General features: G+C 65.3%; 56 protein-coding genes and 1 riboswitch (1 of these 57 running past the window's edge). Of the genes, 15 read left to right on the plus strand and 41 right to left on the minus strand.

The features are described from left to right. Positions 1–165: 165 nt before the first annotated feature. The 3 genes from DVO78_RS04940 to DVO78_RS04950 are packed head-to-tail and all read right to left on the minus strand — an operon-like array spanning position 166 to position 2,416. On the minus strand, positions 166–585 hold the full coding sequence (locus DVO78_RS04940) for a molybdenum cofactor biosynthesis protein MoaE (RefSeq protein ID WP_120003709.1): 420 nt from the start codon (positions 583–585) through the stop codon (positions 166–168). Next, on the minus strand, positions 582–1,088 hold the full coding sequence (moaC, locus tag DVO78_RS04945) for a cyclic pyranopterin monophosphate synthase MoaC (protein WP_420799060.1): 507 nt from the start codon (positions 1,086–1,088) through the stop codon (positions 582–584). The genes DVO78_RS04940 and moaC overlap by 4 nt, the downstream gene beginning before the upstream one ends. A 5-nt stretch (positions 1,089–1,093) precedes the next feature. After that, positions 1,094–2,416 carry a molybdopterin molybdotransferase MoeA gene (locus DVO78_RS04950; RefSeq protein WP_162301563.1) on the minus strand — a complete coding sequence of 441 codons (1,323 nt, stop codon included), beginning with the start codon at positions 2,414–2,416 and terminating at the stop codon, positions 1,094–1,096. Here DVO78_RS04950 and moaA point away from each other — a divergent pair. Continuing rightward, positions 2,415–3,560, plus strand: a complete 1,146-nt coding sequence (gene moaA / locus DVO78_RS04955; RefSeq protein ID WP_120003986.1) for a GTP 3',8-cyclase MoaA — start codon at positions 2,415–2,417, stop codon at positions 3,558–3,560. The two genes, DVO78_RS04950 and moaA, sit on opposite strands and share 2 nt — an antisense overlap. 1 nt (position 3,561) lies before the next feature. Continuing rightward, positions 3,562–3,837: a MoaD/ThiS family protein gene (locus DVO78_RS04960; protein ID WP_120003711.1), complete on the plus strand. Its 276-nt coding sequence runs from the start codon at positions 3,562–3,564 to the stop codon at positions 3,835–3,837. 9 nt (positions 3,838–3,846) lie between these two features. Here DVO78_RS04960 and DVO78_RS04965 read toward each other — a convergent pair whose 3' ends face one another. Genes DVO78_RS04965 through DVO78_RS04985 form a run of 5 tightly spaced genes read right to left on the minus strand, consistent with a single transcriptional unit; the run spans position 3,847 to position 8,831 of the window. Further along, the gene (locus DVO78_RS04965; RefSeq protein WP_120003712.1) at positions 3,847–4,641 is read right to left on the minus strand and encodes an ABC transporter permease; all 795 of its coding nucleotides are present in this window, start codon (positions 4,639–4,641) and stop codon (positions 3,847–3,849) included. A 7-nt stretch (positions 4,642–4,648) separates the two neighbouring features. Continuing rightward, complete coding sequence (locus tag DVO78_RS04970; protein ID WP_120003713.1) at positions 4,649–5,455, minus strand: ABC transporter permease; 807 nt, start codon at positions 5,453–5,455, stop codon at positions 4,649–4,651. A 1-nt stretch (position 5,456) separates the two neighbouring features. After that, positions 5,457–6,281 carry an ABC transporter ATP-binding protein gene (locus DVO78_RS04975; RefSeq protein ID WP_120003714.1) on the minus strand — a complete coding sequence of 275 codons (825 nt, stop codon included), beginning with the start codon at positions 6,279–6,281 and terminating at the stop codon, positions 5,457–5,459. Between the two features lie 28 nt (positions 6,282–6,309). Further along, positions 6,310–7,413 carry an ABC transporter substrate-binding protein gene (locus DVO78_RS04980; RefSeq protein ID WP_120003715.1) on the minus strand — a complete coding sequence of 368 codons (1,104 nt, stop codon included), beginning with the start codon at positions 7,411–7,413 and terminating at the stop codon, positions 6,310–6,312. After that, a complete protein-coding gene (locus DVO78_RS04985; RefSeq protein WP_202912092.1) occupies positions 7,410–8,831 on the minus strand; it encodes an amidohydrolase family protein in 1,422 nt (473 codons plus the stop codon). Before DVO78_RS04985 ends, DVO78_RS04980 begins: the two co-directional genes overlap by 4 nt. Before the next feature lie 229 nt (positions 8,832–9,060). Between DVO78_RS04985 and DVO78_RS04990 the strand changes: the two genes are divergently transcribed. Next, the gene (locus DVO78_RS04990; RefSeq protein ID WP_120003717.1) at positions 9,061–10,107 is read left to right on the plus strand and encodes an XdhC family protein; all 1,047 of its coding nucleotides are present in this window, start codon (positions 9,061–9,063) and stop codon (positions 10,105–10,107) included. After that, complete coding sequence (locus DVO78_RS04995) at positions 10,107–14,048, plus strand: molybdopterin cofactor-binding domain-containing protein (protein ID WP_120003718.1); 3,942 nt, start codon at positions 10,107–10,109, stop codon at positions 14,046–14,048. Before DVO78_RS04990 ends, DVO78_RS04995 begins: the two co-directional genes overlap by 1 nt. Here DVO78_RS04995 and DVO78_RS05000 read toward each other — a convergent pair. From DVO78_RS05000 to DVO78_RS05060, 13 genes are all read right to left on the minus strand, one after another. Next, positions 13,960–14,589, minus strand: coding sequence for a nucleotidyltransferase family protein (locus tag DVO78_RS05000; protein WP_157983878.1), 630 nt, complete (start codon positions 14,587–14,589; stop codon positions 13,960–13,962). The two genes, DVO78_RS04995 and DVO78_RS05000, sit on opposite strands and share 89 nt — an antisense overlap. Next, positions 14,586–14,843: a helix-turn-helix domain-containing protein gene (locus tag DVO78_RS05005; RefSeq protein ID WP_120003720.1), complete on the minus strand. Its 258-nt coding sequence runs from the start codon at positions 14,841–14,843 to the stop codon at positions 14,586–14,588. The genes DVO78_RS05000 and DVO78_RS05005 overlap by 4 nt, the downstream gene beginning before the upstream one ends. Continuing rightward, complete coding sequence (allB, locus tag DVO78_RS05010) at positions 14,840–16,294, minus strand: allantoinase AllB (RefSeq protein ID WP_120003721.1); 1,455 nt, start codon at positions 16,292–16,294, stop codon at positions 14,840–14,842. Before allB ends, DVO78_RS05005 begins: the two co-directional genes overlap by 4 nt. A 121-nt stretch (positions 16,295–16,415) precedes the next feature. Next, entirely contained in the window at positions 16,416–16,739 is a 324-nt protein-coding gene (uraH, locus tag DVO78_RS05015; RefSeq protein ID WP_120003722.1) for a hydroxyisourate hydrolase, read from the minus strand. Then, positions 16,736–17,620 carry a MurR/RpiR family transcriptional regulator gene (locus tag DVO78_RS05020; protein ID WP_120003723.1) on the minus strand — a complete coding sequence of 295 codons (885 nt, stop codon included), beginning with the start codon at positions 17,618–17,620 and terminating at the stop codon, positions 16,736–16,738. The genes uraH and DVO78_RS05020 overlap by 4 nt, the downstream gene beginning before the upstream one ends. Beyond that, complete coding sequence (locus tag DVO78_RS05025; protein ID WP_120003724.1) at positions 17,617–18,882, minus strand: allantoate amidohydrolase; 1,266 nt, start codon at positions 18,880–18,882, stop codon at positions 17,617–17,619. Before DVO78_RS05025 ends, DVO78_RS05020 begins: the two co-directional genes overlap by 4 nt. Further along, positions 18,879–20,171, minus strand: coding sequence for a pyridoxal-phosphate-dependent aminotransferase family protein (locus DVO78_RS05030; RefSeq protein ID WP_120003725.1), 1,293 nt, complete (start codon positions 20,169–20,171; stop codon positions 18,879–18,881). The genes DVO78_RS05025 and DVO78_RS05030 overlap by 4 nt, the downstream gene beginning before the upstream one ends. Positions 20,172–20,233: 62 nt before the next feature. Next, on the minus strand, positions 20,234–20,968 hold the full coding sequence (locus DVO78_RS05035) for an aspartate/glutamate racemase family protein (RefSeq protein WP_120003987.1): 735 nt from the start codon (positions 20,966–20,968) through the stop codon (positions 20,234–20,236). Between the two features lie 5 nt (positions 20,969–20,973). Continuing rightward, complete coding sequence (locus tag DVO78_RS05040; RefSeq protein ID WP_120003726.1) at positions 20,974–21,867, minus strand: ABC transporter substrate-binding protein; 894 nt, start codon at positions 21,865–21,867, stop codon at positions 20,974–20,976. 25 nt (positions 21,868–21,892) lie between these two features. Beyond that, positions 21,893–23,005, minus strand: a complete 1,113-nt coding sequence (locus DVO78_RS05045; protein WP_120003727.1) for an ABC transporter ATP-binding protein — start codon at positions 23,003–23,005, stop codon at positions 21,893–21,895. Between the two features lie 4 nt (positions 23,006–23,009). Next, positions 23,010–23,858, minus strand: coding sequence for a carbohydrate ABC transporter permease (locus DVO78_RS05050; protein WP_120003728.1), 849 nt, complete (start codon positions 23,856–23,858; stop codon positions 23,010–23,012). Then, positions 23,855–24,799: a carbohydrate ABC transporter permease gene (locus DVO78_RS05055; RefSeq protein ID WP_120003729.1), complete on the minus strand. Its 945-nt coding sequence runs from the start codon at positions 24,797–24,799 to the stop codon at positions 23,855–23,857. Before DVO78_RS05055 ends, DVO78_RS05050 begins: the two co-directional genes overlap by 4 nt. A 5-nt stretch (positions 24,800–24,804) precedes the next feature. Further along, positions 24,805–25,956, minus strand: coding sequence for an ABC transporter substrate-binding protein (locus DVO78_RS05060; protein ID WP_157983879.1), 1,152 nt, complete (start codon positions 25,954–25,956; stop codon positions 24,805–24,807). A 407-nt stretch (positions 25,957–26,363) separates the two neighbouring features. Between DVO78_RS05060 and DVO78_RS05065 the strand changes: the two genes are divergently transcribed. The 3 genes from DVO78_RS05065 to DVO78_RS05075 are packed head-to-tail and all read left to right on the plus strand — an operon-like array spanning position 26,364 to position 27,634. Continuing rightward, on the plus strand, positions 26,364–27,047 hold the full coding sequence (locus DVO78_RS05065; protein WP_162301564.1) for a GntR family transcriptional regulator: 684 nt from the start codon (positions 26,364–26,366) through the stop codon (positions 27,045–27,047). Between the two features lie 52 nt (positions 27,048–27,099). Next, a complete protein-coding gene (locus DVO78_RS05070) occupies positions 27,100–27,330 on the plus strand; it encodes a hypothetical protein (RefSeq protein WP_120003732.1) in 231 nt (76 codons plus the stop codon). After that, the gene (locus DVO78_RS05075; RefSeq protein ID WP_238385152.1) at positions 27,311–27,634 is read left to right on the plus strand and encodes a type II toxin-antitoxin system PemK/MazF family toxin; all 324 of its coding nucleotides are present in this window, start codon (positions 27,311–27,313) and stop codon (positions 27,632–27,634) included. The genes DVO78_RS05070 and DVO78_RS05075 overlap by 20 nt, the downstream gene beginning before the upstream one ends. A 13-nt stretch (positions 27,635–27,647) precedes the next feature. On the opposite strand, the gene uraD is transcribed toward DVO78_RS05075, so the two are convergent. From uraD to DVO78_RS05150, 15 genes are all read right to left on the minus strand, one after another. Next, complete coding sequence (gene uraD, locus DVO78_RS05080; RefSeq protein WP_120003734.1) at positions 27,648–28,142, minus strand: 2-oxo-4-hydroxy-4-carboxy-5-ureidoimidazoline decarboxylase; 495 nt, start codon at positions 28,140–28,142, stop codon at positions 27,648–27,650. 14 nt (positions 28,143–28,156) lie between these two features. Beyond that, positions 28,157–29,488 carry an amidase family protein gene (locus DVO78_RS05085; RefSeq protein ID WP_120003735.1) on the minus strand — a complete coding sequence of 444 codons (1,332 nt, stop codon included), beginning with the start codon at positions 29,486–29,488 and terminating at the stop codon, positions 28,157–28,159. After that, entirely contained in the window at positions 29,485–30,570 is a 1,086-nt protein-coding gene (locus DVO78_RS05090; RefSeq protein ID WP_238385153.1) for an acetamidase/formamidase family protein, read from the minus strand. The genes DVO78_RS05085 and DVO78_RS05090 overlap by 4 nt, the downstream gene beginning before the upstream one ends. Positions 30,571–30,580: 10 nt before the next feature. Continuing rightward, positions 30,581–31,738: a homoserine O-acetyltransferase MetX gene (gene metX, locus DVO78_RS05095; protein ID WP_420799054.1), complete on the minus strand. Its 1,158-nt coding sequence runs from the start codon at positions 31,736–31,738 to the stop codon at positions 30,581–30,583. Positions 31,739–31,747: 9 nt separating this feature from the next. Further along, positions 31,748–33,094: an O-acetylhomoserine aminocarboxypropyltransferase/cysteine synthase family protein gene (locus tag DVO78_RS05100; protein ID WP_120003737.1), complete on the minus strand. Its 1,347-nt coding sequence runs from the start codon at positions 33,092–33,094 to the stop codon at positions 31,748–31,750. Positions 33,095–33,138: 44 nt separating this feature from the next. Then, positions 33,139–33,256: riboswitch (SAM riboswitch) on the minus strand. 106 nt (positions 33,257–33,362) lie between these two features. Continuing rightward, positions 33,363–34,259 carry a tRNA glutamyl-Q(34) synthetase GluQRS gene (gluQRS, locus tag DVO78_RS05105; RefSeq protein ID WP_120003738.1) on the minus strand — a complete coding sequence of 299 codons (897 nt, stop codon included), beginning with the start codon at positions 34,257–34,259 and terminating at the stop codon, positions 33,363–33,365. 57 nt (positions 34,260–34,316) lie between these two features. Continuing rightward, positions 34,317–34,730 carry a hypothetical protein gene (locus DVO78_RS05110; protein WP_120003739.1) on the minus strand — a complete coding sequence of 138 codons (414 nt, stop codon included), beginning with the start codon at positions 34,728–34,730 and terminating at the stop codon, positions 34,317–34,319. A 2-nt stretch (positions 34,731–34,732) separates the two neighbouring features. After that, positions 34,733–36,322 carry an AMP-binding protein gene (locus tag DVO78_RS05115; RefSeq protein WP_120003740.1) on the minus strand — a complete coding sequence of 530 codons (1,590 nt, stop codon included), beginning with the start codon at positions 36,320–36,322 and terminating at the stop codon, positions 34,733–34,735. Beyond that, positions 36,322–37,491: a thiolase family protein gene (locus DVO78_RS05120; RefSeq protein ID WP_120003741.1), complete on the minus strand. Its 1,170-nt coding sequence runs from the start codon at positions 37,489–37,491 to the stop codon at positions 36,322–36,324. Before DVO78_RS05120 ends, DVO78_RS05115 begins: the two co-directional genes overlap by 1 nt. Then, on the minus strand, positions 37,488–37,841 hold the full coding sequence (locus tag DVO78_RS05125) for a Zn-ribbon domain-containing OB-fold protein (protein WP_120003742.1): 354 nt from the start codon (positions 37,839–37,841) through the stop codon (positions 37,488–37,490). The genes DVO78_RS05120 and DVO78_RS05125 overlap by 4 nt, the downstream gene beginning before the upstream one ends. Further along, on the minus strand, positions 37,823–38,668 hold the full coding sequence (locus DVO78_RS05130; protein ID WP_157983880.1) for an SDR family NAD(P)-dependent oxidoreductase: 846 nt from the start codon (positions 38,666–38,668) through the stop codon (positions 37,823–37,825). Before DVO78_RS05130 ends, DVO78_RS05125 begins: the two co-directional genes overlap by 19 nt. Continuing rightward, positions 38,665–39,534, minus strand: coding sequence for a substrate-binding periplasmic protein (locus DVO78_RS05135; RefSeq protein WP_120003744.1), 870 nt, complete (start codon positions 39,532–39,534; stop codon positions 38,665–38,667). The genes DVO78_RS05130 and DVO78_RS05135 overlap by 4 nt, the downstream gene beginning before the upstream one ends. 105 nt (positions 39,535–39,639) lie before the next feature. Continuing rightward, positions 39,640–40,335 carry an amino acid ABC transporter permease gene (locus tag DVO78_RS05140; RefSeq protein WP_120003745.1) on the minus strand — a complete coding sequence of 232 codons (696 nt, stop codon included), beginning with the start codon at positions 40,333–40,335 and terminating at the stop codon, positions 39,640–39,642. After that, on the minus strand, positions 40,314–41,054 hold the full coding sequence (locus DVO78_RS05145; protein WP_120003746.1) for an amino acid ABC transporter permease: 741 nt from the start codon (positions 41,052–41,054) through the stop codon (positions 40,314–40,316). Before DVO78_RS05145 ends, DVO78_RS05140 begins: the two co-directional genes overlap by 22 nt. Then, positions 41,051–41,857: an amino acid ABC transporter ATP-binding protein gene (locus DVO78_RS05150; RefSeq protein ID WP_120003747.1), complete on the minus strand. Its 807-nt coding sequence runs from the start codon at positions 41,855–41,857 to the stop codon at positions 41,051–41,053. The genes DVO78_RS05145 and DVO78_RS05150 overlap by 4 nt, the downstream gene beginning before the upstream one ends. 206 nt (positions 41,858–42,063) lie before the next feature. Between DVO78_RS05150 and DVO78_RS05155 the strand changes: the two genes are divergently transcribed. After that, positions 42,064–43,296: a helix-turn-helix domain-containing protein gene (locus tag DVO78_RS05155; RefSeq protein WP_162301565.1), complete on the plus strand. Its 1,233-nt coding sequence runs from the start codon at positions 42,064–42,066 to the stop codon at positions 43,294–43,296. A gap of 274 nt (positions 43,297–43,570) precedes the next feature. On the opposite strand, the gene DVO78_RS05160 is transcribed toward DVO78_RS05155, so the two are convergent. Together DVO78_RS05160 and DVO78_RS05165 are read right to left on the minus strand one after the other, a co-directional pair. Next, entirely contained in the window at positions 43,571–44,344 is a 774-nt protein-coding gene (locus tag DVO78_RS05160; RefSeq protein ID WP_120003749.1) for an SDR family NAD(P)-dependent oxidoreductase, read from the minus strand. 28 nt (positions 44,345–44,372) lie between these two features. Then, the gene (locus DVO78_RS05165; RefSeq protein ID WP_120003750.1) at positions 44,373–45,554 is read right to left on the minus strand and encodes an acetyl-CoA C-acetyltransferase; all 1,182 of its coding nucleotides are present in this window, start codon (positions 45,552–45,554) and stop codon (positions 44,373–44,375) included. Positions 45,555–45,691: 137 nt separating this feature from the next. On the opposite strand from DVO78_RS05165, the gene DVO78_RS05170 reads away from it, so the two are divergent. From DVO78_RS05170 to DVO78_RS05180, 3 genes are all read left to right on the plus strand, one after another. Then, positions 45,692–47,188: a CoA-acylating methylmalonate-semialdehyde dehydrogenase gene (locus DVO78_RS05170; protein WP_120003751.1), complete on the plus strand. Its 1,497-nt coding sequence runs from the start codon at positions 45,692–45,694 to the stop codon at positions 47,186–47,188. A gap of 68 nt (positions 47,189–47,256) precedes the next feature. Further along, positions 47,257–48,222 (plus strand): 3-hydroxyisobutyrate dehydrogenase, encoded by a 966-nt coding sequence (gene mmsB / locus DVO78_RS05175; protein ID WP_420799061.1) that lies wholly within the window; start codon positions 47,257–47,259, stop codon positions 48,220–48,222. Then, entirely contained in the window at positions 48,219–48,995 is a 777-nt protein-coding gene (locus DVO78_RS05180; protein WP_120003752.1) for an enoyl-CoA hydratase, read from the plus strand. Before mmsB ends, DVO78_RS05180 begins: the two co-directional genes overlap by 4 nt. 75 nt (positions 48,996–49,070) lie before the next feature. Here the strand turns inward: DVO78_RS05180 and DVO78_RS05185 are convergent, their stop codons facing one another. The 3 genes from DVO78_RS05185 to DVO78_RS05195 form a co-directional block, all read right to left on the minus strand. After that, positions 49,071–49,682 (minus strand): hypothetical protein, encoded by a 612-nt coding sequence (locus DVO78_RS05185; protein ID WP_120003753.1) that lies wholly within the window; start codon positions 49,680–49,682, stop codon positions 49,071–49,073. Between the two features lie 182 nt (positions 49,683–49,864). Then, a complete protein-coding gene (locus tag DVO78_RS05190; RefSeq protein WP_120003754.1) occupies positions 49,865–50,371 on the minus strand; it encodes a MarR family winged helix-turn-helix transcriptional regulator in 507 nt (168 codons plus the stop codon). A gap of 57 nt (positions 50,372–50,428) precedes the next feature. Next, positions 50,429–52,195, minus strand: a complete 1,767-nt coding sequence (locus DVO78_RS05195) for an AMP-binding protein (protein ID WP_120003755.1) — start codon at positions 52,193–52,195, stop codon at positions 50,429–50,431. Between the two features lie 150 nt (positions 52,196–52,345). On the opposite strand from DVO78_RS05195, the gene DVO78_RS05200 reads away from it, so the two are divergent. The 4 genes from DVO78_RS05200 to DVO78_RS05215 form a co-directional block, all read left to right on the plus strand. Continuing rightward, positions 52,346–53,554: an acyl-CoA dehydrogenase family protein gene (locus DVO78_RS05200; protein ID WP_120003756.1), complete on the plus strand. Its 1,209-nt coding sequence runs from the start codon at positions 52,346–52,348 to the stop codon at positions 53,552–53,554. 43 nt (positions 53,555–53,597) lie between these two features. Then, positions 53,598–54,251 (plus strand): hypothetical protein, encoded by a 654-nt coding sequence (locus DVO78_RS05205; RefSeq protein WP_162301566.1) that lies wholly within the window; start codon positions 53,598–53,600, stop codon positions 54,249–54,251. 140 nt (positions 54,252–54,391) lie between these two features. Next, complete coding sequence (locus tag DVO78_RS05210; protein WP_338016565.1) at positions 54,392–54,850, plus strand: hotdog fold thioesterase; 459 nt, start codon at positions 54,392–54,394, stop codon at positions 54,848–54,850. A gap of 17 nt (positions 54,851–54,867) precedes the next feature. Further along, positions 54,868–56,147: the 5' portion of a phenylacetate--CoA ligase family protein gene (locus DVO78_RS05215; RefSeq protein WP_120003758.1), read on the plus strand. The gene runs 109 nt beyond the window's last position; only the first 1,280 of its 1,389 coding nucleotides appear in the window; the start codon lies at positions 54,868–54,870; its stop codon lies off the right edge, out of view.

The following is a 56,147-nucleotide window of genomic DNA, read 5'->3' on the forward strand; positions in this document are numbered from 1 at the left end:
CTTTACCGGGACCCGTGCCTGTCTTAGCTCACCGACACACCACCTACTGGCGCACGCTCTAAGAAAAAATGGGCTGCGCTAGTAATACTAGATCGAGGCCAGGTACTATACCCCTACGATCTATTCATTCGGCCCCGACCAAGACCTTCAAAATATTGACTCAGCTCAGCTGACCCCCACCCAGTCTTTGGTGCCGTCAGTGTAGAACTGTTCCTTCCAGATCGGCACGATGGCTTTGATTCGCTCCACCAGCTCGGCGCAGGCGGCGAACGCCTCTGTCCGGTGAGCGGCAGCACAGGCGGCTACCAGCGCATAATCGCCAATCTGCAGGCCCCCGACTCGGTGCGATGCCCATATCTGGACCTGGGTGTACTCGCTGGCGATGCCGGCACAAGCCTGCGCAAGGACCTGGTCCGCACTGGGGTGGGCAGTGTAGTTCAGGGCTGTCACCGACCGGCCGCCGTCGTGATCCCGCACGATGCCGGAGAAGACCACGACGCCGCCGCAGTCGGCGGACCACACCTCAGCCTCGGCCCGAGCCGGACTGAGCGGTTCGGCGGAAATCGATGAGTGGACCACGGTCATGACCGACTCCAGTCACCGGAGGCTCCCCCGGATTTGGACACCACTTTGGTCTCGGTGATCACTGCGGCACGGTCCACGCCCTTGATCATGTCGTAGAGGGTCAGCGCAGCCACCGAGGCCGCGGTCAGGGCCTCCATCTCCACTCCGGTCTGACCGGTGGTCTTCACTTCGGCGGTGATCTGCACACTGCCTGGCTCCGGAGTGTCAGACTCCAGATCCACCGTCACCTTGGCGATCGGCAGCGGATGGCACAGCGGCACCAGCTCGGAGGTCCTCTTGGCCGCCATGATGCCGGCAATCCGGGCGGTGCCCAGTGCATCCCCCTTGACCAACCCGTGCGCGGCCAGCAGCCCAGTCACCTTTTGGGTGGTCACCACAGTGGAGACAGCCCGGGCAGTGCGGGAGCTGACGGGTTTGCCGGAGACATCGACCATCTGAGCACTGCCGTCTGGACGCACATGGGTGAGAGTCTGGCCTTTGCTCAGCGCTTGGTCTTTGCCCAGCTCAGTCACAGCAGAATCGCCTCCCGTAGGGTCCCGGCGGGGACATCAGTGTCGTCTTCGTGGAGCTCCAGCAAGGCGTGCGCCCGGGCCAGATGCCCGATCAGGTGAGAGCTGGAGCCCCCGACCGGCACTGCAGTGGCCGAGCCGTCGTCCTGCCTCAACTCTACGCGGCGGAACTGCCGCAGTCCCGGCGGAGAGCTGAATCGCTGCCCCACCTGTACCTGGACTCTGCGCTGCGGCGGACACCCGGGGTCCAGTTCCGCCAGCGCCGGACGCAGCAGGGTCTCCATGCTGACCGCACAGCTGACCGGATTGCCGGGCAGCGCAATCAGCGCCGCCGGGCCATCGACACTGTCCAACGTCCCCCACCCTTGCGGGCCTCCGGGCTGCTGGGCCACCGAACCGAAGCTCACCCCGCGGCCGGTCAGCGCCTGACGGACCACCTCATAGGCACCAGCACTGATCCCGCCGGCAGTGATGACCAGGTGGGGGCGGTGGTCAGCCAGCAGAGCATCCAACCGCGCGGTGAAGGCCGACGGCGCATCGCTGGCCACCTGTGCCACGGTCACCTGGTGGCCGAGCCCCTCGCAGACTGCGCGGATCAAGGGCCCGTTAGCGTCGTAGAGCTGCCCGGGCTCAAGCGGCTCCCCGGGGGCGCGGATCTCCTCACCGGTGGTGATCACCAGTGTTCGGAGCGGCTCCAGCACGCTGATCTCCGCGACCCCGCAGGCCGCCAGCAGCCCCAGCCTGCCCGGAGTCAGAACCTCACCGGCGTTGAGTACTGTCTCTCCGGCCGCCACATCCGAACCGGCTCGACGGATAAACCGTCCGGGTTCGCGGTCTGCCTCCGCCAGTGAGGCGAAACTCACCTCCGCTTGCCCCCCGCCAGACAGTGCCTCGAGGACGGCGAATCCCTCCGCGGTCTTCTCCACGGGTATGACCAGGTCAGCGCCTGCAGGAATCGGCGCGCCGGTCATCACTGCCAGGCACTGCCCCGGCCGGAGCTCCGGTGCCGGTGAACCGGCAGCGACAGTGCCTGCCAGCGGGAGGGCGGGCCCGGCGTCGTCGTATGCTGTCAGATCACCGCTGCGCAGAGCGAAACCGTCCATCTGGGAGTTGTCGAACCCGGGAAGCTGGGCGGCAGCGGTCACCTCAGCTGCGCTGAACCGGCCGGAAAGCCCCGCAGCGCTCATCGGGAGGGCCTCGGCTCTCCGGTGCCTCAGTGCGGTCTCCAGGACCTCGCGAAGCCGGGCGATGTGGTCCTCCACGCTGACGCGGCCGTGCCGGGCGGACAGGACGGGAGCCCTGGACGTAGAATGGGAAGCCATGACACCTAGGGTAGCGCTCGGCATGCCGAGGGTGCCCACGTCCCAAGACCGCCCCGAACGGGATCCCGCCGACCACGAGTCCAACAGCCCGGGCCCGAGCCCCCACGGCCTGGAGGAGGGCCTGATCGACCGGTTCGGACGGCGAGCCTCAGACCTCAGGCTCTCACTGATTGACAAGTGCAACCTGCGCTGCAGCTACTGCATGCCTGCCGAGGGCCTGCCCTGGTTGAAGCGCGAGCAGCTGCTCACCGGCGATGAGGTCCGCCGGCTGGTCCGCATCGGGGTGCAGCAACTGGGCATCCGCGAGCTGCGGCTGACCGGCGGCGAACCCCTGGTCCGTCAGGATCTCGAGGAGATCATTGCCGGGATCCGTGCGGACCACCCAGAGCTTCCGATTGCGCTGACCACCAATGCCATCGGCCTGGACCGCAGGGCCGCTGGGCTGCGCAACGCCGGGCTGAGCAGGGTGAACATCTCCCTAGACTCGGTGCACCGGGAGACCTTCGCCCAGCTGACCCGCCGGGACTCCCTGGACAAGGTGCTGACCGGGGTATCGGCTGCCGCTTCTGCCGGACTGACACCGTTGAAGATCAACGCGGTGCTGGTCCGCGGGGCCAACGACCACCAGGCCGCTGACCTGCTGAGCTGGTCGCTGGCCCACGGCTTCGAGCTGAGGTTCATCGAGCAGATGCCGCTGGAGGCCGATAGGACCTGGAAGCGGGAGGCCACTGTCACCGCAGCTGAGACCCGCAGTCTGCTCAGCCATCAGTATCGGATAGAGCCCGCAGAGGAGGATCGCGGCGGCGCCCCGGCTGAGCGGTTCACCGTGTGGGAAAAGGATGCCGGGGCCTTCTCCTCGCCGCTAGGGACCGTGGGGATCATCGCCAGTGTCACCGAGCCGTTCTGTGCCGCCTGCACTCGCACCAGAATCACCGCAGAGGGCCGGGTGATGAGCTGCCTGTTCTCCCAGGAAGAGGTGGACCTGATGGACCTGCTGCGCGGTGGCGCCACCGACACCGAGCTCGCCCGGCGGTGGGCGGAGGCCATGTGGGCCAAGCCCGCCGCCCACGGGACCGACAGGCCCGGCTTCGAGCTGCCCGGGTTTACCAGGCCAGAGCGGTCGATGTCGGCGATCGGAGGTTGAGATGGGTGACGTGACGGTTCGGCTCTACGCCGCAGCCGCGGAGGCTGCCGGTGCCCATCAGGTCAGCATCCAGGTCAGGGAAGATCCGCTGCTGCTGCGGGATCTGGTCGACCAGCTCACCCAGGCCAGCCCAGACCCCGGCAGCGGCGGCGTCGGCCTGCGGCGGGTCTGCGCCCAGTCCAGCTACCTGATCAACGGCACCCGCGCAGAGGTGGGCTCAGCACAGGTCAGCCCGGGCGACACCGTCGACGTCCTCCCGCCGTTTGCCGGAGGCTGATCGGCCGCTTCAGGCGGCCAGGCCGATGCCGGTGCTGCGGGCCACCAGCCGCTCGGCGACCCCGATGAACGAGTACACCACCAATGAGGCCAGCGTGACGATGAGCACTGAGGCCCAGAGCCGGTCATAGTCGGTCTGGGTCACAGCCTGGATGATGCCGTAGCCCATCCCGTCGCCGGTGGCCAGCCACTCAGCCAGCATCGCCCCGGTCAGCGCCCCGGGGATGGAGACCCGTGCGGCGGTGAAGAAGCTGGGCAGTGAGGCCGGCATCCCGACCTTCTGCAGCACGGTGGCCCGGTTCCCGCCGTAGACCTGAACGACCTCCGTCATCGCCGGGGAGGCTGAACGCAGCCCTTCCACGATGGTCACCAGGGCGGGGAAGATCACCACAATAGTGCCCATGGCTGCCACCGAGGCCCAGTCCCGGCCGAAGATCAGCACGATGATCGGGGCCATCGCCACCAGCGGCACCGATCGGCAGATCATCGCCAGCGGCATGACCGCGGCTTCGAACCCTTTGGAAATCTGGAAAGCCATGGCTGTCAGCGCGGCGACGAACATGCCCACCCCGAATCCGATGAGCGTGTCCAGCATGGTGATCCAGAAGTCGGCGAAGACCACCTCACGGTGCGCGGCGGACTCAGGGTGGGTGAACAGATACTGGTAGACGTCTGCGGGATTCTTGCCGATGATCGGGCTGACGTCGAAGAACCAGAGGGCACCCACCCAGACAGCAGTGATCACCGCCAGCGAGGCAGCCAGTCTGACCAGGGGAATCAGCACAGCGCGCAGGATCGGATTCATGGGCGCATTACCTCCTGGTCCACGGGGTCGCGTAGCGGCCGACTACGGCGATGACGGCATAGGCGATGCCTGCCACGATCACCCCAACGATGGCCAGGGCCCAGAGCCGCTCGACATTATTGCCCTGGGCGGCGACCATCGCCGGACCCAGGCCGCGGGTGATGCCGCCGACGTACTCGCCGAGAATCGCACCCAGCACCGATGCCGGTGCGGCGATCTTCAGCGCGGTGAGCACATAGGGAATCGCGCCGATGAGCTGGACTTTGCGCAGCTGGTCGAACCGGTTTCCCCCGGCCACGGTGATCACATCCAGCCCGGCCTTATCCGCTGACTTCAGTCCCTGGATGGTGGTGACCACGGTGACGAAGTAGACCGAGAGCCCAGCCAGCACATTGGCCGTCATCGGCTGGCCTCCGACGGCATAGACCACAGGGCCGATGGCGATCAGCGGCAGACAGTAGGTGATGACCGCCAGCTGGGTGGCGATGTTCTCCAGCCACGGGGCGATCAGCACCAGGGATGCGGTGAGCACCGCGAGCAGGTTGCCGACCGCGAAGCCGGTGGCGGCCGCGGTGAGCGTCACTGAGATGTTGCGCCAGTAGAAGGAGAAGCCGTCGTCGAGCATCTGCGCGGCCACCGCGAACGGGGTGGGAATCGCGGAGGCGCCTCCAGCGGCGGTACCGATGGTGCCGAAAGCACCCACCAGCCACCAGAGCAGGATGAACGCGCCCAGTCCCACTGCGCCAGGAACCCAGCTGGGAACACGCAGCCTCCGGCCGGCAGTGCCTGTACCGGGTACAGCGAGAGTGGTCATCTCAGTGCCCTCCTGGTTCGCTGGTGCCGAAGAGCAGATCGGAGGCGTGGTCAACCAGGGCGTGGAACTCCGGGGTGCGCTGCAGCTCCGGGGTGCGTGGGCGTGGCAGATCGACCTCGAACACCTCTTTGACCCGGCCCGGGCGCGCGCTCATCACCGCGACCACGTCGGAGAGGAAGATCGCCTCGGAGATGCCGTGGGTAACCATCAGCGTGGTGGCCGGTTTCTCCTCCAGGATACGCATCAGTTCGATGTTCATCCGCTGGCGGGTCATATCGTCGAGTGCGCCGAACGGCTCATCCAGCAGCAGCACCGAAGGCTTGACCACCAGTGCCCGGGCGATCGAGACCCGCTGGCGCATACCGCCGGAGAGCTGGCCGGGGCGGGAATGCTCGAACCCGGAGAGGCCCACCAGCTCGATGAGCTCATCGATCAGGCCGGGCGCAGGCTTGATTCCGGCGACTTCCAGCGGGAGCCTGATATTGGAGTAGACGCTGCGCCAGGGCAGCAGCGCCGAGTCCTGGAAGGCGATGCCCAGCTGGTTGGCCGAGCGCAGCTGGTCCGGAGTCTGCCCGTCCACCAGCAGGCTTCCTGCGCTGGGCTCCTCCAACCCGGCCAGCATGCGCAGCACCGTGGACTTGCCGCAGCCGGAGGGACCTAGCAGGGAGAGGAAGGTTCCCTGTCCGGTGGCGAGGCTGACGTCTTCCAGCGCGCTGACCTGCTTCTTGCCGGAGCCGAAGATCTTGCCGAGTCCGGTGATGTTGATCCCCTCCCCGCTCAGAAGCGGGGTGGAACCAGTGGCGGGGTTCTCAGTGGCGATAGTCATGGACTTCTCCTTCCTCTCCCGTGCAGGATCAGGGTTCGATCAGGTCTGGGTTCTCTTCGTAGACCTCTTCCAGAAGGGTGAGGTCGAACAGGTCATCCGGTACGTCATAGCCCACGACCTCGATGGCCTCCAGGGTGTCGGCCACCAGCTCATCGCTCATGGTCAGCAGGCCGTTCTCCTCAGTCCACTCATCGGAGATCAGCGGAGCCTGACGCTCGGCGGTGAGCAGCTGGTGCTCCATATCCAGCCCTTGGTCGGCGGCCCAGTCCTCCACGGTGACCTGGGCGGCATCGTCGTGGTCCTCCAAGGCGGTGTGCCAGCCGCGGATGGTTCCGGCCAGCAGGGCCTTCAGCTCCTCACGGCTGCTCTCGATAGTCTCTTCGGTGGCGATGATGGACCCGGCGGCGAACGGCAGGCCGTGCTCGTAGAAGTAGAGGTACTCGACGTCGTGGCCGTCCAGCTCCACATCGATGGCCTGGTTGGTGGCATAGCCGATATAGGCGTCCACCTCGCCGTTGGAGAGCGGCTCTGCGGTGCCACCGGTGGAGACCATCTCCACATCGTCGGGGTCGATGCCGTTGACGTCGAGGAAGGCGTAGTAGACCCCCTCATTATTCGGCGCCACACCCACGCTCATCCCGATGAGGTCCTCCGGTTCTGTGGCGGGGTTGTCCCCCAGTGAGAAGATCGCGAAGGCGTTGCGCTGGAACACTGAGCCGATGACCTTGACTCCGGCATCATCACCTTCACTGTCGTAGAAGGACCCCACGTCGATCGGGTTGGAGAGCCCTGCCAGTCCGGTGCCAGTGGCGATCTGGGTCACCGAGGGGGTGGCGGCGGGACCGCCGGTGATCAGCTCGACCTCCTCGAAGCCCTCCTCCTCGTAGTAGCCTTCATCCACTCCGTAGTACATGCCGGCGAACTCTGCGGTCATGATCCACGAGAGCGGGACCTCGACGGAGCCGAAGTCGCCGTCGGAATCCCCGCCGTTGTCCCCGTTGCCGCAGCTGGTCAGTGCCAGTGCGCCCACAGCAGCGGCAGCGGTGAGCTTGGTCGTGGTGACAGTGGTCTTGGTGTTCATGGTGATCTCTCTCTCAGGTGGTGCGAACAGTGCGAGTGGTGAAAAAATCATCTCTGCATCGCCTCGGCGGCAGTGCGGTGGCGGGCGACGACGTCCTCCAGGCCCGGGAGCTGCAGCTGCCCCTGGGTGAGCCGCTCGCCGCCGTTGACGAAGACGGTGTGCGCCCGGGCAGGTCCGGAGCGCAGCCAGCCCTCCACCGGATCGGTGAGCACGCCTGTCTGCGACAGCCGGGCCGAATCCCAGATGACCAGGTCGGCGCAGGCTCCGGGGTTCAGATGGCCGATCTCATCGGCCCAGCCGAGAGTGGCTGCTGAGCCCTCGGTGGCCATATTCAGCGCCTCCCGGGCGGTGAAGGAGTCCGGTCCGTGCCGGAAACGGCCCAGCAGCAACGCGGTTCGGGTTTCCTGCCACAGGTCGGCGGAGTCTGCCGAGGCGGATCCGTCGCAGCCGATTCCCACTGCCATGCCCATTGACCGCAGGGTCTTGGCGTCGGCGGCGTCGCCGCAGATGATCATGTTCGAGCTCGGGCACTGCGTAGCGCCCACGCCGGCTTCGGCCAGCCGCCGGTTCTCCTGATCCGAGCCGTAGACGTAGTGGGCCACCCAGGACCGGGGCGTGGCCCAACCGCAGTCCTCGAAGTACTCCACCGGACGCCGGCCGTAGACTTCAAGCGCGTAGTCGTCCTCGTCGGTGTCCTCCGCCAGATGGGTGTGGAGGCGTACGTCGTACTTCTCCGCCAGCTCAGCGGTGGATCGCATGATGGACTCGCTGACTGAGAACATCGAGCAGGGGGCCAGGGCCACCCGGGTCATCGCTCCCGGTGCGGGATCGTGGTAGGTCTGGATCAGCCGCTCTGAGTCGCTCAGGATGGTGTCCTCGTCCTGGACCACCTCCTTGGGCGGCAGTCCACCGTCCTCCACCGAGCGGGTCATGGAGCCGCGGTTGGCCATGAACCGGAACCCGACCTCTGTGACCGCCTGGATCTGGGCGTCGATAAGCCTCGGGACGGGGTGAACGTACATATGGTCCGAGCTGGTGGTGCACCCTCCGGTGAGCAGTTCGGCAGCGGCCACATAGGTGGAGAGGTAGACCGACTCCTCATGGAGCCCAGCCCATTTGGGGTAGAGCGTGGTCAGCCACTGGAACAGCGTTCCGTTCACCGCCGGGGCGTAGGCCCGGGTGAGGTTCTGGTACATGTGATGGTGGGTATTGATCAGACCGGGGGTGAGCAGCCGTCCACCGGCATCGAGCCTGCGCTGGGCCTCAGGCATCGGCTGCCCCATCCTGCCTGCACTATGCACCCTGCCGTCCTGGATGGCCAGCCATCCGCCGTCGACCTCCCGGCCGGCGGACTGAGCAGATTCGACATCCGTGACCCCAGCGGCTTGTTCGGCCGCTGAGGCTTTTTGAGACTGCAGCACCACATAGGCGTTGGTGATCAGCGTCTCGACGGCAGGTGTGGTTGTCACCAGCATGGGCCTCTCTGAACTGTGCGAGTATCAGCACCGCCCACGGTATGAAACGTTTGTTTCGTCGCACTCACTTGAGTATTACAACCAGGTAAACCGCGAGTGGAAATGTTCCCTGTCACAAGGCTGTAACAGAGTTCTCGCTAGTCTCTGGTGATGAGACGAACGTTTCACCGGGTTCTTCGAAGCCGGTGCACCACTGGTCATCACCACCGCTGAGGAGGCCGACGTGCTGGACAGAATCAGGCAGTATCGCCGCTGCTTCGAGGAGCCCCGACGCTGGGCTGTGGCCACGGTGGTCAGCACTGCAGGCTCCTCCCCCGCCCCGGTGGGGACATCGATGGCGGTCTCCGCGGACCTGCAGATCATCGGCTCGCTCTCCGGAGGCTGTGTGGAGTCCACCACCGCCTCCCTGGCCCAGCAGTGCCTCGAGACGGGCCGGCCGAGGCTGGAGAGTTTCGGCCCCGGTGGCGGCCTGCTCGGCGAGGTCCCGCTGACCTGCGGCGGGGAAATCCAGGTGCTGATCCAACCGCTGGCACATATGAAAGAGTACGACGACGCCCGGGCGTTGGCTGCGGGCCAGGCCGAAGAGCCCGCTGAGCTGACCCGGAGAGTCGAGCTGGATTCAGAATGCCTGATCGTCACCGAAAGCCGGGAGCCGGCCCCGCGTCTGCTGCTGTTCGGCGTCCAGGACTATGCGGTGCATCTGGCCAGGATCGCCCTGAGCGTCGGCTGGCAGGTGGAGCTGGTGGACCACCGCCCCGCCTTCGGATGCGCTGACCGTGTCCCAGAGGGAGCTCACATGAGCCTCGAAGACCCGGCTTCGGCCGCCAGCCGGCTTGCCGCCCGCACCGATGCCGGCTGGACGGCGGCCTGCGTGATGACCCACCACCCAGACCTGGATGTGCCGGTCCTGGATGCACTCCTGCGCGCCGAAACGACCGTAGACTTCATGGGCGCTCTGGGGTCGCGAGCCTCCCAACAACGACGGCGCGCCGAACTCAGACAGCGAGGTCACCAACCGGCCGCGCTTGAGCTCATCCACGGCCCTCTGGGACTGGACATCGCCGCCAGCACACCTGCTGAAAGTGCGGTATCAGTGTTCTCCCAGCTGATCAGCGCCAGAAACACAGACCACATGTCCAGCATCGGAGTCCCGCTCAGCCGCGGTACCGGTCCCATCCATCACAGCCGCCCCCGGCAGTCGTCGATACTGCGCCGCCTGCCGGTATCACCGGCAGGCACAGTCCAGTCTCCGGCAGATGTGGTCAGCTGATGGATATCACCACTGCTGACCAGGTGATCACCACCTGGAACCCCGAGGAGAGCCGGCCTGGAGACACCTGGGTGGCCGGCGGGTCAGTGCTCTACTCCTACGGCAGGGACTTCCGGACCAGCGCCCCGAGCCGGCTGCTGGACATCAGCACCGCCCCCTGGGCGCCGCTGACCTGGCATGAAGGCCTCGGCCTGGAAATCGGCGCGACCTGCACCGTCGCGGCGTTCTTCGCCGCCACCGAGACCCTGGAGCAACACGGGATCACCGCAGACCGCTACCCCGGACTGAGTCTGATGAAACCAGCCGCCGAGGCCTTCGTGGCCTCCTGGAAGGTCTGGAACAGCGCAACCGTCGGGGGCAACGTGGCCACGGCCCTGCCCGCCGGTCCGATGACCTCCTGGCTGGCCGGGATGGGGGCCACTGCTCTGCTGCTCACCCCCGGCGGCAGCCGGGAGCTGCCGGTCACTGACCTCGTCATCGGTGACGGGAAGACGGCACTGGACCATGGCGAGCTGATCCGGGCGTTCTTCATCCCAGCTGCCCATCTGGCACGACCCGCGGTGATGGCGCGGGAGTCGCTGACCCGTTACGGGCGTTCGGCTTGCCTGCTGATCGGCCAGCGAGTCGATGAGAGCAGCCTCCGGCTGACCGTCACCGCCAGCACCTCACGGCCGGTGGTCCTGGACACCGGCCTCGGCCCCGATGACGCACGCGCCGCCGCGGAAACTCTGCCGGACAGCCTCTGGGTCGATGATGTGCACGGCTCTCCGGACTGGCGGCGCCGGACCACCCACCGGCTGGCGGCAGAGTTGGCGGCAGCGTTGGCAGACCGGAGACCCGCCGTCGAAGGTGCCCTGCCGCAGGGCGCCCTCCCACCAGTGTTCCCGGGGCCGACCGATCTCGCTGATGCCTCCTCGCACCAAGGGCCGGATGCCGGGAGTGTGCGGGTCGACGGCAAGGATGTGCCCCTGGTGCACCAGCCCGGGCAGTGCCTGCGCACCTGGCTGCGGGACGCGGCAGGTGCAGATGCGGTCAAACGCGGTTGTGACGCCGGGGACTGCGGGGCCTGCACCGTCCACCTCGACGGCACCGCGGTGCACTCCTGCATCACCGGTGCCCAGCGGGCCGCCGGGAAGACGGTCACCACCTTACGCGGACTGAGCCCGGAAGCCACCCAGACCGTGGTTCAGGCGCAGGGCCGGCCCGCACACTCCACACTGCTTGAGCAGCTGCACCCCACGCAGCGGGACTTCCTGAACTCGCACGGATTTCAGTGCGGCTACTGCACTGCCGGGTTCATCATGACCGCCGCGGCACAGGGACCGTACGGTGCCAGTCCCGCCGGCGGGGAAACCCCGCACGGCTCTCGGCCGCATCCAGAGGCCACGGCCATCACACCTGAAGCCAGTCCCGCCGGCGGGGAAACCGAGCAGACCGACCGGCGGTTCAAAGGGAATCTGTGCCGCTGCACCGGCTACTGCTCCATCAAGGACGCGCTGTCCCAGGTGCCCCGAGCCAGCACCGACGACGGCCCGGGAAAGAGCCCTCTGCCGCCGGCCGGACCGGGGGTGGTGACCGGCACGGTGGACTACACCTTCGACAGTCCTTGTTCCACTGACGGGCGAAGCCCGCTCAGCTCTCGGCCGCACGCAGAGACCGCAGCCATCACGCCTGAGGCTAGCGTCACCGGCGGGGATGAGTTTCCGGCCGAGCCGCCGCTTCATATTGTCGTTGTGCGTTCCCCCCATGCGCATGCCCGGATCCGAGGCATTGATGCCGCACCGGCGCTGAACTCCCCCGGCGTCGTCGCCGTGCTCACCCATGAGGATGTGCCTGCGGCGGTCCGGTACTCCTCCGCCCAGCATGAACTGGCCGAGGACGATCCCGCCGACACCCGGCTGCTGGACAGCACCGTCCGGCACGTCGGTCAGCGAGTGGCAGTGGTGGTCGCCGAGTCACGCCGTCTGGCAGCCCGTGCCGCCCGGCTGGTGGATGTGGACTACGAGGTGCTGGAGGCGGTCTTCGATCCCGCAACCGCTGCCGAACCCGGTGCCCCGGTACTGCACCCCGAAGACGGCGAACGCACCGATGCGGTGGGCAGCGCCTATTTCCCGATCCTGGATCCGCAGCACAACCGACTGGCCACCGTAGCAGCAGCCGCAGGCAATGCCGAAGCAGCACTGGCGGAGTCCCCGCACGCGCTCCGGATGAGCTTCACCACCCACCGGACATCACACACGTCCCTGGAAACCCATGGCACGCTGGGCTGGATCGATGAGTTGGGCCGCTACACCCTGCGCAGCTCCACCCAGGTGCCGTTCCTGGCCAAGCGGACTCTGCAGCGGATCTTCGGCCTGGAGTCCCGGACCTTGCGAGTTTTCACCGGGCGGGTCGGCGGCGGCTTCGGGTCCAAACAGGAGGTGCTGACCGAGGACCTGGTGCTGCTGGTGCTGGTGAAACTTGCCGAGCGAGGCCTCCGGAAGCCGGTCTCCTGGGAGCTGACCCGGTCTGAGGCGCTGACCGCGACCACCACCCGCCACCCCTTCCGGGTCGAGGTGGCCCTGGCCGCAGACCAGCAGGGCAGGCTCACCGCGCAGACCATGGGGGTGCTCTCCGACACCGGTGCCTACGGCAACCACGGTCCGGGGGTGATGTTCCACTCCGCACACGAAGCGATGCAGCTCTATTCGGCCCCCAACAAGCAGGTCTCGGCGGAGGTCGTCTACACGAACAATCCGCCCGCCGGGGCGTTCCGCGGATACGGGCTCTCCCAGACGCTGTTCGCCGTGGACTGCGCCATGGACGAGTTCGCCCATCAGCTGGGCCGCGATCCCCTGGAGTTCAAGACCGAGAACATCGTCAGCGTCGGCGAGGAGCTGTTCGGCCAGGACGCCGATGTCCAGGTCGATGCCGACGGGCTGCACCAGTGCCTGTCGATCATGTCCGGCGAACTGCGCAGGGGTCCGCTGAGCGCCGCGGAGCTGGCGCAGTGCCAGCGGCGGCTCGACGAGGAGAGCCACGGCTATTCGGCGCCGACCGGAGACTGGCGGCTGGGCATCGGCACTGCGGTCACCATGATCGACACCGCCCCGCCCAACGGCCATCACTCCCATGCCAGTGTGCGGCCGCTGGGCCGGCCCGATGAGCCCGGCGGCGGACGCTACGAGCTGAGAGTCGGCACCGCAGAGTTCGGCAACGGCACCTCCACCGTGCACCGGCAGGTGGTCGCGGAGGTGCTGGGCACCACCGCGGAGAAAATTCTGCTGCGCCAATCCGACACCGATCTGGTCGACCATGACACCGGTGCCTTCGCCTCCACCGGAATCACCGTCGGCGTCAAAGCCTCCTTCCTGGCGGCCAAGGACCTGCTCACCCAGCTGAACTCCCTGCCCACCGGTGCGGACCCGCACACGGTCATCGGCACCGGCCACTGGGGAGGGTCCCCGCGGACTGCGGCGTTCAACGTCCATGGCTTCCGCATCGGGCTCGACGCCGCCTCCGGCACACTGGTGATCCTGCAGTCGGTCCAGGCCGCCGACGCCGGGGTGGTGCTCAACGAGGCCCAATGCCGCGGCCAGGTCGAGGGAGGAACGGCACAGGCGATCGGCGCTGCCCTGTTCGAGAAGGTCGTCATCGACCACACCGGCAGGGTCACCACCGATATCCTGCGCAGCTACCACATCCCCCAAATGGCAGATCTGCCGCGTACCGAGGTGCACTTCGCGGCCACCGAGGACCCCATAGGCCCGATGGGGGCGAAGTCCATGTCGGAGTCACCGTTCAACCCGGTGGCCCCGGCGCTGGGCAACGCTATCCGCGATGCGGTGGGAGTGCGGCTGACCGAGACTCCGTTCACCAAGGACCGGATCTATGCGGCTCTGCACTCCAGGCCGCCAGGTCCTGCGGAGTATCAAGATCGGCGTCCCGGGCAACACCGGTGAGGTCGACGACGCAGACCCTCTCTTCATGCGCCCGCAGATACCGCCGTGCACCCTCATCGCCCTCGGCCTGACCAGCAGCGGCGAGCGCGTCGTCGGTGTCGAAGACCACTGGGTGAGAGGCACGGCCAAACACTGCGCCGCGGGTGACCCTGCCCGGGTCGTGTGCTTCCAGCACAGCCCTAAGCGCCGGGGCGCCGATGCCGGGCTGGTCCACCAGCAGCACCGCGATCTGCGCTGCCCCGAGGTCTGCGGCCCGCTGCACCCCGGCTCGGAACGACGCCGCCATCTCGGGGGTGCCCTGACCACTGCCCCTGACGGTCACCAGCTGGGAGCTTCTCAGACGCTCCGCGCATTCGCGCTCTAACATCCGCACCACCTCCTCGGCCTGGTAGCTGAGCACCAGCACCGGGGCCGTCCCAGCGGCCAGAGCTGCACCCAGGGAGCGTGCTGCCAGGGTTTCTCCGGCCACCTTGATCAGCGGTTTGGAGTCTCCGCCCAGGCGCCGTCCCTCTCCTGCGGCCAGAATGACGGTGGCGATCACCGGCCGGTCCGCCGGGCCGCGGCGGCACCGATCGGGACCAGTTTCTGGCTGAGCCCATAGCGCCGGTCCTGCAGCTGGACCAGATAGCCGCAGGTGATGAGTGTGCGCAGCAGCCGGTGGGCGGTGGCGGCAGGCAGCCCAGTGACGGTGGCCAGTTCGCTGAGGCTGGCCGTACCTCCTCGTGCAGCGATAACTTCCACCAGGTCGAAGGCACGTGCCACCGACTGCACCCCGCCCCTTGAGGCCTCACTCATGAGGCACTCACCGCGTGATCGTTCAGCGGGGTCCTGGCTGCCGGGCCGGAGCCGCTGAGCAGCGTCCCGGCGCTGAGCAGCATGGCCGAGGAGTCCTGCGCGCTGAAGAGCTGGGTGCCGCGCAGGATGGACCCGACCACGGTGCCGCGGATCTCGTGGCCATCATAGGCGCTGATCGGGTTCTTGTGCGCCAGTCCGGCGGCAGAGACCACATGGGTCTCTGCCGGGTCGTAAAGGAGAAAGTCAGCGTCGTGCCCGGCGGCGATGCGCCCCTTGCGCGACAGACCCACCAGGTCTGCGGTGCTGGCAGCCATCCACCGGCTGACCTGTTCCAGGCCGATGCCGCGGTCACGGGCGGCAGAGGCCACCGCGGCGAATCCCACCTGAAGCCCGGAGACTCCGCCCCAGGCCTGCGAAAGGTCAGGAGCCCCTCGGTACTTCTCCTCCCCGGTGGCCGGGGAGTGGTCAGTGACCACCATGTCGATCAGTCCCTCCTGCAAGCCCTGCCAGAGCGCCTCGCGGTTGCCGCGGTCACGGATGGGCGGGCAGCATTTGAACTCTGCGGCGCCGTCGGGAACCGCCTCAGCCTCGAAGCACAGGTAGTGCGGGCAGGTCTCCACCGTGACCGGCAGTCCCTCATCACGGGCCTGCTGGATGCTCTCCAGGGCGCCGGCGGCGGCCAGGTGCAGGATATGGGTCCGGCAGCCGGTTTCACGCACGGCGTCGAGCAGCCCCTCAATGGCTGTCACCTCAGCCTCCGCCGGCCGGGTGGCCGCCCAGTGTGCGTACCGTGTGACCCTGCGGCGCAGACCAAGGGCTGTGGTGGCGGTGTCGATGGTCTTGGCGTCCTCGGCGTGGACGATCACCAGACCATCGAACGTCTTGACCCGGTGCATGGCCTCACGCAGCTGCGCAGGTGTGACCGGGGGGAACTCGGGGACCCCTGAATCCAGCAGAAAACACTTGAAGCCGAAGACCCCCGCCTCCCACAACGGTTCAAGATCCTCGGCGTTGCCCGGCACGATTCCGCCCCAGAACCCGACGTCCACATAGGTCTGTCCCTGGGCAGCCTCCCGCTTGAACTCCAGGCTGGGGACATCAACGGTCGGCGGGACAGAGTTCAGCGGCATGTCCACGATGGTGGTGGCCCCGCCAAGGGCGGCAGCCATGGTCCCGGTGGTGAAGCCCTCCCAGCTGGTGCGGCCGGGTTCGTTGATATGCACGTGGGTGTCCACATTTCCCGGCAGCACGATCTGCCCGGGGCGCACCACCAGCATCCCCGCTCCGCCGGAGACGTCCCGGGCACGCACCACCGCGGCCTGACGAGACACCTGTCCGGCCGCCAGCCGGGTGATTCGCCGGATCGCTCCGCTGTGGTCGATCTCCAGATGCGCAGGGACCACGTCCCCCTCGAGGAGGACTTGGTCGGCGATCAGGTGACGCACTGTCATGCTGCCTAAGCCTAGGCTGAGGACATTTCAGGGATGTTGACTCTGTGTTCAGGTCCTATGTCGTTGTCCACAGGCCGAACACCGCACCCAGGGGCGGGGACCCGCCAGGCAGAGGCGGCCATCAGCTTCCGCGGTAGGTGGAGAAGGCATAGGGGCTCAGCAGCAGGGGCACGTGGTAGTGGGCGGCCTCGCTGACGGTGAAGCTGATGGTGACCTCGGGGAAGAACGTGGTCACCCCCTTGGCGCTGAAGTACGCACCGGTCTGGAAGTGCAGCCGGTAGGTGCCCGGGGGCAGCGTCTCGGGTCCCAGATCAGCGACCCGGCCGTCGTCGTCGGTGGTCCCGGAGGCGATCTGCTGTCCGGTACTGTCGCTCAGGGTCACGACGACGCCTGAGGCGGGGTCGCCATCGGCATTATCGAGTATGTGGGTGGTGACCAGGCTCATGAGGTGTCCAGCTCCTTCAGCTCTTCGTAGGTGGAGGCGACGTGGGAGATCCGGCGGCGACCGGCCGCCAGAGAGGCATTGAGCGCACCGTTGGCCAGCAGTGCGACCACTGACATGGGTGCGGCATAAGAGTCGAAGGCGCCGTCGGCGTCGAGCGGGCATTCGATCCAGGTCTCAGCGTGTTTCGCGTAGGTGCGGGAGGTGGCATCACCGATGCACAGCAGCTGTGCCGGTGAGTTGGCCGCGTGGCGGATGAGATCGCCGAAGCCGCGCGGACGACGGCGGAACCCGAAGACCACCACCAGGTCGCCGGCAGCCAGTCCGGTCAGCTCCTCACCCAGGCTCTGGCCGGGCTGAGGGGCCAACCGGACCTTTCCGCGGACCTGGATCAGCTGGTGGTGCAGGTGGGCGGCCGGAGGATAGCTGTTGCGCATCCCGATGATGATCACCTGGCCGGCGTCGCGGATCATCTCCACTGCCTGATGCAGCCGACCATCGGCGAGGATCTCAGCCAGCTTGGTGAAGTTCTGCTGCTCGTGCTGGACATGCCGTTGAATGCCGGTGGTCTCGCTGCTGTCGCCGGAACGCACCGGGGAGGCGGTGGGCTGTCCGGAGGCGCGCAGAGCCAGCGCGTGGTCGCGGACCTCTTTGAAGTCCTCGAACCCCAGCTTGCGGAACAGTCGGGAGACGGTGGCCTTGGAGACCCCGGTGCGCCTGCTGATGTCTGCGGCGGAAAACACGGCCAGATCGCCCAGGTGATCGACCAGGAAGTCAGCCACCCGCCGCTCCTGGGGCGGAAGGTCACCGTACCTCTCATCGATCCGCGCATCGATCCGCGCGTTGGGGATCTCCGCGGTGGGCGTGGCGATCAGCTCGGTCACCGCGGCTCTCCTGTCTGTCCACTGTGTTCAGCCAGGTGCCAGACCGCCTGTTCCAGTGCGTCCAGGGTGTAGGCGACGTCGTCGACGGTGATGGATTCGTCCGGGTGATGGCTGATGCCGTCGTGGCAGCGGGTGAACAGCATGCCCACAGGTGCGATCTCGGCGACTGCCATCGCATCGTGCCCGGCCCGGGAGAACAGCGGCATCGGCTCTGGGTCTCCGGTGGCGCGTATGCCGGCGGCGACGGCATTCATCAGCTGGCCGTCGGCGAAGACGGTGGGCGCAGAGTGGATCTCCTCGACTTCAAAGCTCAGGCTCCGCTGGGTGCAGGAGGCGGCAAGAGCGGCTTCGATCGCGTCCCATGCCTGGTCCCTGAGCACATCGGTCTCAGCCCGGACGTCCAAGGAGAAATCGGCGCGGCCGGGTACCACGTTGACCGCACCTGGGTGCGCGTTCATCTGTCCGACAGTGGCGACCGCCTGCCTCTCCCTGCCGATCCTCTCGATGTCCAGAACCGCTTGGCTGGCACCGACCAGGGCGTCCTGACGCCGCTCATACGGCGTCCCGCCGGCATGCCTGGCCTCACCATGGACAGTGATGTGGAAGCGCCTGGCACCGGCGATGGAGGTCACCACCCCCAGCGCTCGGCCAGCGGCCTCCAGATAGGGGCCCTGCTCGATATGGGCCTCCAGGTAGCCGACCAGCTGCTCAGGCCTGCGCGCGGCCTCGCCGATCCGGGCCGGGTCCAGACCGAAGTCTCTGAACGCCTGCTCCATGCTGATACCGTCGCTGTCGGTGAGGGCTAACCAGTCCGGGTCCCAGCTGCCGGCCAGGGCCCGGGAGCCGAGCAGGGTGGCGCCGAACCGGGTTCCTTCCTCATCCGCGAAGGCCGCGACCTCCAGTGCGAAGGGCAGCTTCGCCGCATGCGGTCCCAGGCGATCGGCGATCTCGATGCCGGCGAGCACCCCGAGGATGCCGTCATAGCGGCCGGCGTGCGGCACGGTGTCCAGGTGGGAGGCGATCAGCAGGCCAGGCAGCCCGGGCTCCCGTCCCTCGATCCGCAGGCACTGATTTCCTGCGGCGTCCTGCCACACCCAGTAGGAAGTGGCGGCCCGTCGACCGGCCTGTTCCATCCATTGGGCGGCCAGGTCATTGTGCCGCCGGTGCTCCTCGGTCAGGTAGGCACGCAGGATCCCGTCCTCCAGGGCGGAGACGGCCGCGAGTTCGTCGCAGCGGTGCATGATGCGTTCGGCCGCGGTCATCCGGTGGCCTCCGCTTCGGGGGTGATGACAGGCTCAGACCGGCCCAGACGGTCCCCGGCACCGGAACTGTACTGCTCTGCTGCTGCGCCCACGCCTCCTCCGGCGGTGACCTGCGCCCCGCTGCGGCGGAGCACCTGCTCCAGTGCGGCAAGAGTCAGCATCACCGCGTCCTTCCTGGCGTTGTAGCCCATGGTGCCGATGCGCCACACCACCCCGTGCAGGGGTCCGAAGCTGGTGCCGATCTCAATGCCGTAGTCCTCCAGCAGTCCGGTGCGCACTGCTTCGCCGTCGACACCGTCGGGGATGTGCACGGCCACCACGTTGTTCATCCGGTGGCTCTGGTCGCCGAAGATTCTCAGCCCGAGGCCGGTGAGCCCAGCAGCCATGGCCGCACCGTGCAGCCGGTGGCGCGCCACCGCGTTGTCTATTCCCTCTGCCAGCAGCAGGCGGGCGCATTCGCGGGCGCCGTAGAGCATGGAAGTGGCCTCGGTGTGATGGTTCAGCCGCTGCGGTCCCCAGTAGTCCAGAATCATCGCCACATCGAAGTAGTTGGAACTGATCCGCCGTCCCTGGGGTGTGCTGCCGTCGTCGATCCCGGCCTCCACGTGGCGGCGGGAGCGGATAACCTCCACAGCACGGTCGCTCAGGGTGATCGGTGCCGAGCCGGAGGGTCCGCCCAGGCATTTCTGCAGCCCGGCGGTGGCGGCGTCGACCTTCCAGCTGTCGGCGTGGAAGGGGTTTCCGCCCAGTGAGGCGGTGGCATCGGTGTAGAACAGCGTCCCATGCTTCTCACACAGCTCGCCGACCCCGTCCAGGGGTTGGTTCATGGTGGTGGAGGTGTCGCCCTGGACCAGGGCCAGGACCTTGGGCTTCTCATTCCTCAGTGCCCGGTCGATCTCTGCCAGGGTGAAGACCTGCCCCCACTGCTTTTCGAGCACGACGACCTCGGCTCCGACTCGTTCAGCGATCTCCTTCAGCAGGTGGCCGAACCGTCCGAAGATGGGTACCAGCACTTTCTCGCCGGGCTCGACCAGGGAGACGATGGCAGCTTCGATTCCGGCCCGCGAGGTGCCGTCGATCAACAGCGTGGCCTCGTTCGAGGTCGCGAAGACTCCGCGGTAGAGCTCCATGACCTCGTTCATATAACCGGTCATGGCCGGGTCATACTGACCGATCAGCGGGGCGGACATGGCCCGCAGCACCCGCGGGTCGGCATTGACCGGCCCGGGGCCCATCAGCAGCCGCTGCGGCGGGTGGATCTGGGGGTAGTCCGATGCGGAGAGATTCATAGCCTCCATCCTAGTGAAACGTATGTTTCATCAAAGAAACACGCTGGCATTCTTCACCCGGCTCAGGCCACCGGGTTTGCCACCGGGGGCCACCCCTTCCATTCCTTGGCTGGGTTGACCGGCTGGAAGGCCTGGGCCTTCGACGTCTTCATACCTGACCCGACCAGCGTCTCTGCCAATCGCACAGCGGCGGGAACTCCGTCGATCACGGGAATGCCGAGCCGGTGGCTGAGCTCGGCGTCGAGTCCGGCGAAACCGGCACAGCCCAGCACTATCGCCTCTGCACCGCGCGTGATGAGTTCACGGGCGCGGGTCTCCAGGGCGGCCGCGACCTCTGCGATGTCGGCATGAATGGAGGAGACCGCGATCTCACTGGCCTCGACCCCTATGCATCGTGTGTGCAACCCCGCGTTGCGCAGGCTCTCCCAGATCACCGGGACTGTGCTGCTGAGCGTGGTGACCACCCCATAGCGGTGAGCCACGAGATTGGCGAACATGGGTCCGGCCTCGGTGATGTCCACGACGGGCACGGCCCAGCGCTGGCGCAGTCCCTCCCTGCCGTGTTCTCCGAACCCGGCCAGCACCACAGCGTCGAAGGGCTCTTGGTGCTCCTCGAGCGCAGCGAACATCGCAGCCGCAGAGATGAAGCTCTCGTAGTAGCCCTCGGCCGACTCCGGCCCGAAGGGCGGGGTCAGTGCGACAATCTCGGTATGCGGCCCGGCCGCCGCGGCGGCAATCGCCCTCAGCGCCTCAGTGAGCGTGGAGTTGGTGTTGCAGTTGAGGATAATGATGTTCACCGGCATCAGCCTTCCCATGCGAAGGAGGCGATGAGCTTCTCGGGCTGGACCGGTCTCTCCAGGAGCCCGCCCTGGACGATGCCCAACTGCCATCTCAGGTACGACGACCTGGTCAGCTGAGTCCCGTTCCACATGCCGGCTCGGCGCATCGCCTCGGTGTGGCTGGTGAGCTCTTCGGCCGAGAATGCCGGGTACCACGGGGCGATCTGTGGAACGTAGACGGAGGCTGGATTCTCGTTCATGAACGTCATCGCTTGGTTCAACGCATGATTGAAGCGGCGAATGGCAGACTCCTTGGCCAGCAACGTCCGGGGAGTTGTGTAATAGACGCTCCAGGGGATGTCACCTCCGTCTGTCAGGAGGTCCCCAGCGAGGTGATGGCCCTGTGCGTGAAACCGCAGGGCGTGGATTCGCTCAGTCATCAGGGCATCTCCCACACCACCGGCGTAGAGCTCAGTCATCATGGCACCGGTGAGGTCATGGGCGATGCGGGAGTCTCCAGGCTCCGCACCTTGTTCTTTGAGGTACATCTCGAGAAACATGGTCAGGCTTGCACCGCCTCGCCCGGGGACCAGCACGCTGCGACCGGCCAGGCCACGCTCCCACGCGTCGCTGAGCGGTTCGCGTGAGACGACGCAGAAGCCGGCCCGGTGGCACAGCTGTCCGGTCACCACAAAGTCTTTGCCCTTGCCCAGGAACATCGAGGGCACCCAAATGCCACCAAGAGCCAGGTCCCAGTCTCCGCTCTCGATACCCGGCAGCACAGCTTCCCAGTCATGGGGGACGACCGTTTCGACGTCAAGATTCTCGGCTTCAAAGTAGCCGAACTCTCTGGCCACAAACTCAGGCATGTACCCTGGGGCTCGGCCCGTGGCGGTCACACGTATGGTGTCTGTCATGTCCCGTCCTTTCAGACAGTGGAGATTACGCGGTGACGGGGAGCTCGGTGCGCTCCCCCGTGACAGAGTCGAAGAACGACGAGCTGGACATGTCAATGTCCAGACTCACCCGCTCGGCCGGTGAAGGTGTCATGTCATTAGGCACCCGCGCATAGGTCCGGGAGTCCGCGTGACCATCGAGAGTGATCGCCACGATAGATTCTGGCCCTGTACGTTCAACCGTTTCCACAGTGCCCGGCATGATCCCCGCACCGGACGGCACAATGCGGACGTTCTCCGGCCTAAAGCCCACCACAGTGCCGTCCCCGTATGAACGGCGCAGACTCTGCCGCCACTGCTGGTCACCACTGCTGAGATCCACCAGGTTCATCGGCGGGGATCCAACGAATCGCGCGACGGTGGTATTCGCGGGGCGGTCATAGATGTCGTCTGGGGTGCCGATCTGCTGAATCTTTCCGCCGTCCATCACGATGATCTTGGTCGCCATCGTCATGGCTTCGATCTGATCGTGGGTGACATAGACGAAGGTCTTCCCCACCTCCCGGTGCAGGGCTGCGATGTCCGTGCGCATCTGGATGCGCAGTTTGGCGTCCAGATTGGAGAGCGGCTCATCCAGAAGATAGAGCGATGGGTCCCGCACAAGGGAGCGCGCCAAGGCCACACGCTGCCTTTGGCCACCTGACAGCGCCCCAGGGCGACGATCCAGGTATGCCGTGAGGCCCAGCTGTTCAGCCAGCCCGTTGACCTGAGACCTCACGCGTTCATCCCTCATCAGGCGCGCCCTGATGAGCGTGCTCAGTATCGGCAGATGCTGCCATCCGCTCATCCGGTCCATCAGCAGGGGGAACGCAATGTTCTGGCGGACTGTCATCTGGGGATACAGCGCATAGGACTGGAAGACGAAGGCGATGTCTCGTTTGCGCACGTCGGCGTGATTGACCGGGACGTCGTCGAACAGAAGTGTCCCCGAGGTGATGTCCGTCAGGCCAGCGATCATCCTGAGCAGCGTGGACTTGCCGCAACCCGATGGCCCCAGCAGCACAAGGAATTCGCCGTCGGCAATGTCTGCGTCGAACGGATCCAGCACCTGGGTGTCGCCGAAGGACTTGGAGATTCCGTCGAAAGTAATACGAGGCATGGTGTTATCCCTTCACCGCTCCGGCGGTGAGACCGGAGACGATATGACGTTGGACGAACAGGAAGAATGCAACGGCCGGGGCTGCGAACATCACGGACACTGCCATCACTGCGGGCATTGAGACACCCGGTTGGGAAACCAGGACAGACAGGCCCACAGACGCCGGCCACTCTGCCCGGTCGGTGATGAACGTGGTGGCGTACATCAGTTCTCCCCATCCGGCGAAGAAGGCGAGGACTGCTGCAGCGGCGATGCTGGGCAGGATGAGCGGCAAGATCACTACGGTCAGTGTGGACAGCGGAGGGCTGTTGTCCACCCGAGCGGCCTCCTCCAACTCGTAGGGGATGCCGTCAATGGCTGCTTTGATGATGAAGGTGGAGATAGGCAGCGAGAAGGCAGCATTGACCAGCACAAGACCCCAGAGATTGTTGACCAGGCCGAGGCCCAGGAAGAGGGTGTAGATCGGGATCAGGAAGACACCCTGCGGCACCATCTGGGTGCTGAACAACAGAAAGGCTGCCGCACCGCGGCCATGGAACTTGTAACGGCTGAGTGCGTAGGCGCACAGCACGCTCAGCAGGATCGTCAGGACTGTGGTGCCGATCGCGATGAAGGCGGAGTTGGTCAGCATGGACACCACCGGCACGCCGTCGAGATCCCTGCTGAGCTCTGACCAGTTGGTGAATTGGAGCCACAGGCTCTGCGGCTCGGTGAACAACTGCTGCCGGCTGCTTAGGGCAGTGTTGATCATCCAGTACGTGGGAAACCCCATAAGAAGGACTAACAGTGCTGCTGAGAGATAGACAAGGCGCGGCCTGCGGCTGCGACGTCGGTGAGGTGCCGTAGTACTCATCGTGTGTTCTTCTTCTCTTCTCGTCGTTCCAGCAGGAGGTAGGCCAGAGTGAAGACGATCGCGATCGTGATGCCGATGATGGCGTAGGTCGCTCCCATGCCCAGCTGCTGGTACTCGAAGGCCTGCCGCTGAATCGCGATGACCAAGGTGTTCGTGGAGTTGACCGGCCCGCCCTGGGTCAGCACCGCGATGATGTCCCATTTACGAAGCGCCTCAATGACTTGCAGGATGGCCAACAGGCGAACCGTCGGGAGAATGTGTGGCCAGATCACCCACTGGAATGTGCCCAATCTGGGTGCCCCGTCGATGCGGGAGGCTTCGGCCGTTTCTTGCGGAACAGATTTCAGCGCAGCCAGCGTGACGAGCATGACGAAAGGCACTGCCTGCCAGGCGGTCACCGCAATGACAGCAACCATCGCCCAGGGCTCCGAGGTGAGCCAGGCGATGCCGTCTTGGCCAAGCGCCTCGAGCCCACGGTTGATGACACCCCGGGACTGACTGAACATCCAGAGCCAGATCAGCGCGGCGGCCACGCTCGGGATGGCCCAAGGAGTGGCCAGAATAGCCTTGACCACCGAGTTCCCGGCGAACTTCATATTGACCACTACTGCCGCCAGTACCCCGATGACCAGGGCGATCACTGTGGTGCCCACCGTGTAGACCATCGTGTTCAACAACACGCGCGGAAGCGCGGACCCCGACAAGGCTGTTGCGTAGTTCTGCAGTCCAACGAACTCCCCGGCTGAAGGATTCGTCAGACGCGCATCGGTCAGACTGATCCACACCTGTTCGATCAGTGGCCAGATGATCATTACGCCGAGGAATATGAACGGGCCAGCCAGCAGCATGACGGGCGTCATGCCGTTGCGCGCCGACCGCACGAGCCGCAGTCGGAGTGGTTCCTTGGCATCGGCTCGTGCGGTCATCGTCTTTGTGCTCATGGCAGTCAGTCACCGCTTCCCACCAGGTTATCGACATCTCCTTGGGCTGCTGCCAAAGCCTCCTCGGCCGGAATATCATTGACGAGCACTTCCTGAACGTGATCCATGATGAGGGTCATGATCTCCGTGGTCTGAAGTTCATGCCCGGGAATCAACGTGCTCTGAGTGTGCGAACCCACCTCAAGGAACCCTTCAGCCCATGGATTCTCTGCGGCGAACTCCTCGGTTACCGGGACATCAGTGGCGAGTGGGTCAGCGCCGGAGGCTTCCCGCAGCATCTCTTGACCTTCCTCAGTCACGAGCCAACTGACAAACTCTTTGGCTTCCTCAACATGGGGGCTGTTGGCATTGACGACTACGTAGAGCTGCTGGTGGTAGCCGGGCTCCGGGGTCGGCTGGTCGGCGACATGAATGTCCTGAGGGTCCATGCCGCCCTCCAGCGACGCCACGAGTGCACCGCCGCCAATCTCGTCGACCATTCCCACCTGGCCCTGCGCGAAGGCGGCCCGGTTCGTGTGGAGATCCTCGTCAGAGAAGATTCCTGCATCGTAGAGATCTTTGACCACTTCGACGCCCTCGATGTTCTCGGGCGTGTCAACAGTGATGTTTCCGTCCTCGTCGGCCCAGGAGCCTCCGTGGCCGTAGGTCCAGATGTTGATGTGTTGGAGCCACCGCCCGTCATCGACCAATGGTGATGGATCACCGAAGCCTTGAACCCCCAGTTCCTCTGTGAGGATATCGGCGCTTTCAATGAGTTCCTCGGGAGTGGTCGGCACCTCAACCCCTGCCTCATCCAGCAGACCCGAGTTGTACAAAAGAGCGAATGGAGCACGCTGCCATGCCACGCCATAGCGTGTTCCGTCCTTGACGCCCCCCTCATTCGTGTTGTTGAGGTTGGCTCCTTCAACGGCATCTTCGAGGGGCTCGAGGAAGTCCGCGTCTACAAAACTCTCGAAGACGTTGTCCTGGATGAACATCACGTCCGGCCCTTCGCCAGCGCCGAGCTCCGTGGTCAGCGTCGTGGCAATATCGCCACTGGGATACTCAACCCGCTCCACGGAATGCTCACTGGCGTGATCGAATCCCGAGACCGCCTCCCAGAGGCCTTCGCCTCGGTTGGCGTCCAACCACTGCGAGTTCCCCAGAGTGAGCGTCACCCCCTCACCGTCTGCCTCTTCACCGCCTGTCCCGCATGCCGTGAGCAAGGCAAGTGAGCCGGTGAGTAGAGCTGCCGCGCTGAGGCGGTATGGAAATTCTCTTGCACTTCCCATCATGGGCCTTTCGTCAGTGTGCGAGTGGGTGGCCGATCAGTTGATACTGTGCATCGAACAACTGAACGGTATACAGTTTGCCCTTTCAATGTTTCGTCGATGTTGCAGAGCGTAAACGTCTCGTAAACAGATAAACCCGCAAGTTTCCCGATATTGCAAGGAATTACTCAACTTATCGGTGAGATCATCACCGAGATGCGTTGACTTCTTCTGGTGACTCAAGCAGTTAAACGGTATACATAAGCGATCGCGCGTAAAATCGATATACCATTTCTGTCTGGAGGTGCATGATCATGACACTGGCGGAAACGGCTGATCAGCCGCTCTCAGCGTCCTCAGCGCAGCGGATCTATGACCAGATCAGGAGCCGGATCATCCTTGGCGAGATTCCCCAGGGCGCACGGCTGCCTGAGCAGAAGCTCGCTGACGAGCTCGAGACCTCCCGCATTCCCATGCGAGAGGCTCTCTCCAGGCTGGACGCCGAGGGATTCGTGGAGCTGCGGCCCCGCCGCGGCGCCATCGTGACCACCTGGACCACCCAAGACGTACATCACCTCTTTGACGCCCGGCTGGCCATCGAGAGCACTGCGGCGAACAAAGCCGCCCAGCGCGCCGGGGAGGGCGCGGACACCTCCGCATTGGAGGTCGCTCTACACCAGTCAGAGGAGGAAATGACCGGTGGGGATGACCTGACCTTCGCTGAGGCCAACGTCACCTTCCACCAGGCGCTGGTCGCCATGGCCGGCAACCCGCTGACTGACCGGCTCATGGGCTCCATCGCCGGGCGGATGGCCTGGCTATTCCACCTCACCTCGCAGCGGGACCACGAGGTCGCCTGTCGCGAGCACCGCTCGATTGTTGATGCCGTGCGCAGCGGCAACCCGCGCCTGACCGAGACTTTGACCTACTCCCATATTGAAGTCGGTCGCCAGCCCTCCTTCGACGTCCTTTCCACCCTTTTGGATATAGCTGGCTAACGGCACTGACGCCCGCCTAGCGAATTATGCATATGCAAGACATAATAGGTGCATGGGTGTACTACAAATTCGCACTGATTCCTCCGTAGAAGAGGCACTGACTGAGCTGACCCGTGAAGGACGTTCACGGTCGGAGGTGACACGGGAAGCTCTGCTGGCCTATCAGCGGGAACAACGGCGTGCCCGCCTGCGCGCTGAAGCTGAGACACTTCGAAACGACCCAGAGGACCGGGCAGAGATGCAGCAAGTCATGCGCGAGATGGATGAGATCAGTGCGTGGTGACATCTATGCTCTCAAAGCTCCTCCGGATGCGCGAGGGCATGAACAGCGCGGCCATCGTTACGCGGTCGTAGTCCAGTCTGATCTGCTGAACCTCTCTACTCTCCTCGTAGCTCCTACAACATCCCGAGGCAACCCTGCCTCTTTCAGACCAGAAATCGAGATGGACGGACAGACTGTCAGAGTTCTCCTCGAACAGACGCGCGCAGTAGACCCTGGGCGTTTGGGGAACTTCGCAGGCCGACTGAGCGCTTTCGAGCTTCAAGCAGTAGATCGCGCCTTGTCCGAGGTCCTCGACCTATCCTGAGCCTTCTGACCGCTCAAGAGGAGACGGCGTCTCCTAGACGCAGCACAGCGATCTCGGCCAGCTGTTCGCGGCGGATCTGGGCCTCGGCGGCGGCGTCGTTCTCCAGCCGCTGGAGCAGCTGGGACATCATCTCCTCGGGGCCGCGGCCCTTGGCGCGGATCAGGAAGATGCGGTCGAACTTCTGCTCGTAGACCTTATTGGCCGCCGTCCATTCATCCCGGGCAGCCTGGTCCTCGCTGAGGTCTCCCTGCTCGGCTCGCGAGGCACGGGCCTCAGCGGATTCTCCGGCCACCTTCTCACCGATCCGGGGGTGGTGGGCCAGGGCAGCGTCCACCTCCTGGTCGGTCCACCCCTCCGCCAGCTCAGCCGCAGTCGCCAGCAGCTCATCCCGAGACCGATAGGGTCTGCGGGCCAGCAGCCCAGAGCTCCACGAAGCGATCGGCGCGCAGGCGCCGAGTTCCTCGCGCAACTCATCAGCGTCTCCGGTGTTGAAGCCTTCCAGCTGCATCACAGCCCTCCTCATCACTGGTAGGGGTTGTCGGTCGCTTCACGTTCGCATGTCCGCCACCGGGACTCACGGAGTTTTCCGGCGTAGGCGATCAATGCCTTGTCACTTCCGCAGGGCCCGATCAGGCTCAGGCCAGTGGGCAGCCCTTCAGGGGTGGCGGTCGGGACGTTGACCACCGGCAGACCTGCCAAGGACCCGATGGTGGTGAGCATGAGCGTGCGCTGACGCAGGTCGTCGGCCTCCGCGGTGCCGACGCCCACCTCATCCAGCCGCGGTGCCGCCGAGGCGGCCGAGGGCAGGGCGAGCACGCCGTCGCCGACCCAGCTTCGGACGGTCTCGCGAATGGCCGAATGCCGCTTTCGGGCCGCTGTCTCCTCCTCCTGGGTGAACTCGCCTGCAGCCCGGAACCTGGCTCCCACATCGGCCGCCATATCCTCCCAGTGGGCCGACACCCAACTGCCGTGGTTGGTCCACGCCTCCCGTAACTGGATCACGGTGAAAGTCTGCTTCCACTCCGCCAGCGCCTCGGCTCCCGATCCGCTGATCGTCACCGCACCGCGGCCGGTGACCTCTCCGAGCCCGGCCACCAGGTCCCGGCACGCAGCGGCGACGCCGGGTTCGGCCAGGTCGAAAAGCCCCTCCATGACCTTCAGCTCGCCCAGCTCGCGGCTGGACTCCCAGGCCACTGGACCCTTCGGCACAGCGGGGATGGACCCGGTGGTGCCCATTCCGCCCAGCGCGGAGGGGGCCGAGGGCACCGTCTTGCCAGGCTCGGGGACCAGCACCTCGGCCACAGCAGCCAGCAGCTCAGGGGTGCGGGTCAGCCAGCCGACGGTGTCGAAGCTCTGGGCCAGCGGCTGTGTTCCGGTCAGCGGGACCAAGCCATGGCTGGTGCGGATGCCCCAGAGCCCCTGGTAGGCCGCCGGCACTCGAATGGAGCCCCCGGTGTCAGTGCCCAGTCCGATGCTCACCTCCCCAAGTGCCACAGCGGAGGCGGACCCGTTGGAGGACCCCCCGGAGATGCGCCCCGGCGCCGCAGGGTTCGGCGGGGTCCCATAATGGGCGTTGGTGCCTGCCAGGGAGAGCGCGAACTCGTCAGTCTGGGCGATTCCGGTGACCTCTGCCCCTGCGCTGAGCAGCCTCTGGACCGCTGCGGCATTCCGAGGCTGGGGGGCTTGCTCCGACAGGCGCACCGGATTTCCGGCGCCGATCGGTTCCCCCGCCACGGCGAAGAGGTCCTTGACCGCCACGCTCTGACCATGCAGGGGGCCACTTCCTGAGCCGGCAATGAGCGGGGCGCCCTTGATCCGCCATACGGAGGCCCCGGCTTGGGTGGTCTCTGTCATGTCAGACTCCTGAAGTCGGCTTTGCGCACGGCGGCGTGGACCCCCTTGACGATGTCCACCACCTGGGAGATGTGGAAGTCGGTGGCTGCCGAAAGGTAAGCGTAGGCGTGCTCGGGGTCGAGCCCCCAACGGGCCTGCAGCAGGGCAATAGCGTTGCGCACACAGTTCTGCACCGCCAGGTCGAGATCCTCATCCATCCCGGTGGGAACAAGGTGTTCGGCCGTCTCGGCGATGGGTCCGACCTGCTCGCCGAAGAGCCGGACAGCGTCCTCACCGGCCACCACGTCGAACTGCAGCCTCCCACGCAGGCTCGCCTCCATCGCGGTCAGGGCAACCTCCCCGTCGCCCTGGGCGAAGTGCGGATCCCCCACATAGGCCAGCGCTCCGGGGACCTGCACCGGCAGGTAGAGGGCAGCCCCCTCGGTGAGCAGCTTGATGTCGATGTTCCCGCCGTGGGCACCGGGCGGCACCGAGTGCGGACGAGAGTCCCCGGCGACAGCCACCCCGATCGTGCCGAAGAACGGGGCCAAGTCGAACCGGATGCTGGGCTCACCGCCTGCGTGCGGGGCAAGTGAGCCGGCGACGGCGCCGTCGTGCTCTTCGACCGCGGCGAAGATGGACACGTTGTGCCCCCCGCGTGGGAATTCCGGAAGGGCACCTTTGCCGTGACGGTTGGAGATCACCCCGTAGGGCACCCGCCGCTGGAGCTCACCGATGGTGACCTTAAGCAGATCGCCGGGCCTGGCACCGTCAATGTAGAGAGGACCGGTGGTCACATGCGGACCATCAGCGGACGGGTCCCGGGGATGGTCGCTGGCGGCGAGCGCGACGGCGTCTTCGAGCACCTGTTCGGGCTCCACCCCGTGGCTAGCGAAGTACCGGCGAGGGTCACGTCCCTGATCCTCAAGGATTCCCTCGTGGGAGATCGTGTCGATCACCACCGACTCCCCCGGGTCGATGCTCAGCACAGGAGAGTCCGTACCGCAGGGCAGACGGCCCCAGAAGATGTGCTCCAGCTCAGCGGAGAGGTAATGGGCGGTGTGGTCCGGGAGTGCCTCTCCGGGCTGAAGGATGAGTGTCACAGGCTCAACCTTATAGGTCGAGGGTGGAACGCATGACATCGCCGAGCTGTTCGGCGGAGGTGAGAAAGCCGTCATGCCCGATGTGGGAGGTGATGAGGCTGACCTCGTGTTCACCGGGAATCAGATCGGCGATCTCCTGAGACTGTTCGGGGAAGTAGAGCCGGTCGGTGTCCACGGCGGCCAGGAACGGAGTCGCCTTCACCTGTCCCAAGGCAGCCTCCACTCCCCCGCGGCCGCGGCCCACGTCATGGCTGATCAGCGCCTCAGCCAAAGTGATGTAGGCGTTGGGGTCGAAACGGCCCACCAGCTTGGCCGCCTGGTGGTCCAGGTAGGACTCCACCTGGTACCGGCCGGTGCGCCGGTTCTGCCCGGCCAGCTCAGAGCCGCCGAAGGGGTCCTCGGCACCCTGCGGGGCGCGGCTGAAGCGCAGCTGAAGCTCAGCCTCAGTGCGGTAGGTCACATGGGCGATTCGGCGGGCCAGGCCCAGGCCGGCCTCGGGCCGGGGGCCGGAGTAGTAGTCGCCGCCGTTGAAGTTCGGATCATTGCGAATGCCCAGCACCTGAGCCTGGCCGAAGGCGATCTGCTCGGCCGTGGAAGCCGCACCACAGGAGAAGACCGCGAGCCCGCGCACAAAGTCCGGATAGCTGACAGCCCACTCGAGGGCTCGGGCTCCGCCCATGGATCCGCCGATCACTGTGTGCAGCCGGGTGACGCCCAGGTGATCGAGCAGGCGTTTCTCCAGATGGACCGAATCCCTGATGGTCACGAACGGGAACCGCGAGCCCCAGGGCACGCCTTCTGGATCGGCGGAGCCAGGGCCGGTGGACCCATAACACCCGCCGACCATGGCTGGGGCGATGACGAACCATTTCTCCGGGCTGATCGGACGGTCCGGACCAAGCAGGCCTTCCCACCAGCCCAGCCCCGGGTCTTTCTCCGAGGACGCCACATGGGTATCGCCGGTCAGCGCGTGGGCCACCAGCACCGCGTTGTCGCCTGCGGCGTTGAGCTGGCCCCAGGTCTCATAGGCCAGGGTCACCGCAGGCAGCTGCGCACCGGTTTCGAAGGTGAAGCTGCCGGCATCGTAGGTGGTCAGCACGCCCTCGGGGCGGGTGCCGTAGTCGTTCTCCAGGCCCCCTGTGCGGGTGATCTCCGGTGTAGCGGTCACGAATGCGCCCTATCCTGCTGCGATCCTGCTGAGCCCCTGTTCCAGGTCCGCGAGGATGTCGTCGATATGTTCCAAGCCCACCGATAGCCGCACCAGTCCCGGCTTGACGCCGGCAGCACGCTGATCCTCCGGGGACAGCTGGCGGTGAGTAGTAGAGGCCGGATGGATGACCAGCGAGCGCACGTCCCCGACATTGGCCACCAGGGAGTGCAGCTCAAGAGCGTCGACCAACTGTCTACCGGCTTCGGCCTGAGCCTCGGCGGTGCTTCCGTAGACTTCGAAGCTCAGCACCGCTCCGATCCCCTGCGGCAGATACTTCTGGCCCCGTTCGTAGCAGGGGCTGGAGACAAGCCCGGAGTAGAAGACCCGCCGGACGGCGTCGTGGGCTTCAAGGTACTCGGCCACCGCTTGGGCGTTGGCCACGTGGCGCTGAACGCGCAGGCTCAGGGTCTCCAGGCCCAGGTTGATCTCGAAGGCGTTATGCGGTGACAGTGCAGGGCCCAGATCGCGCAGCAGCTGCACCCGAGCCTTGAGGATGTAGGAGAGGTTGACCCCGAAGATGCCTTCGGGTCCCAGGTCACGGCCGAACACCAGTCCGTGGTAGCTCTCGTCGGGCTGGCTGAAGCCAGGGAAGCGCTCCGGGTAGGCGCCGTAGTCGAAGGTGCCGGAGTCGACGATCACCCCGGCGATGGCTGTGCCGTGTCCGCCCAGGAACTTGGTGGCCGAGTGGACCACCACGTCAGCACCGAATTCGATGGGCCGCAGCAGGTAGGGAGTCGGCAGGGTGTTGTCCACGATCAGCGGAGCCCCGAACTCATGGGCGATGCCGGCAACGGTGTCGATGTCGAGCACATCGGTGCGGGGGTTGGCGACGGTCTCGGCGAAGAACGCCACCGTATTCTCCTTGATCTCCGCCCGCCAGGACTCCGGGTCATCCGGATCCTCCACAAAGCTGACCTCTACGCCGAACTTCGGCAGCGTGTGCTTGAACAGGTTCTGGGTGCCTCCGTAGAGCGAAGGTGAGGCGACGATATGGCCCCCCGCCTCAGCGATGTTCAGCAGTGCCAGCGAGGTTGCGGCCTGCCCGGAGCCGACCGCGAGCGCGCCGACACCGCCTTCCAGGGCCGCGATCTTGTTCTCCACCGCTTCAACGGTGGGATTGCCGATGCGTGAGTAGATCGGAGCGATCTCCTCCAGGCCGAACCGCTTGGCCGCGGCCTCGGTCCCAGGGAAGACGAAGCTGGTGGTCTGCTGGATCGGCAGTGCGCGCGCCCCGGATCCCGGATCGGGCTGCACCCCGGCGTGGATCTGCAGGGTCTCGAACTTGGGCTGGCCGGTGGTGTGGGTCTCGGTCATGATGCTCCAGTGGTCATTTCTAGACCTGCACTGGAGACCAGTGAGGTCCGCGCTTGCCGGGACGGGGTTTTCCGTCCGGCCAGGTCGTCACCCGGGGCACCCCACCGCGAACTGGAGGGTTGCCGGCCACCAAACCGGGGTTTTGCAGTGGCACTCTTGACCTAGACATCAAGTGTGCTGAAAGTCATCCTCTGACGCAAGTTGCTGCGCCATGTTTCGACATGTGAATGCGGCACAGGCTGTGCACCGCCCAGTTTCCACACGCTCGTCAGCGCGATGGCTCCCACACCCAGGGCTCGCGGGGAAGGGCGGCAGGGTCGAAGACCTCCAGGACGTTCTCCAAGGGACCGGCAGGAAGATTCAGCGACTCCAGCAGAGCATCCCGAACCCGATCAGGGGAAACTCCCCGCTCCGCCAGTTCGGCCAGCGTCACCGCGCCGTCGCGCTTGGCCAGGCGCCTGCCCTGCTGAGTGACCACCAGCGGCACGTGGGCGTAGTCCACCGCCGCGGCCTCCTCCCGGTACAGCAGCTCACGCAGATAGTCCTGACGCGGTGCCGAATCCGCCAGGTCATCGGCCCGGACCACCTGGTCCACACCGGTGAGCTGATCATCGACCACCACCGCCAGGTTGTACGCCGCCACCCCGTCATTGCGCACCAGCACAAAATCGTCGACGGCAGCTGTAAGGACACCCAGCAGACTGTCCTGGACGCTGGCCTGCGCGGTACCGGCCCGCAGGCGCAACGCTGGGGGACGTTCAGTACGACGGCGCCGCAGCTGCTGTGCTGTCAACTCCCGGCAGGTGCCCGGGTATGCTCCCGGCGGCGCATGCGGGGCGCGGGGCGCGTCCTGGATCTCCCGCCGAGTGCAGAAGCACTCGTAGACGAGGTCCCGGGCAGTCAACTGCCCGACGGCGTCGTCGTAGATCTGCCGCCGGTGGGATTGGAAGATCGCCGCACGGTCGAACGTGACTCCCAGCGCCTCTAGGTCAGCACGCTGGCGCTCAGCCGAGCCGGGCACAGTGCGGGAGGTGTCCACGTCTTCGTAGCGCAGCAGCAGCTCACGGCCTGAGGCACGGGCGAAGAGCCAGGCCAGGATCGCGGTGCGCAGATTCCCCAGATGCAGGTCACCGGAAGGGCTGGGCGCATATCTGCCTGCGGACATTCACACCATTCTAGAGACATCACACACCGCGATACCGCCCCAATAGAAGAATCGAGGTTAGTGAATAGATGAGGAAACAGACTGGTCCCAAACCTCCACTGCCCGCTGGACGCTCATTCCTACCGATATTTCCTGGCTAGCATTGGGGTTCACGTGAGAGATCACGCCGTTCCACCAGTGATCTTCGGCATCGCCGATCCGCGCCGTTTGGTGACTGACCGCACAGGCGGCGATACCGCGATCTTGCAAGGTGCCTAAAGCTTGGATACCAGCACTGTCTTTACCGATTCCGGCATCGTTGAAAATCACCAGGCCAAGAGGGAAACGAGCAGCGTACTCCCCTGAACTCACACCACCGTGTGAGGCACAGACAATGTATTCCCCAGCATCGTTTTCGGTAACAAAGGAAATGGAATCGCATAAGATCGCGCAGGATCCTCTGGCGGTGGTGACTTGCTGATGGCTGATCATCTTCAGATCGCCCGCTCTCGGCCAGCCCAATAAGGTGCCCGCAATATTTTCTTATCCGCCTTGCCGAAGGGCGTTAGCGGCAGGGCTTTCAGGAACTGCACGCTCTTGGGCCGCTTGTAGCTGCCCAAAAAGTCCCGGGCCTTGGCCAACACACTTTCCTCGGTCAGCTTGGCTGCCTCTGGACTAGTGTCGGGCACGATGACGGCGCAGACGACCTCACCCCAATCAGGATCTGGAATGCCAATGACCGCGACCTGTCCTACCCCCTGGATCTTTTGCAATTCGGCCTCGACTTCCGAAGAATAAACATTATATCCACCGGTTATTACTATATCATTATTGCGGTCTTTAACGTATAAATATCCGCTTTCATCCCATTCACCGATGTCTCCAGTGTGGATCCAGCCATCGCGCTTGGTCTTCGCCGTGGCCTCAGGATTATCGAGATATTCGTCCATGATGTAGGGAGCGGTCAAACGAATCTCTCCAATCTGACCCGGGCCCAGGGTCTCGCCATTGTCATCAACCACGGCGACGTTGGCGAAAAACGCGCGCTGCCCGCAGCTGGACAGGATCGAGGGAGCCTCCAACGCCCGGGCGTGGTCGCGCTTACCCAGCACGGTGCCCCAGTTCGGGCATTCGGTCTGCCCGAAAAGCTGGATCAGGATGGGGCCGAAAGCGCGGATCGCCTCCTCCAACCGCGCGGGGGTAATCGGTGCCGAACCGTAGACCAAGGTCTGCAGCGGCGGCAGTTCCGCACCAGAGGCAGCGTGGTCAAGCAGCCGGTAGAGCATGGTGGGCACCACCATCGCGAAGGTGACCTGGTGGACCGTAGCCGTCTCGCAGAAAGCCTGCGGGGTGAATCTGTCCAGCAGCACGGTCTGCGCGCCCCGGCAGACCCCCGCGGCCGCAAAGGAACCCGCCGAGTGCGAGAGCGAGGTAGAGAGGAGCAGCACGTCCCGGGAGGTGATCTCGGCTTCCAGCGCGTGGGCCGTGATGTTCATCGCCACCGAAGCCCGCGAGTGCACCACACCCTTGGGCCGTCCCGTGGTGCCGCCGGTGTAATAGATCGCCGCCCGATGATGACCGCGCACCGCAGCGGGCCCAGCTGATGCCGATTCTGCGTCCAACAAGCTGTTGGGCCCCTCGAGGCTGACGTCGAGCACCACCAGATCCGGGTTCTCCCGACGAATCTCGGCAATCTTGTGCTGGTGTTCCGCACCGAGGGCGGAGGAGGTCAGCAGCACCGTGCTGGAAGAGTGCTGAGCGATATAGGCCATTTCCGTGCCGGAGAGCATGGGGTTAAGCGGGACCTTCACCATCCCGGAGTGTAGTATGGCCAATTCGGCGACGACGAACTCGGGCAGCATGCCCAGCAGCACCACCACGGATGACTGGGTCTCAGTAATCACGCTAAGGCACCGAGACAGCTCTTCTACAGCATCGCCGAGCTGGCGGTAGCTGATCTCGGCCCGGCCAGGGACGACGAGGGCGATCTGCTCGGCGTGATCGGCCAGGGCCTTAGCGTAGAGCGCCCAGGGATCATCGACCGCGTTCATGGTCATGCTGGTCGAGGGATTCACAGTGGTCATCACGTCGTTGTCACTTTCTGGTTGAAGGTCTCGAAAGCCGCAACCACGCAGCCGTTGCCGCTCAGTCCGCTCGCGCTGCCACCCATCGTCTCCACCAGTCCGCGCGAGGCGTCGGGCACCTGGCGGGGTCCGGCGATCCCAGTGAGCTGCCAGTACATCTCAGCGACCTGGGCCACACCGGTGGCACCCAGCGGGTGCCCGCGAGAGAGCAGCCCGCCGGAAGGGTTGACCGGGATGGACCCGCCGTAAGTGGTCTGACCGTCCTCGGTGAAGGCTGCACCCTGACCTTCGGGGCAGAAGCCCATGGCCTCGATGGTGACGAGCTCGCCAATGGTGAAGGCGTCGTGCACCTCGCAGAGATCGATGTCCCCGTGGCGCAGCCCAGCTGCGGCCATCGCCTGCGCGGTGGTGCGGTGGATTAGTTCCCAGTTCCACACCTGATCATGGTCCGGGTCGGGCCAAAGCGCGCCGCTCTCGAAGTGGCTGGCCAGCACACGCACTCCCCCCGCGTCGTCGTCGACCATCTCCCGGGCACGCAGCACAGCGGCGGCGGCACCGTCGGAGATCGGGCTGCACTGCAGCAGGGTCAGCGGATCGGAGATCGGGCGCGAGGACAGCACCTCCTCGACGGTGTACTGACCGCGGTACTGGGCGCGCGGGTTGTGCAGCGCGTGGGCATGGTTCTTCACCGACACCTGGGCCAGCTGCTCGGGAGTGACCCCGTACTGGTGCATGTACCGGGTGGCCGTCAGCGCGTACATGGAAGGCAACTGCATGCTCTGCAGCGCTTCCAGATCGCCCGGATCCGTGGGGATGGCACCTTTGATGAAGGACGACATCTTCTCGAATCCGACAATGAGCACCGTCGAATACTCTCCCAGCCGCACTGCCTGGGAACCCAGGTGGAAGGCCAGAGTGCCGGAGGCGCAGGCGTTCTCCACGGTGAACAGCGGGGTGGCGGCGAACCCTGCGGCGCGCATCGCCCGATGAGCGGTTCCGGCATAGGGGAAGACGGTACCCAGGTATATAGCGTCGACCTGCCAGGCTGTCAGGTTCGCCGCTTCCAAGGCCTCAGCCACCGCGCTGGTCACCAGCTGCTCGGCGTTCAGGGATTGCTTGCCGAAGTCGCTGGAGCCGGCACCGAGCATGATCGGTTCCCGGCGCTTCATGCAATCACCTCCAGAGTCAGTGCCTCGGCCGCCGGTTCCGGGGCAGCATCGACGAGGTTGTCGGACGGAGTCAGGGGCAGCACTCGCACCCGGTCCCCGATGATGATCTCGGGGTACTCAGCCTCGGTCCGACAGAGCACGCGGGGGCCGTCGTCGAGGTCCACGTAGGACAGCCGGTATCCGTTGGAGTGTTCGCCGAAGGGCAGGTGCACCCGGGTGTGGGACCACACCGTGCCAGTGCAGGGAAGCCGTCGCCGCTCCACCCCAGCACCGCAGCGCGGGCAGATGGATACCCAGGAGGCGGAGCGGAAAAGGCAGGCCGTGCACGCCATCATGCGGTGGCCGTCCATACAGGATCCTCCCTCCGGGTGGTGCGATATTCGGTGTAGTCCCCCGGCAGCACGGTCATGCCACCGTCGATGGGAATGGACACCCCGGTGATGAAGCCGGCCGCCTCGCTGGCCAGGTAAACCGCCAATCGCCCGACGTCCGCAGGACGCCCCATCCGGCCCAGCGGCACGGAGGCGGCCATCCGCACCCGCTCGTCCTCATCGGTGACCTGTTCCACCAGCGGCGTCAAAGTCACTCCGGGCAGGATCGCGTTGGCGGTGATGCCATCCACGGCCAGTTCGCTGGAAAGGTGCCGGGTCAGCCCGAGCACTCCGGATTTCGACGCCGTGTACGCCGCACCACCGAGCACGCTGACCCGAATCCCGGCGATCGAGGCGATGTTGATGATCCGGCCGTGGCCCTTGCGCCGCATCTGGGGTAGAACCGCTGCCGCCAGGCGGAACGGGGCGGTCAGGTTGACGTCGAGCACCCGGTTCCAGGTCTCCACGTCCAGATCGCTGAGGTGCTTCTTCCCGGTGATGCCAGCGTTGTTGACCAGCACGTCGATCCCGCCCAGGCCGGTCCCGAATTCCACCACCTCGTCGAGGGTGTCCTGACGAGTGATGTCGCCGCTCAGGGAGGTGGCGCGCAGCCCGGCACCGGTCAGCTCCGCCGTCAGGTACTCAGCCGCAACCAGGTCGGAGTCATTGACGATCACCGTCGCACCGGCACGGGCCAGCTGTTCGGCCACTCCGGCTCCAATGCCTTTGCCGGCACCGGTGACCAGGGCGACCCTGTCCTTCAGGACGTCGTCAACGGTGAATGCCGAAGGTACTGTGATGGTCACTGTTCGGGCCCTTCCAGAGCGGCTTCGGAAATGACGCCGTATTCGGCCAGGGCGTCTCGGATCAGCCCTTCGTCCTTGGCTCGGACGATGAAGTCGTCCAGGGCCGCTCCGAGTTCCTCGTTATCCTTGGTATAGGGGTAGTTCGGCTCACCGGGGGTGGTGAGGACCTCGTGGTCCGGATCCGGGTCCAGCACCTCAACTTGCAGATCGTCATTTCCACGATCGGCCACCTGGATCGTCAGCGTGGCACCGGCACCCATCGCTGCGTCCAGGCGGCCCGACTCCAGATCGTTGAAGATGGCGTCGATCGACTGGTAGGAGACCACATTGTTACTGCCCAGGGTCTCTGCCAGCGGCTCCTCGAACAGCGACCCACCGACGACGCCGACCCGCTTGCTGTCCAGGGCATCGATCGAATCCAGTCCGTCCATCGAGACGATGCCAACCTGGTCGTACCAGAGCGTTTCGGACTGGCCGAGGATTTCTCCCCGGGGCTCCGTCTTGTACCAGCCGCCTCCGCCGATATCTGCACGGCCCTCGGTCATCGCCGCCGTGGCGGCGGCACCGGGTAATGGCTGGGCGTCGAGTTCCAGGCAGTTCTCCTCGGCGAAGCGGGTCAACAACACCGAGTCCAGGCCGGAGAGCTCGCCGGTGTTGACATCGACGTCGATCCCCGGCAACTGCTGGATAGCGGCCACAGTCAGGGTGCTGTCGATAGCCGTGTCGAACTCGGCGACCGGCTCACAGTCCGCGCTCACTTCGTCCTGCCCGCCAGTAGCATCGTCACCGGCGCAGGCAGACAGGGCGAGCGCGGTGGCACCCACGCAGAGTAAGGCGAGAACATGTCGTGATGGTGTGGTGGTCATGGGGTCCTCCGATAATGCGGGTTGATCAAGAACTAATAAAGGAAAAAATAGGAATCAAGGGTGACAAGATTCAGGAACGTGGCGTGGGTTTCCGACATCACCGGTTCAGGCGACCGGGGTCGGCGTCGTCGTGGGATGAGATTTTCGCGGGGAATGCTTCACCCTCTTAACCCGTTTCCCGGCGGACCGGGACTGCATCCAGTCGGCCAGCTGGGAAATCACCACGCACAGCACGAGGTAGATCAGCCCGGCGGCCAGCATGTAGGACAGCGCCTGGAAGCTGATGGAACCGAGGTTGTAGCTCAGTCCAGTGAGTTCGCGCACACCCACCGAGTACCCCAGCGCGGTAGCCTGCAGCACAATCACGGTGAATCCCAGCAGTGTGGGCACCACGGAGCGGATGGCTTGCGGGAGCACCACCTTGACCTGGATCTTCCAGGCCTTCAGCCCAAGCGCGGTGGCTGCCTCGGTCTGAGCTCGCGGCACCGAGTGGATAGCCGAATGGAAGATCTCGGCGGTGTACCCCATGGTGGTGAACGCGAAGGCGGCGACCACCGCCTGGAAGTTGGTCAGGAACACGCCCAGCTCCGGCAAGCCCGAATAGACGAAGTACAAGGTCACCAAGCCCGGAAAGCCGCGGGCAATATTGACGATCACGAGGCCGAGCACCCGCAGGGTCCGGGATCCGAGCCCCAGGAGATAGCCTAGTGCGAGTCCTCCGGGTAGACCGATCAGCAGGATCAGCAGCCACAGCCCGAAGGTAGTGGCCAGCCCGGGCATCAGGTCGAGGATGAATTGCATTCATGCCACCTCATTCCGTGCCAAGGTGCTGCGCATTCCGGGGGAGCCGTCGGAGTGCTCAGCGGTGTCAGAGAGTCAGGACCGGCGGGACGATTCTGCCGGCGGGAACGACCCAGCAGGCGGACTGCGCCTGCGATAGGTAGGCAGAGCAGCATGTAGATCACCCCGGTCACGAAGAACACCGTCAGGCCATTTGCGCCGCGCTCCACCAGGTAGTTGGCCACCGTCATCATCTCGACGACGCCGATCAGCGAGGTTAGCGCAGTTTCCTTGAGCAGGTGGATAGCATAGGAGCCCAGCCCGGCGAAGATGATGGGCTTAGCCTGCGGCAGCACGATCTTGATCAGGGACAGTCGCGGGGACAGCCCAAGCGCGGTGGTCGCCTCTCGCTGCTGTATCGGCACCGAGGACAGGCCCGATCGATACGTTTCGGCAATATAAGCAGAGGAAGCGATGCCTAAGGTCAGGATGGCCGAGACCAGCGCGGTCGGGCTGAGGCCGAAGGTGCGCAGCCCAAAGAAGATCACAAACAGCCACACCAGGGTGGGGATGCCGCGGAAGATCTCGATGTACACGGCGGCCAGGATCCGCACCGGCCTGAGCTGGCTCATCCGCGCCCCGGCGGTGGGCACCGCGACAACAGCACCGAGCACCAAGGAGACGGCCCAGATGAACAGCGAAATGGGAATGACTGCGAGCACATCCGTCAGCCAGATCATAACTTGGTCTCCTCGATCGCGGCGAGGAACTGGTGGGTGCGCTCGTGCTGGGGTGCACCGAAGAGCTCGTCCGGGGTGCCGCGCTCCACAATGGTGCCATCGGCCAAGAACAGCACCTGGTCGGAGATCATCCGCGCGAACTTCAGCTCGTGGGTGACGATCGCCATAGTCATCCCAGACTGGGCCAGGTCCCGCATCACTTTGAGCACCTCGACCCGCAGCTCCGGGTCGATGGCGCTGGTGGGCTCGTCGAAGAGCATCACATCCGGATCCATGGCCAGAGCGCGCGCGATGGCCACGCGCTGCTGCTGACCGCCGGAGAGGTGCGCCGGCATATGGTTCATCCTCTGCCCCAGACCCACCGAATCCAGCAGCTGCGCGGAGCGCTCATCGGCTTCGGCACGACGACGTCCCAGGGTGTGCACCTGGGCCAGGCTGATGTTCTCCAGCGCAGACAGATGAGGAAACAGGTTGAATGACTGGAAGACCATACCCACCTTCGCCCGGAACTCCTGCAGCTGGGATCGCTTGGGCAGTATTTTGCCGTCCTGCACCAAGGTCTCGCCCATCACCTGCAGAGTGCCGGACGACGGTGTTTCCAGCAGGTTCATGCAGCGGATCAGCGTACTCTTGCCTGATCCGCTGGGGCCGATCAGGGTGATGACCTCTCCGGTGCTGATCTCGAGTTCGATGTCCCGCAGTACCTCAACAGCACCGAAAGATTTGCCGAGGTTCGACACCTGCACCGCCGGTTGCTCGGCGGCCTCCTGCCCCCGCGGTGCTGACTGCACCGTCTCTGTCATTCGGGGCTGCTTTTCCATTGAAACGTTCACGTCATCCTCACCTTCGCGGGGGTCATGTATAGGTACGCTATCTGTGTCTTAGATCACAATCATCGGTCTTGCGTCCAGAGTTTTTCCAACAATTGTCGGAAGAACAACGGTGGCAGCCCCCGATTCAACGGAAAGCAGACGGAATCATGGCAAGTCTTCAAAACACTGTGTCGGAGTTGGCAGATCGACTGCACAAGCCGGTGGCGCTGAACGATTTCGACCTGAACCTGGTGGCCGCCTCAGCCCATGGTTCCGGAGTGGATGAGTACAGGATCAGGAGCATCCTGACCCGCCGCACGCCTCCTGAGGTGGTCAACAGCCTGCGCGCCCAGGGCTACCTAGAACGCTCCGATCCCTTCGTGCTCTCCGAGTCCTTCTTGCCGGGCCTGCAGCCGCGCCTGTGCATTCCCATCCAGGTCGAGCGGCGCAACATCGCTTTCCTCTGGATCGTCATGGAGGCTGGAGCCCAACTGAACCCTGAGGAGTACTCCCACGCCCGGGCGGCGGCCGCGCAGGTCACCGCCGTGCTGATCCAACAGACTTCCGATCCCACGGTGGACGCCGTGGTCGATGACAGCCGTCGCCTACAGCGGCTGATCCACGCGGATTCCATCACCGCGAGCTACGCTATCGCCGAATGGGCTGCGAGGCATCAACTAGCCGAGCGCACCGCCATCGCGATCACGGTGATGCCGTTGATGCAGAACCCGGAGGTGCCCGAGGACTCCGAACAGAACCCAGCACCCTCCCCAGCCGAACGCCATGACTTCAGCAGAGTAATCAGCTCGACGCTGACCGCATTAAAGGACAGCGATCTTTTCGGGATCATCGACGGCGCGCTGGTGGTGGTCTCAGCCCGTCCCACCTGGGAGCAGGTTCCGAAACAAGTCGAGCGGGCAGTGCTGCGCTCAGGACCGGCGAATCCCCACCAACTGCGCGCCTCCGGGGTCTCCCTTACCCGCGACTGGCGCAACGGCCTACGGGAGACATACTTGCAGGCGGCCTATGCGGCGCGGGTGGCCGGACTGGTGCCAGAAGCGCCCCGGCACAGCCGCTATGATCAGCTCGGTTCGCTGGTGTTGTTCCGCCACCTTGCCTGGACCGAGTCCTCAGTGACGCTGGTCAGTCCGGAAGCCACCGCTCTGACAGGCCAGGACAGTCACAGCGGCCACGTCAACACCGAGACTCTGCTGACCCTGCTACGGCTCGGCGGGGACGTGCAGCGCTCCTGCACCGAGCTGAAGATTCACCGGTCCACCCTGTACTACCGGCTAGACCGCTGCCGCACCCAGATAGGCGACGCCCTTGACGACGGCTGGCGCCGGACCTCGCTCTACCTCGGCTTAGTGCTGGCGGAACTGGTTCGGCATGAAGAGTTCGATGCCACCTCACGCAATCGCTGGGGGTGAGACCTGAATCGCAGCAAAGGTGGGTCATCCCAGTAGAGCATCGTCGTGCCGCGTGAATGAACTGCACCGACCAACCCCATCATCCCAAGAACTCCGCAGTCACCTACAAGCTCACGAGGTGAGGGCGAACCTTTGCCCAGCAGGGTGTCTGCCCTTCCGCGTGATCTTGCGGCGCGACACCCTTATCCGGCAAAAATGTAACACGCCAGTAGCTCAGGTGTTGTGGGGTCTGCTAACATCATAGCCTTCTTGGTAGTCCCTGTGGCGCACAGTCTCACTGCGGATCCAGCCGCACTGCTCCGTCGAGCCGGATCGTCTCGCCGTTGAGCATGGGGTTGGCGATGATCTGTATCACGGTCGTGGCGTAGTCTTCTGGGCGTCCCAACCGTGGGGGGTGCAGGGTTTTCGCGCGCAGCGACTCCCGAGCGGCGTCGGGCAGTCCGGCCATCATCGGAGTCTCGAACAGGCCCGGCGCAATGGTGACCACCCGGATGGCATGGCGGGCGAGCTCGCGGGCGGCCGGCAGGGTGAGCGAGGCCACTGCGCCTTTGGACGCAACGTAGGCGATCTGGCCTATCTGGCCGTCGAAGGCCGCCACGGACGCCGTATTGATCAGCACTCCGCGGTCGCCGTCTGCGGGGTCGTTGTCCTGCATGGCCGCGGCCGCTGCTGTCATCAGGCTGACTGTGCCTCCGGTGTTGATGGCGAGCACTTTCATGAACTGCTCAGCCCGCAGCGGGCCTTTACGGCTCAGCAGCTTGCCCGGGGTGGCGATGCCGGCGCAGCTGATGGCCGCGCGCAGCGGTGCCAGCCTCACTGCGGCTGCCACGGCGTCGGCGCTGGTCTGCGGATCGGTGACGTCCCCGGGGTGGAAGTGTGCGTTCTCACCCAGCTCGGAGACGGCATCGGCGCGGGCCGTGGATCCTGCGGCATCGGGGAGATCCACGACCACCACCTGTGCACCGGCCTCAGTGAGCGCCTTGGCTGTGGCGTGGCCGAGTCCGGAGGCTCCTCCGGTGACGACTGCGCTGGCCTGGGTCAGATTCATCGGGGTCCTCCTTGACCGGGTTCACTTCTCACACGTGCAGAATCAGGGCATCGCCCTGCCCGCCGCCGCCGCACAGGGCTGCGGCACCGGTGCCTCCCCCGCGCCGGCCCAGCTCCAGGGCCAGGTGGAGCAGCAGGCGCGCCCCGGACATGCCAACTGGGTGACCGAGAGCGATGGCACCCCCGTTGACGTTGACGATCTCCTCGCTGACTCCCAGCTGACGCACCGACGCGGCGGACACCGCGGCGAAAGCCTCGTTGATCTCGATCAGATCCAACTCTCCCGGTGCCGTCCCGGCCTTGGCGCAGGCCGCCTCAATGGCACGGGCAGGCTGCAGCTGCAGACTTGAGTCGGGACCCGCCACCATGCCGTGGGCACCGATCTCGGCGATCCACTCCAGCCCCAGCTCACGGGCCTTGGCCTTGGACATCACCACCAGGGCGCAGGCGCCGTCGGAGATCTGTGAGGCCGACCCTGCGGTCACCGTGCCGTCGGCGCTGAAGGCCGGGCGCAGCTTCCCCAGGCCCTCCGCGGTGGCATCGGTGCGAATGCCTTCGTCCGAGTCGACGACGACGTCGTCCCCGCGCCGCTGAGGGATGCGCACCGGCACGATCTCCTCGGCGAAGATGCCCTTCTGTGCCGCCCGGGCCGCCCGCTGGTGGGATTCGGCGGCGATCCGGTCCTGCTCCTCACGGCTGGCCTCAGCCTCCGCGGTGTTGCAGGACTCGGTCAACGCGCCCATGGACTGCTGCGTGGCCTGGTCGAACAAGGCGTCGTAGGCCATGGAGTCAACGATGGTGCCATCGCCGTACTTGATCCCGGTGCGCGATCTCGGCAGCAGGTGTGGGGCCTGGGACATCGACTCCATACCACCGGCGACGACGATCTCGCACTCCCCCGCCCTGATCAGCTGATCGGCTGTGGCCACGGCGTTGAGACCGGAGAGGCAGACCTTGTTGATGGTGATCGAGGGGGTGGAGGTGGGGATGCCGCCGCCGATCGCCGCAGTCCTGGCGGGGTTCTGTCCGGCGCCGGCTTGGATGACCTGACCCATCACCACATAGTCCACCGAGTCACCGCTGAGCCCCGCCCGGTCCAGGGCACCCTGGATCGCCACAGCTCCGAGCTGGGCAGCCGACAGGGAGGAGAGCCCTCCCAACAGCCGCCCCATCGGAGTACGAGCACCGGCCACCATCACTGTTTCCGCCATGACACCTCACTGTGTTTGCTTGACTGCGGCTTGTCCACTTACTGCATGCTGGCACGATTAGTTGCACGTCCAACGACTCGCGTTTAGGCTAGCACATGAGAGATAGATCACGTTCCGTGTGCAAAGGAGCACCAGCTATGCCTGAACTCACTCATTTTATCCACGGAGAGCACGTCCACGGAACCTCAGGACGCACCCGGGAGGTGTTCAATCCGGTGCGCGGCGAGGTCGCCTCACATGTCCCACTGGCCTCCGGCGACGAGGTCGCCGCAGCAGTGGACTCCGCGCAACGGGCCTTCTCCGAGTGGTCAGCGCTGAATCCGCAGCGGCGGGGCCGGATCCTGCTGAAATGGGTGGACCTGATCAACACCCACCGCGACGAGCTGGCCGAGACTCTGTCCAATGAGCACGGTAAAACCTTCGACGACGCCAAGGGAGACATTCAGCGCGGCGTGGAGGTCGTGGAGTTCGGTGCCGGCGCACCGCACCTGCTCAAAGGAGAGTTCTCCCACAATGTGGCCACAGGGATGGATGTGCACAGTCTCCGCCAGCCCCTGGGCGTGGTCGCTGGGATCACCCCGTTCAACTTTCCGGCGATGATTCCGCTGTGGAAGGCCGGTATTGCCTTAGCGGCGGGCAACACCTTCGTTCTCAAACCTTCTGAGCGCGACCCCTCGGTGCCCCTGCGCCTGGCCGAACTGGCTCTCGAGGCCGGAATGCCGCCGGGGACGCTGAATGTGGTCAACGGGGACAAGGAAGCGGTGGATGCGCTCATCGAGGACCCCCGGGTCAAGGCCGTCGGGTTTGTGGGCTCCACCCCGATCGCCCAGTCGATCTACTCCTCAGCAGCCGCGGCGGGCAAACGGGCACAGTGCTTCGGCGGGGCCAAGAACCACATGGTGATCATGCCCGATGCCGACTTGGACCAGGCCGCTGATGCCCTCATCGGAGCCGGTTACGGCTCTGCCGGGGAGCGCTGCATGGCCATCTCGGTGGCGGTGCCGGTGGGAGAGGCCACCGCTGAGGCCCTCCGGGAGAAGCTCGTGGAGCGCATCGGCGCACTCACCCTGGGCCCCTCCTTGGACCCGAGCAGCGACTTCGGACCCGTCGTGGGGGCAGACGCCAAGGAGCGGATCGAGAACTACATCGGAATCGGCGTGGATGAGGGCGCCGAGCTGGTGGTCGACGGCCGCGGTGCCGCCGTGGAGGGCCATCCCCACGGCTACTGGGTCGGGGCCACGCTCTTCGACCACGTCACCCCGGCTATGCGCATCTACACCGAAGAGATCTTCGGCCCGGTGCTGACCATGGTGCGCGCCGCCGACTACGAGGAGGCGCTGCGGCTTCCCACTGAGCACGAGTTCGGCAACGGAGTGGCGATCTTCACCCGCGACGGGGACACCGCCCGGGACTTCACCTCCCGGGTGGAGGTCGGCATGGTGGGAGTCAACGTGCCCATCCCGGTGCCGATCGCCTATTACACCTTCGGCGGCTGGAAGGCCTCAGGCTTCGGGGATCTGAACCAGCACGGCACCGATGGTCTGAGGTTCTACACCAAGACCAAGAGTGTCAGCACCCGCTGGCCCTCCGGCACCAAAGAGGGCGCCAGCTTCATCATGCCCGAAGGGAGCTGAGTCCCGTGGCAGAAGAAGACGCGGCAACCGGTGAGGCTCACAGCGCAGCGAGCAAGCCGACTTCAGGTGTGAAGGCTGGTGCGAACCAGCCGAGAGCCGAACGGGGTCTCCCCACCGGCGGGACCAGCACTGTGGCCTTTATCGGGCTGGGCAATATGGGGGGACCGATGGCCGCCAATCTGGTCGCCGCCGGGGTCCAGGTCTTCGGCCACGATGTGATGCCGCAGGCCCTGGACACCGCCCGGGGCCACGGCGTCGAGGTGGTCACCGATCCACTGGAGGCAGTGGCCGAGGCCGATGTGGTCCTCACTATGCTGCCCTCGGGCCAGCATGTGATCTCTGCCTACCAAGACTCCCCCGGGCTGCTGTCTGCGGCCAAGCCCGACACCATCTTCCTGGACTGTTCGACCATCAACATCTCCGAGGCCCAGCAGGCGGCCCAGCTGGCCCAGCAGGCCGGCTTCCGCGCCGCCGATGCTCCGGTCTCCGGCGGCGTGGTCGGCGCCGAGGCCGGCACACTGGCCTTCATGGTCGGAGCAGCCGGAGAGGTCTTCGAGCAGATCCACCCGTTGTTGGACATCATGGGCGCTCGGGTGGTCCACTGCGGCGGCAACGGCCTGGGCCAGGCGGCGAAGATCTGCAACAACATGATCCTGGGCGTCAGCCAGATCGCGGTCGGGGAGGCCTTCGTCCTGGGCGAGAAGCTGGGGCTGACCCATCAGGCCCTCTATGACGTCGTCTCCAAGGCCTCAGGCCAATGCTGGGCACTGACCACCAACTGCCCGGTACCGGGCCCGGTGCCGAACTCACCGGCCAATCGCGACTACCGACCGGGATTCGCCGGGGCGCTGATGGCCAAAGACCTCAACCTCGCCACCAATGCCCTGGATGAGCAGGGGGTGGAGGCGCAGCTGGGCAGGCTGGCCACCGCCATCTACTCTGAATTCGCAGCCGGCGACGGCGCGGGCCAGGACTTCTCTGCCATCATCAACACCATTCGCGACGATTCCAGCCATCAAGGAGCCCCAGCATGAGCGAGTACTCAACCATCGTGGTCTCAGCCTCCCAGCGGGTCGGCGTCATCGGCCTGAATCGGCCCGAGGCGCTGAACGCGCTGAATGAGACGACCATGGCGGAAGTGGTCTCCGCAGCAACGGGCTTCGACGCCGATCCAGACATCGGAGCGATTCTGCTCACCGGAAGCGAGAAGGCCTTCGCCGCAGGTGCCGATATCAAGCAGATGAACGAGCATGACTACCCTGCGATGTACTCTGCCGACTACTTCCGGCGCTGGGACGACTTCGCCCGGCTGCGCACCCCGATCGTGGCTGCGGTCAACGGCTATGCCCTGGGCGGCGGCTGCGAGCTGGCGATGATGACCGATGTGATCATCGCCGGCGAAGGCGCGAAGTTCGGTCAGCCGGAGATCAATCTGGGCGTCATTCCCGGGATGGGCGGCTCCCAGCGGCTGACTCGCTCTGTCGGCAAGGCCAAGGCGATGGATATGGTGCTCACCGGACGGCACATTGATGCCGCAGAGGCCGAGCGCATCGGCCTGGTCTCACGGGTGGTGCCGGATGAGCAGACCGTCGCGGAGGCCACAAAGGTTGCTGAGCTGATCGCCTCGAAGTCCAAGCCTGCGGCCCAGATGGCCAAGGAGGCGGTCGCCTCTGCCTTTGAGACCACCCTTCATCAGGGTCTGCTCTTTGAGCGCCGGCTATTCCATTCACGGTTCTCCATGGAGGACCAGGCAGAGGGCATGAGCGCCTTCGCAGAGAAGCGTGACCCTTCCTGGACCCACCGCTGAGGTTCAGCATCTCTGCGGCACCACTGACCGGCAGCCCAGGAGATTATCTCCCCGCCTGCGCATGGCAGATCCGCGTCAGCTGCGGCAGTTTTCCACCACATCCTGCAGTCCGTCGTCGATAGCCTCGGTATCGAAACGCTGGAGTCCTTCGATCACAGCACTGGCCCCCTCGCGCTGCTCTCCGCTGCCTGGCAGTGCGGATGCGTTGAGCCCTCCGAAGAGCGCACCGACCGAGGACACCAGGTGAAACGCGGGTTCTTCCCCGAGCGAACCCCAGGTGTCTGACGGGCCGTGCTCATCCACAACATAGTCAGCCAGAGCACACCCATACTCGGCCTGACCGTCAACTGACACGTCCTGCGAGCCAGACGCATCGACACCGTCGCAGGCGGCCACCATGTCCTCCAGGGAATCAGCCAGCGCTTCGAGATCGAATCTGTGAAAGGCAGAGAAGATTTCACGGCCCGCCTCCGAGAGTTCAGGATGGTCGGGCAATGCATAACCGGCCGAGCCGCCGACGAGGCTGCCTGCCGCCAGTGCTTGTGAGGCTGCGTTGTCAGCATTTTCACCGACGGGCGCGTCCCAGTCGGTGACATCGCCGCTACCCTCGATGGCGCTTTCAGCCAGAGAACAGGCATAGGCTGCTTGTCCTTCAGGAGTGACATCGGGCTCGGAGCCGAAGAACATACAGCCTGAAAGGCCCAGTACGGCAGCCGCACCCGCTGCGAGGACAGCGGCAACACGTCTCCCTGGGTGTGGCGCCGTTACTTCATTCTCCACTGCAGTACGCATCCGCTTTCTCTCCTGTCATCACACCTGTGGCGCTGGTGGGGGATTCAATAGAGGGCCGGGTGCCAGCAGACTCCGTGCTACGGGGTGAAATCTCCAGCCCGCTGGCGGAAGTTCGCCAGAATCGCGTTGAGGTCCATGATTTCCTGGTCCCCAAAGCCGCTGCGCTCGAACAGCTGCTCGTTCAGCGCCTGGGTGGCCTGCTCGGCAACTCGCTTTCCCTCCGGGGTCAGAGCCAGGAGCATGGCGCGCCGATCGGAGTCGTGGGGCTGGCGCTGCACCAGCCCGGCCGCCTCTAAGCGGTCCACGGCATTGGTGATCGAGGTCGGATGCACCTGCAGCAGCTTGCTCGCCTTGTTCATCGGCATGCGTTTCTCACGGGAGAAGCTGAGCAGTGAGATCACCTCGTACCGGGCGAAGGTCAGGTTGAAGGGCTTGAGGATCTCCTGCGCCCTGCCCAGCAGGATCTGCTGAGTCCTCATAATCGCCGTCACCGCCGCAGCAGGCGCCGCCGCCGCGTGCCACCCCTGCCGCTGCCAGTTCTTCTGGATCTCGGCAATAGGGTCCTTCGCCAGCGGGGGGTGCATGGGGCTCTCCTTAGGGACTTCAGGTGAATTCCGACCATTGTAGGGACAACGGCCTGTTCAGCGCTGAGGCTTGAGACCAAGATCCTCCTCCCGGTACTCCACGCCCGAGCCCTGCGGAGCCTGTCCAGTCTCCGCTCGTTCCGCTTCGGCTTTGCGCAGCTGCACCCGGCGGATCTTGCCTGAAATGGTCTTCGGCAGCTCGGTGAACTCAATACGCCGGATCCGTTTATACGGCGGCAGCTTGTCCAGACAGTGCTGGAGAATCTCTGCTGCCGACTTCGCATCGGGCTCCCACCCCGGGGCCAATGCCACATAGGCCTTGGGGATGGCTAGCCGAATCTCATCGGGAGCCGGCACGATGGCCGCCTCGACCACTGCAGGGTGCTCCACGAGCACCGACTCAAGTTCGAAGGGCGAGACCTTGTAGTCACTGGACTTGAAGACGTCGTCGGCCCTGCCCACATAGGTGATCACCCCGTTCTCGTCCCGAGAGGCGATGTCCCCGGTGTGGTAGAAGCCGTCGCGGAACACCTCGGCGTTCTTCTGGTCATCGCCGTAGTAGCCCTTCATCAGCCCCACCGGGCGCCCATAGAGGTCACTGTCCAGCCGCAGACAGATCTCTCCCTCCATCGCCTCTTCGCCGGTGACCGGGTCGATGAGCACGACGTCGAAGCCTGGAAGCGGCAGACCCATGGCTCCGAATTTCACCTGCCTGCCCGGCGTGTTGGCCACCTGGAGGCTGGATTCGGTCTGACCGAATCCGTCCCTGATGGTGCACCCCCAGGCCCGCTGGACCTGTTCGATCACCTCAGCGTTGAGCGGCTCCCCGGCGGAGACCGCCACTCGGGGAGGGTTCCTCAGCTGGGCGAGGTCCGCCTTGATGAGCATCCTCCATACCGTCGGCGGAGCACAGAAGCTGGTGACCCGAGCCTGGTCCATGTTCCGCATCAGTGCTGCGGCGTCGAAGGCGCTGAAGTTGTAGAGGTAGATGGTCGCCTCAGCGATCCACGGGGCAAAGAAGTTCGACCAGGCATGTTTGGCCCAACCCGGTGAGGACACGTTGAGATGGACGTCCCCGGGCTGCAGACCGATCCAGTAGAGGGTGGAGAGGTGGCCCACCGGATAGGAGGTGTGGGTGTGCTCCACCAGCTTCGGCTTGGAGGTTGTGCCGGAGGTGAAGTACAGCAGCATGGTCTCATCGACGCCGGTGGGCTCGGTCGGGGTCAGGTTCGGGGAAGCTCCATAGGCTTCAGGGTAGGAATGAACGCTGCGGCCGGAGACCTGGGGTGTCTGCTGCTGATCCTGTCTCGCATACACCCCGGGCACGTGGATCAGGGCGTAGTCACCCTCGACCTCAGCGAACTTCCGGAGCGTCTCGGTGCCGCCGACCGCCCATTTCGCCTCAGCTCGGCTGACCCGGTCCTGCAGGTCATAGGCGCCCATCTGCGTGGTGGTGGGGACCAGCACTGCGCCGAGCTTGATCGCCGCGAGCATCGTCTCCCAGAGCTCAACCTGATTTCCCAGCACCAGGATGATCCGATCCCCGCGCTGGACACCTATGCTGCGCAGCCAATTGGCCACCCGGTTGGAGTCCGCGCTCAGCTGGGCGAACGTCCTGGTGAGCGTAGAGCCGTCCTCCTCCACGATCACCAGGGCATCCTGCTGGGCCCGGTCGGGGCTGGAGGCGATCTGGTCAAACCAGTCGAAACCGAAGTTGAAGGTGGAGAATCGCGGCCACTGGAACTCCGCACGGGCCCGGTTCCAGTCTTCCTGCACGCTGACAAGGTGGTCCCGGGCGGCACGGAACTCTTCAGTCACGGTCATCTTCTTCTCCTCCTGGTCGAGGTGTGATTCCAGTCACTCATAGAATATACTTGGAAGTCCTATAGTTGGTAAAGCACTTGCACCCAAGAGTGGCACTATCCCCGCAACCCCCTGGGCACTCCTGGTGGGCTCGCGGGACAAGGAGACCTCATGACCACCACGCAGACCACCCCGGCAACCGCAGGAACACCAGCCGCAAACCGCCCCACCGAGGAGCACACGGACCTGCTGGAGCTGGCCCGCCACCTCAGCAGCGCTGAGCGCCAGCGGCTGGACCGCATCAGTGAGCATCTCCAGCAGACGGTTCGCCCCGCCGCGATCGAGCCGTGGAACGCCGAAGAGTTCCCTCACCACCTGCTGCCGGGTCTTGCCGAGCTGGGCCTGGGCGAGACCTTCGCCGACGGCTCCTCCCCTCTGTTTCAGGGCTTGGCCCACTGCGCCCTCGCCCGGGCCGACGTCTCGCTGTCGGCATTGCTGGGAATCCACAACGAGCTGATCGTAGGCACCATCCAGAAGCTGGGCTCCGAGCAGCAGAAACAGACCTGGCTGCCGAAGCTGCGCAGGCTGGAGGCCCTCGGGGCGTTCTGCCTCACCGAGCCCGAGCACGGCTCAGACATCGCCGGGGGCCTGGCCACCTCCGCGACCCTTGAGCACGGTCAATGGCGAATCCGCGGGTCCAAGCGGTGGATCGGCGCCGGCACCATCGCCGATATCGCGCTGGTCTGGGCCCGGGACACTGCCGACCAGCAGATCAGGGGTTTTGTGGTCCCCACAGACACCCCCGGGTACCGGGCCAGCAAGATTTCCCACAAAACCGGTCTGCGCATTATGCAGAACGCAGACGTCGACATCGATGTCACACTGCCCGAATCCGCGGCACTGCCGGGTGCGACGTCGTTCTCCGCCACCAACGAGCTGCTGATGTCCTCACGGGCCTGGGTGGGGTGGCAGGCAGTCGGCGCCCAGCAGGCACTGCTGGACATTGCCCGCGGCTATGCGCTGCAGCGGGAGCAGTTCGGCGCTCCCCTGGCCTCGTTCCAGCTCATCCAGGCCGGCCTTGCCACTGTTGCCGGGAACCTGGCGGTCTCCACCGCCCTCATGGGAGAGCTCTCCCGGCTGCAGGAGGAGGGAAGGCTCACCATGCTCCGCGCCAGCCTGGCGAAGGCCACGCTCACCCGCCTGGCGCGCGAGTCCGCTGCCACAGCCCGGGAGATCCTCGGCGGCAACGGCATTCTCAGCACCCATGAGGCGGCGAAGGTGGCCGCGGACGTCGAGGCGCTCTACACCTACGAGGGCACACACACCATCAACATGCTCATCGCTGGCCGGGATCTGACCGGGACGTCCGCCTTCGTCTAATAAGCGTTTATACCCGGGTTCCTGGCCGTGGCAGACTGAATCCATGAGCCGCTATTCCTTGCTAACGACTGTCGGGGTGTGCACAGCCCTGTTCCTCACCGCCTGCAGCGACTCGTCCGACCCTTCGGATTCAGCGGAATCCTCGCCTACACCTTCGGAGATGACCTCGCCGCCTGCAGAGGCAGAGACAGACATCGACGAGGGGGCAGCCGAAGACCCAGAAGGCAGCACCGAAGGGCCCGGCACCGAAGAGGATGAGGGCGAATTTGCCGATGCCCTTCAGGAGCGCGACCAGTTCTTAGAAGACCAGCAACTACCACTGGACGGGTCACCCCTCGAGGCGACAACGCCCGAGCAGAAGGAGTTCATCACGTCTCAGCGGGAGCATGTCGAATCCCAGGGCGGCACCTGGAATGCAGAAGCAGAGACTCTCACCCTCGCGCTGAGTTTGGACGCCTGCGAGAACGCGATCCTTGCTTTCCACGATGCCGATCAGGAGACGGTGCTTATGCATATTGAGAGCTCTCCGATCTTTAACCAAGTCATTCCCCCAGACGCTTCGACGCAGGAACGTGAGGGATTCGAGGCGGACCTCGCAAGCACCATGATCTATGGGATGCAATACATCTGCCCGGAAGACCACGAGCAGTGGGAGACAATCATCCAAGATCTCTACCCAGAGCACCTGGGAGGCTGACCCTTCAACAAGGGCCCTGAGAGATCAGCAGAAGGCCCAGCAGTTTGCGGTGTGCTTGACATCACAGTGAGATCAGTGCTTGAGTTGACTTACTGACCGATTGGTCTGGAATTAATCGCACTGTCCTCAAGGAGCCTCCGATGCCCGATGCCAGCGCCACGGCCGAGACGATTTCTCAAGGCGTGCACATGCCACCGGGAGGGCCGCACCACAAGATGCTGGAGACCGACAGGTGCACCGGCTGGCTCGGCGCCGAGGTGCTGCTGGCCGAGGAGCATCACGCCAAACTCCGGATGACCGTACGCCCGGAGATGACCAACGGCTTCGACATCGTCCATGGGGGAATGATCTTCACCCTGGCCGACACCTGCTTCGCCATGGCCTGCAACCACCCTGACGGAGCCCAGGGCAGCATCACCGTGGCCTCCGGAGCCGACATCAACTTCCTGAAGACCGCATGGCTGGGCGACACGCTCACCGCAGAGGCGACTCGGGTGGCCCAGTCCGGCCGCAGCGGGGTGTACGACGTGATCGTCAGCCGCGGTGAGGACACCATCGCCGTCTTCCGCGGGCGCTCCCGCACCGTCCCCCACTCCTGAGGAAAGGCCACTCACCCATGAGCATCGCACCAGCCCCTGAGTCGCGCAGCTACCAGACCGACGCCGCGACGAACGCCGTCGCGACTGCATTGGCATCCACTGCCGGCACACCGACGCCTGCCGGTGAGGCTGACCCCGAGGAGACGCTCAGTCGAGAGCAGCTCGATCAGCTGCAGCTGACCCGGCTGCAGGCCACTGTGCGGCACGCCTACGACAACATCGCCGCCTACCGAAAGCTCTACGACGCACACGGTGTCAAGCCCTCCGACCTGCAGACCCTGGAGGATCTGGCGAACTTCCCCTTCACGGACAAAGAGTTTCTCCGTGCGGCCTACCCCTTCAAGTCCTTCGCCGTGCCGATGGACCGCATACGCCGGATTCACGCTTCGTCCGGAACCACGGGGCGCCCCACCGTAGTGGGATACACCGAAGGCGACATTGACCGTTGGGCCACGCTGCTGGCCCGCTGCCTGCGGTTCTCCGGGGTCCGGCCCGGCGACATCGTCCACAACGCCTATGGGTACGGCCTCTTCACCGGCGGCCTGGGTGCCCACTACGGCATCGAGAAGGTCGGCGGCACCGTCATCCCGATGTCCGGCGGTCAGACCGAGAAGCAGATCCAGCTCATCCAGGACTTCCGCCCGCGGGTCATCCTGTGCACCCCCACCTATCTGCTGACCCTGGCCGATGCCTTCCGCAGCGCCGGCCTGGACCCCCGGGAGAGCTCCCTGGAGATCGGCGTGCTCGGCGCTGAGCCGTGGACCGAGGAGATGCGCCAGGAGATCGAAAAGGCCTTCGACATCACCGCCTGCGACATCTACGGCCTCTCCGAGGTCATGGGCCCGGGTGTGGCGGGCGAATCTGCCCAGAGGCAGGACGGCTCCACGATCTGGGAGGATCATTTCCGCCCGGAGATCATCGACCCGATCACCGAGGAGGTCCTGCCCCTGGGCCATCACGGCGAGCTGGTCTTCACCACCCTGACCAAGGAGGCGCTGCCGATCATCCGGTACCGCACCCACGATCTGACCCGGCTGCTCCCCGGCACCGACCGACCTGGCCACCGCCGAATGGGCCGGATCACCGGGCGCAGCGACGATATGATCATCCTGCGCGGGGTCAATCTGTTCCCCACGCAGATCGAAGAGATCGCCCTGGGCATCGAGGGGCTGTCCCCGCACTTCCAGCTGGAGCTGGTCCGGCCGGACCATATGGACCAGATGACTGTCCACATCGAGCGGCGGCCGGAGACTCCCCGCCAGGAGGCTGAGGCCGCAGGAGCAGAGCTGGCCCGGCA

Source organism: Nesterenkonia muleiensis, assembly GCF_003600155.1.
GTDB classification, from domain to species: domain Bacteria; phylum Actinomycetota; class Actinomycetes; order Actinomycetales; family Micrococcaceae; genus Nesterenkonia; species Nesterenkonia muleiensis.

Bases quoted from the DNA above. Each gene is read 5' to 3' on its own strand.
- DVO78_RS05140 (WP_120003745.1), bottom strand. From the start codon at position 40,335: ATGCAATTCATCCTCGACCTGATGCCCGGGCTGGCCACTACCTTCGGG.
- DVO78_RS05200 (WP_120003756.1), top strand. From the start codon at position 52,346: ATGACCACCACGCAGACCACCCCGGCAACCGCAGGAACACCAGCCGCA.
- DVO78_RS05005 (WP_120003720.1), bottom strand. From the start codon at position 14,843: ATGAGTGAGGCCTCAAGGGGCGGGGTGCAGTCGGTGGCACGTGCCTTC.
- DVO78_RS05195 (WP_120003755.1), bottom strand. From the start codon at position 52,195: ATGACCGTGACTGAAGAGTTCCGTGCCGCCCGGGACCACCTTGTCAGC.
- DVO78_RS04965 (WP_120003712.1), bottom strand. From the start codon at position 4,641: ATGAATCCGATCCTGCGCGCTGTGCTGATTCCCCTGGTCAGACTGGCT.
- DVO78_RS05065 (WP_162301564.1), top strand. From the start codon at position 26,364: ATGACACTGGCGGAAACGGCTGATCAGCCGCTCTCAGCGTCCTCAGCG.
- DVO78_RS05180 (WP_120003752.1), top strand. From the start codon at position 48,219: ATGAGCGAGTACTCAACCATCGTGGTCTCAGCCTCCCAGCGGGTCGGC.
- allB (WP_120003721.1), bottom strand. From the start codon at position 16,294: ATGACAGTGCGTCACCTGATCGCCGACCAAGTCCTCCTCGAGGGGGAC.
- DVO78_RS05100 (WP_120003737.1), bottom strand. From the start codon at position 33,094: ATGACCGAGACCCACACCACCGGCCAGCCCAAGTTCGAGACCCTGCAG.
- DVO78_RS05145 (WP_120003746.1), bottom strand. From the start codon at position 41,054: ATGATCTGGCTGACGGATGTGCTCGCAGTCATTCCCATTTCGCTGTTC.
- gluQRS (WP_120003738.1), bottom strand. From the start codon at position 34,259: ATGTCCGCAGGCAGATATGCGCCCAGCCCTTCCGGTGACCTGCATCTG.
- DVO78_RS05040 (WP_120003726.1), bottom strand. From the start codon at position 21,867: ATGACAGACACCATACGTGTGACCGCCACGGGCCGAGCCCCAGGGTAC.
- DVO78_RS05050 (WP_120003728.1), bottom strand. From the start codon at position 23,858: ATGAGTACTACGGCACCTCACCGACGTCGCAGCCGCAGGCCGCGCCTT.
- DVO78_RS05085 (WP_120003735.1), bottom strand. From the start codon at position 29,488: ATGACAGAGACCACCCAAGCCGGGGCCTCCGTATGGCGGATCAAGGGC.
- DVO78_RS05025 (WP_120003724.1), bottom strand. From the start codon at position 18,882: ATGACCGCGGCCGAACGCATCATGCACCGCTGCGACGAACTCGCGGCC.
- DVO78_RS05160 (WP_120003749.1), bottom strand. From the start codon at position 44,344: ATGAATCTGACCCAGGCCAGCGCAGTCGTCACCGGAGGAGCCTCCGGA.
- DVO78_RS04940 (WP_120003709.1), bottom strand. From the start codon at position 585: ATGACCGTGGTCCACTCATCGATTTCCGCCGAACCGCTCAGTCCGGCT.
- DVO78_RS05135 (WP_120003744.1), bottom strand. From the start codon at position 39,534: ATGACCACCACACCATCACGACATGTTCTCGCCTTACTCTGCGTGGGT.
- DVO78_RS05185 (WP_120003753.1), bottom strand. From the start codon at position 49,682: ATGTTCTTCGGCTCCGAGCCCGATGTCACTCCTGAAGGACAAGCAGCC.
- DVO78_RS04950 (WP_162301563.1), bottom strand. From the start codon at position 2,416: ATGGCTTCCCATTCTACGTCCAGGGCTCCCGTCCTGTCCGCCCGGCAC.
- DVO78_RS05125 (WP_120003742.1), bottom strand. From the start codon at position 37,841: ATGGACGGCCACCGCATGATGGCGTGCACGGCCTGCCTTTTCCGCTCC.
- DVO78_RS05165 (WP_120003750.1), bottom strand. From the start codon at position 45,554: ATGGCGGAAACAGTGATGGTGGCCGGTGCTCGTACTCCGATGGGGCGG.
- DVO78_RS04995 (WP_120003718.1), top strand. From the start codon at position 10,107: ATGGATATCACCACTGCTGACCAGGTGATCACCACCTGGAACCCCGAG.
- DVO78_RS05210 (WP_338016565.1), top strand. From the start codon at position 54,392: ATGCCCGATGCCAGCGCCACGGCCGAGACGATTTCTCAAGGCGTGCAC.
- DVO78_RS05205 (WP_162301566.1), top strand. From the start codon at position 53,598: ATGAGCCGCTATTCCTTGCTAACGACTGTCGGGGTGTGCACAGCCCTG.
- uraD (WP_120003734.1), bottom strand. From the start codon at position 28,142: ATGCAGCTGGAAGGCTTCAACACCGGAGACGCTGATGAGTTGCGCGAG.
- DVO78_RS04975 (WP_120003714.1), bottom strand. From the start codon at position 6,281: ATGACTATCGCCACTGAGAACCCCGCCACTGGTTCCACCCCGCTTCTG.
- DVO78_RS04980 (WP_120003715.1), bottom strand. From the start codon at position 7,413: ATGATTTTTTCACCACTCGCACTGTTCGCACCACCTGAGAGAGAGATC.
- DVO78_RS05120 (WP_120003741.1), bottom strand. From the start codon at position 37,491: ATGAAGCGCCGGGAACCGATCATGCTCGGTGCCGGCTCCAGCGACTTC.
- DVO78_RS04960 (WP_120003711.1), top strand. From the start codon at position 3,562: ATGGGTGACGTGACGGTTCGGCTCTACGCCGCAGCCGCGGAGGCTGCC.
- DVO78_RS05030 (WP_120003725.1), bottom strand. From the start codon at position 20,171: ATGAATCTCTCCGCATCGGACTACCCCCAGATCCACCCGCCGCAGCGG.
- DVO78_RS04970 (WP_120003713.1), bottom strand. From the start codon at position 5,455: ATGACCACTCTCGCTGTACCCGGTACAGGCACTGCCGGCCGGAGGCTG.
- DVO78_RS05110 (WP_120003739.1), bottom strand. From the start codon at position 34,730: ATGATCAGCCATCAGCAAGTCACCACCGCCAGAGGATCCTGCGCGATC.
- uraH (WP_120003722.1), bottom strand. From the start codon at position 16,739: ATGAGCCTGGTCACCACCCACATACTCGATAATGCCGATGGCGACCCC.
- DVO78_RS05070 (WP_120003732.1), top strand. From the start codon at position 27,100: ATGGGTGTACTACAAATTCGCACTGATTCCTCCGTAGAAGAGGCACTG.
- DVO78_RS05170 (WP_120003751.1), top strand. From the start codon at position 45,692: ATGCCTGAACTCACTCATTTTATCCACGGAGAGCACGTCCACGGAACC.
- DVO78_RS05150 (WP_120003747.1), bottom strand. From the start codon at position 41,857: ATGACAGAGACGGTGCAGTCAGCACCGCGGGGGCAGGAGGCCGCCGAG.
- moaA (WP_120003986.1), top strand. From the start codon at position 2,415: ATGACACCTAGGGTAGCGCTCGGCATGCCGAGGGTGCCCACGTCCCAA.
- DVO78_RS05045 (WP_120003727.1), bottom strand. From the start codon at position 23,005: ATGCCTCGTATTACTTTCGACGGAATCTCCAAGTCCTTCGGCGACACC.
- DVO78_RS05190 (WP_120003754.1), bottom strand. From the start codon at position 50,371: ATGCACCCCCCGCTGGCGAAGGACCCTATTGCCGAGATCCAGAAGAAC.
- DVO78_RS05055 (WP_120003729.1), bottom strand. From the start codon at position 24,799: ATGAGCACAAAGACGATGACCGCACGAGCCGATGCCAAGGAACCACTC.
- DVO78_RS05115 (WP_120003740.1), bottom strand. From the start codon at position 36,322: ATGACCACTGTGAATCCCTCGACCAGCATGACCATGAACGCGGTCGAT.
- DVO78_RS05075 (WP_238385152.1), top strand. From the start codon at position 27,311: ATGAGATCAGTGCGTGGTGACATCTATGCTCTCAAAGCTCCTCCGGAT.